Annotated in this window: 43 protein-coding genes (1 of these 43 cut by a window edge); 18 read left to right on the forward strand and 25 right to left on the reverse strand. The window is 68.9% G+C overall.

Annotated features, from left to right (window positions below; translation table 11 throughout):
* The 4 genes in view from octT to nadD are tightly spaced (at most 54 nt apart) and all read right to left on the reverse strand, a layout consistent with a single transcriptional unit that may run on beyond the window.
* Positions 1-209, reverse strand: the beginning of a protein-coding gene (gene octT / locus AB0M65_RS06095; protein ID WP_364022166.1) for a diglucosylglycerate octanoyltransferase. 517 nt of this gene lie to the left of the window's left edge; only the first 209 of its 726 coding nucleotides appear in the window; it begins with the start codon at positions 207-209; its stop codon lies beyond the left edge, outside the window.
* Positions 210-212: 3 nt separating this feature from the next.
* Positions 213-827: a histidine phosphatase family protein gene (locus AB0M65_RS06100; protein ID WP_364022169.1), complete on the reverse strand. Its 615-nt coding sequence runs from the start codon at positions 825-827 to the stop codon at positions 213-215.
* Positions 824-1,228, reverse strand: a complete 405-nt coding sequence (gene rsfS / locus AB0M65_RS06105) for a ribosome silencing factor (protein ID WP_364022171.1) — start codon at positions 1,226-1,228, stop codon at positions 824-826. Before rsfS ends, AB0M65_RS06100 begins: the two co-directional genes overlap by 4 nt.
* 54 nt (positions 1,229-1,282) lie before the next feature.
* Positions 1,283-1,882: a nicotinate-nucleotide adenylyltransferase gene (gene nadD / locus AB0M65_RS06110; RefSeq protein ID WP_364022174.1), complete on the reverse strand. Its 600-nt coding sequence runs from the start codon at positions 1,880-1,882 to the stop codon at positions 1,283-1,285.
* A gap of 161 nt (positions 1,883-2,043) precedes the next feature.
* Here nadD and AB0M65_RS06115 point away from each other — a divergent pair, with 161 nt between their 5' ends.
* From AB0M65_RS06115 to argS, 3 genes are all read left to right on the forward strand, one after another.
* Positions 2,044-4,149 carry a RecQ family ATP-dependent DNA helicase gene (locus tag AB0M65_RS06115; RefSeq protein WP_364022177.1) on the forward strand — a complete coding sequence of 702 codons (2,106 nt, stop codon included), beginning with the start codon at positions 2,044-2,046 and terminating at the stop codon, positions 4,147-4,149.
* A gap of 163 nt (positions 4,150-4,312) precedes the next feature.
* Positions 4,313-5,599, forward strand: a complete 1,287-nt coding sequence (locus AB0M65_RS06120) for an MFS transporter (protein WP_364022180.1) — start codon at positions 4,313-4,315, stop codon at positions 5,597-5,599.
* Positions 5,600-5,674: 75 nt separating this feature from the next.
* Positions 5,675-7,396: an arginine--tRNA ligase gene (gene argS, locus AB0M65_RS06125; RefSeq protein WP_364022183.1), complete on the forward strand. Its 1,722-nt coding sequence runs from the start codon at positions 5,675-5,677 to the stop codon at positions 7,394-7,396.
* Here argS and AB0M65_RS06130 read toward each other — a convergent pair.
* A complete protein-coding gene (locus AB0M65_RS06130; RefSeq protein WP_364022186.1) occupies positions 7,391-8,665 on the reverse strand; it encodes an NAD(P)/FAD-dependent oxidoreductase in 1,275 nt (424 codons plus the stop codon). The genes argS and AB0M65_RS06130 overlap by 6 nt on opposite strands.
* Positions 8,666-8,754: 89 nt before the next feature.
* Here AB0M65_RS06130 and AB0M65_RS06135 point away from each other — a divergent pair, with 89 nt between their 5' ends.
* The 3 genes from AB0M65_RS06135 (at position 8,755) to AB0M65_RS06145 (ending at position 10,761) form a co-directional block, all read left to right on the forward strand.
* Positions 8,755-9,387, forward strand: a complete 633-nt coding sequence (locus AB0M65_RS06135; protein ID WP_364022189.1) for a TetR family transcriptional regulator — start codon at positions 8,755-8,757, stop codon at positions 9,385-9,387.
* Positions 9,388-9,484: 97 nt separating this feature from the next.
* Positions 9,485-9,976 (forward strand): SigE family RNA polymerase sigma factor, encoded by a 492-nt coding sequence (locus AB0M65_RS06140; RefSeq protein WP_364022192.1) that lies wholly within the window; start codon positions 9,485-9,487, stop codon positions 9,974-9,976.
* A gap of 2 nt (positions 9,977-9,978) precedes the next feature.
* Positions 9,979-10,761: a hypothetical protein gene (locus AB0M65_RS06145; protein WP_364022195.1), complete on the forward strand. Its 783-nt coding sequence runs from the start codon at positions 9,979-9,981 to the stop codon at positions 10,759-10,761.
* On the opposite strand, the gene proB is transcribed toward AB0M65_RS06145, so the two are convergent.
* The 6 genes from proB to AB0M65_RS06175 all read right to left on the reverse strand — a co-directional run bounded on the left by proB (position 10,758) and on the right by AB0M65_RS06175 (position 17,656).
* Positions 10,758-11,867: a glutamate 5-kinase gene (gene proB / locus AB0M65_RS06150; protein ID WP_364022198.1), complete on the reverse strand. Its 1,110-nt coding sequence runs from the start codon at positions 11,865-11,867 to the stop codon at positions 10,758-10,760. The two genes, AB0M65_RS06145 and proB, sit on opposite strands and share 4 nt — an antisense overlap.
* Positions 11,864-13,309: a GTPase ObgE gene (gene obgE / locus AB0M65_RS06155; protein WP_364022201.1), complete on the reverse strand. Its 1,446-nt coding sequence runs from the start codon at positions 13,307-13,309 to the stop codon at positions 11,864-11,866. Before obgE ends, proB begins: the two co-directional genes overlap by 4 nt.
* Before the next feature lie 119 nt (positions 13,310-13,428).
* The gene (rpmA, locus tag AB0M65_RS06160; RefSeq protein ID WP_364022203.1) at positions 13,429-13,686 is read right to left on the reverse strand and encodes a 50S ribosomal protein L27; all 258 of its coding nucleotides are present in this window, start codon (positions 13,684-13,686) and stop codon (positions 13,429-13,431) included.
* Between the two features lie 38 nt (positions 13,687-13,724).
* Positions 13,725-14,039 carry a 50S ribosomal protein L21 gene (gene rplU, locus AB0M65_RS06165; protein ID WP_005158538.1) on the reverse strand — a complete coding sequence of 105 codons (315 nt, stop codon included), beginning with the start codon at positions 14,037-14,039 and terminating at the stop codon, positions 13,725-13,727.
* Positions 14,040-14,208: 169 nt separating this feature from the next.
* Positions 14,209-17,361, reverse strand: a complete 3,153-nt coding sequence (locus tag AB0M65_RS06170) for a translation initiation factor IF-2 N-terminal domain-containing protein (RefSeq protein WP_364022207.1) — start codon at positions 17,359-17,361, stop codon at positions 14,209-14,211.
* Positions 17,362-17,452: 91 nt separating this feature from the next.
* On the reverse strand, positions 17,453-17,656 hold the full coding sequence (locus AB0M65_RS06175) for a hypothetical protein (protein ID WP_364022209.1): 204 nt from the start codon (positions 17,654-17,656) through the stop codon (positions 17,453-17,455).
* A gap of 231 nt (positions 17,657-17,887) precedes the next feature.
* Between AB0M65_RS06175 and AB0M65_RS06180 the strand changes: the two genes are divergently transcribed.
* Positions 17,888-19,318, forward strand: coding sequence for a S8 family serine peptidase (locus AB0M65_RS06180; RefSeq protein ID WP_364022212.1), 1,431 nt, complete (start codon positions 17,888-17,890; stop codon positions 19,316-19,318).
* Positions 19,319-19,341: 23 nt separating this feature from the next.
* Here the strand turns inward: AB0M65_RS06180 and AB0M65_RS06185 are convergent, their stop codons facing one another.
* The 3 genes from AB0M65_RS06185 to AB0M65_RS06195 are packed head-to-tail and all read right to left on the reverse strand — an operon-like array spanning position 19,342 to position 21,915.
* Complete coding sequence (locus tag AB0M65_RS06185) at positions 19,342-20,184, reverse strand: ABC transporter permease (RefSeq protein ID WP_364022215.1); 843 nt, start codon at positions 20,182-20,184, stop codon at positions 19,342-19,344.
* Position 20,185: 1 nt separating this feature from the next.
* The gene (locus tag AB0M65_RS06190; protein WP_364022218.1) at positions 20,186-21,001 is read right to left on the reverse strand and encodes an ABC transporter permease; all 816 of its coding nucleotides are present in this window, start codon (positions 20,999-21,001) and stop codon (positions 20,186-20,188) included.
* Positions 21,001-21,915 carry an ABC transporter ATP-binding protein gene (locus AB0M65_RS06195; protein WP_364022281.1) on the reverse strand — a complete coding sequence of 305 codons (915 nt, stop codon included), beginning with the start codon at positions 21,913-21,915 and terminating at the stop codon, positions 21,001-21,003. The genes AB0M65_RS06190 and AB0M65_RS06195 overlap by 1 nt, the downstream gene beginning before the upstream one ends.
* A 118-nt stretch (positions 21,916-22,033) precedes the next feature.
* Between AB0M65_RS06195 and AB0M65_RS06200 the strand changes: the two genes are divergently transcribed.
* Positions 22,034-23,050: a M14 family zinc carboxypeptidase gene (locus AB0M65_RS06200; RefSeq protein ID WP_364022221.1), complete on the forward strand. Its 1,017-nt coding sequence runs from the start codon at positions 22,034-22,036 to the stop codon at positions 23,048-23,050.
* A 233-nt stretch (positions 23,051-23,283) separates the two neighbouring features.
* Positions 23,284-23,880 carry a nitroreductase family protein gene (locus AB0M65_RS06205; protein WP_364022224.1) on the forward strand — a complete coding sequence of 199 codons (597 nt, stop codon included), beginning with the start codon at positions 23,284-23,286 and terminating at the stop codon, positions 23,878-23,880.
* Positions 23,881-23,943: 63 nt separating this feature from the next.
* Here the strand turns inward: AB0M65_RS06205 and AB0M65_RS06210 are convergent, their stop codons facing one another.
* The 4 genes from AB0M65_RS06210 to AB0M65_RS06225 form a co-directional block, all read right to left on the reverse strand.
* The gene (locus AB0M65_RS06210; protein WP_364022284.1) at positions 23,944-27,288 is read right to left on the reverse strand and encodes a phosphodiester glycosidase family protein; all 3,345 of its coding nucleotides are present in this window, start codon (positions 27,286-27,288) and stop codon (positions 23,944-23,946) included.
* Positions 27,289-27,416: 128 nt separating this feature from the next.
* Positions 27,417-28,157: a maleylpyruvate isomerase family mycothiol-dependent enzyme gene (locus tag AB0M65_RS06215; RefSeq protein ID WP_364022227.1), complete on the reverse strand. Its 741-nt coding sequence runs from the start codon at positions 28,155-28,157 to the stop codon at positions 27,417-27,419.
* A gap of 55 nt (positions 28,158-28,212) precedes the next feature.
* Entirely contained in the window at positions 28,213-28,623 is a 411-nt protein-coding gene (gene ndk, locus AB0M65_RS06220) for a nucleoside-diphosphate kinase (RefSeq protein ID WP_020629465.1), read from the reverse strand.
* A 143-nt stretch (positions 28,624-28,766) separates the two neighbouring features.
* Positions 28,767-30,329: an alkaline phosphatase D family protein gene (locus AB0M65_RS06225; RefSeq protein WP_364022230.1), complete on the reverse strand. Its 1,563-nt coding sequence runs from the start codon at positions 30,327-30,329 to the stop codon at positions 28,767-28,769.
* A 140-nt stretch (positions 30,330-30,469) separates the two neighbouring features.
* On the opposite strand from AB0M65_RS06225, the gene AB0M65_RS06230 reads away from it, so the two are divergent.
* A complete protein-coding gene (locus AB0M65_RS06230) occupies positions 30,470-32,077 on the forward strand; it encodes a hypothetical protein (protein ID WP_364022233.1) in 1,608 nt (535 codons plus the stop codon).
* Between the two features lie 12 nt (positions 32,078-32,089).
* Here AB0M65_RS06230 and AB0M65_RS06235 read toward each other — a convergent pair whose 3' ends face one another.
* Together AB0M65_RS06235 and AB0M65_RS06240 are read right to left on the reverse strand one after the other, a co-directional pair.
* Complete coding sequence (locus AB0M65_RS06235) at positions 32,090-32,485, reverse strand: DUF4233 domain-containing protein (protein ID WP_364022236.1); 396 nt, start codon at positions 32,483-32,485, stop codon at positions 32,090-32,092.
* Entirely contained in the window at positions 32,482-34,158 is a 1,677-nt protein-coding gene (locus AB0M65_RS06240; protein ID WP_364022239.1) for a folylpolyglutamate synthase/dihydrofolate synthase family protein, read from the reverse strand. Before AB0M65_RS06240 ends, AB0M65_RS06235 begins: the two co-directional genes overlap by 4 nt.
* A gap of 73 nt (positions 34,159-34,231) precedes the next feature.
* On the opposite strand from AB0M65_RS06240, the gene AB0M65_RS06245 reads away from it, so the two are divergent.
* Positions 34,232-34,861, forward strand: a complete 630-nt coding sequence (locus AB0M65_RS06245; RefSeq protein ID WP_364022242.1) for a class I SAM-dependent methyltransferase — start codon at positions 34,232-34,234, stop codon at positions 34,859-34,861.
* Between the two features lie 107 nt (positions 34,862-34,968).
* The gene (locus AB0M65_RS06250; protein ID WP_364022245.1) at positions 34,969-35,844 is read left to right on the forward strand and encodes an SGNH/GDSL hydrolase family protein; all 876 of its coding nucleotides are present in this window, start codon (positions 34,969-34,971) and stop codon (positions 35,842-35,844) included.
* A 62-nt stretch (positions 35,845-35,906) separates the two neighbouring features.
* Here AB0M65_RS06250 and AB0M65_RS06255 read toward each other — a convergent pair whose 3' ends face one another.
* Positions 35,907-38,540, reverse strand: coding sequence for a valine--tRNA ligase (locus tag AB0M65_RS06255; protein WP_364022248.1), 2,634 nt, complete (start codon positions 38,538-38,540; stop codon positions 35,907-35,909).
* A gap of 107 nt (positions 38,541-38,647) precedes the next feature.
* On the opposite strand from AB0M65_RS06255, the gene AB0M65_RS06260 reads away from it, so the two are divergent.
* The 5 genes from AB0M65_RS06260 (at position 38,648) to AB0M65_RS06280 (ending at position 43,093) form a co-directional block, all read left to right on the forward strand.
* Complete coding sequence (locus AB0M65_RS06260; RefSeq protein ID WP_364022251.1) at positions 38,648-39,538, forward strand: hypothetical protein; 891 nt, start codon at positions 38,648-38,650, stop codon at positions 39,536-39,538.
* A 39-nt stretch (positions 39,539-39,577) separates the two neighbouring features.
* A complete protein-coding gene (locus tag AB0M65_RS06265) occupies positions 39,578-39,904 on the forward strand; it encodes a hypothetical protein (protein ID WP_364022254.1) in 327 nt (108 codons plus the stop codon).
* A 53-nt stretch (positions 39,905-39,957) separates the two neighbouring features.
* Positions 39,958-42,264 (forward strand): FdhF/YdeP family oxidoreductase, encoded by a 2,307-nt coding sequence (locus tag AB0M65_RS06270; RefSeq protein WP_364022256.1) that lies wholly within the window; start codon positions 39,958-39,960, stop codon positions 42,262-42,264.
* A 165-nt stretch (positions 42,265-42,429) separates the two neighbouring features.
* Positions 42,430-42,804, forward strand: a complete 375-nt coding sequence (locus AB0M65_RS06275) for a hypothetical protein (protein ID WP_364022259.1) — start codon at positions 42,430-42,432, stop codon at positions 42,802-42,804.
* Positions 42,805-42,814: 10 nt separating this feature from the next.
* Complete coding sequence (locus tag AB0M65_RS06280) at positions 42,815-43,093, forward strand: hypothetical protein (RefSeq protein ID WP_364022262.1); 279 nt, start codon at positions 42,815-42,817, stop codon at positions 43,091-43,093.
* 4 nt (positions 43,094-43,097) lie between these two features.
* Here AB0M65_RS06280 and AB0M65_RS06285 read toward each other — a convergent pair whose 3' ends face one another.
* Genes AB0M65_RS06285 through AB0M65_RS06300 form a run of 4 tightly spaced genes read right to left on the reverse strand, consistent with a single transcriptional unit; the run spans position 43,098 to position 46,818 of the window.
* Complete coding sequence (locus AB0M65_RS06285) at positions 43,098-44,504, reverse strand: LCP family protein (protein WP_364022287.1); 1,407 nt, start codon at positions 44,502-44,504, stop codon at positions 43,098-43,100.
* Between the two features lie 48 nt (positions 44,505-44,552).
* On the reverse strand, positions 44,553-45,311 hold the full coding sequence (locus AB0M65_RS06290; protein ID WP_364022265.1) for an SDR family oxidoreductase: 759 nt from the start codon (positions 45,309-45,311) through the stop codon (positions 44,553-44,555).
* A gap of 20 nt (positions 45,312-45,331) precedes the next feature.
* Positions 45,332-45,460, reverse strand: coding sequence for a hypothetical protein (locus tag AB0M65_RS06295; RefSeq protein WP_364022268.1), 129 nt, complete (start codon positions 45,458-45,460; stop codon positions 45,332-45,334).
* Complete coding sequence (locus AB0M65_RS06300; RefSeq protein WP_364022270.1) at positions 45,457-46,818, reverse strand: OFA family MFS transporter; 1,362 nt, start codon at positions 46,816-46,818, stop codon at positions 45,457-45,459. Before AB0M65_RS06300 ends, AB0M65_RS06295 begins: the two co-directional genes overlap by 4 nt.
* Positions 46,819-46,919: 101 nt before the next feature.
* On the opposite strand from AB0M65_RS06300, the gene fdhD reads away from it, so the two are divergent.
* Positions 46,920-47,750, forward strand: coding sequence for a formate dehydrogenase accessory sulfurtransferase FdhD (fdhD, locus tag AB0M65_RS06305; RefSeq protein ID WP_364022272.1), 831 nt, complete (start codon positions 46,920-46,922; stop codon positions 47,748-47,750).
* The last annotated feature ends 213 nt before the right edge of the window (positions 47,751-47,963 follow it).

Here is a 47,963-nt window from a genome sequence, read left to right on the forward strand (position 1 = left end):
TGGTGGAGATCGGCCCAGACACGCGGATCCCCGGTCAGGGACCACCAGGCGTCGCGGGCGGTCCAGCCGAATCCGGCGACGATATCCGCGCCACCACCGAGTACTTCGGCCGCGATATTGGGCCACAGGCGGGCGTCATCGGCGGCGAGCGGACCGTCCGGGCCGTGGAAACTGAGGGAATCGGCGAACACCAGCAGGCGCGGGGCCATGGATCAGCCGGTGATTCCCGCGTTGTAGGCGGCCAGCCGCCAGTTCCCGTCACGCCGGGTCAGCTCGACCCAGTGACAGTTCGCGATCCCGCCCAGCACCGGCCACGACGACACCGGCAGGCCGAGCAGCTTCGCGGTCAGCGCGATGATCAGGCCGCCGTGCGTGGCCAGCAGGACGGTGTCGCCGGCAGCGGAATTGGGCTGGTCGAGGTCCGCGACGACCTCGAGCGCGCGTCCGGCGACGTCCACCCGCGACTCGCCGCCGGGCGGAGCCCACGTCGCGTCGACCCGCCAGCGAGCGCGTTCGCCGGGGTAGGCCTCGTCGACCTGCTGGCCGGTGAAGCCCTGCCATTCACCGAGATGGGTTTCCCGGAGACGCTTGTCGATGCGCAGTGGGACGCCGATGGCTTCGGCGAGGACGGTGGCCGTGTCGGTCGCGCGACGCAGATCCGAGGCGATCACCAGGTCCGGGGAGAACCTGGCGAGCGCGGGCACGGCGAACCGGGCCTGGTTCCAGCCGACCGGCGTCAACGCGGAGTCCAGATGCCCTTGCATCCGGCCCGCCGCGTTGTAGTCGGTCTCACCGTGGCGCCAGAGCACCAGCCGCCGCGGGCTCACGACGCGCCTTGCGCGTCCGCGGGGTCCTCCTCGGCGGATGTCTCCAAACCAGCGACCTCGATTCGCGGGCAGTCCTTCCAGAGCCGCTCGAGACCGTAGAAGGAGCGCTCCTCCTGGTGCTGGACATGGATGACGACGTCGACGTAGTCCAGCAGGACCCAGCGGCCTTCGCGGGCGCCTTCACGGCGGACCGGCTTGTGCCCGCCGAGCCGCAGCTGCTCCTCGACGTTGTCGACGATCGCGCCGACAAGGCGTTCGTTGGGCGCGGACGCGATCACGAAGGCGTCGGTGATCACCAGCTGGTCGGACACGTCCAGCACGACCACGTCGCTCGCCTTCTTGTCCGCCGCCGCATGGGCGGCCGCTACGGCCAGCTCTCGTGCCTCGGACGTGGCTGTCACAGTTCTCCTTAACGAAGGTCTTTTCTCGCAAGTGCGCCCGACGAGGGTACCTGGTCAACCACGACGGCCTTTGCGATAGAGGTCCTTTTTGGCGATGTAGCGCACCACACCGTCGGGTACGAGGTACCAGACGGGTTCCCCGCTTTCGACCCGCTCACGGCAGGCGGTGGACGAGATCGCCATCGCGGTCACCTCGACCAGGCTCACCTTCCCGCTCGGCAGGTGCTGGGAATTGAGGCGGTAACCAGGCCTGGTGACGCCGATGAAATGCGCCAGGTCGAACAGTTCGTCGGCGTTGCGCCAGGTGAGGATCTGCTCGAGCGCGTCGGCACCGGTGATGAAGAACAGCTGGTCGTCCGGATACTCCGCGCGAAGATCGCGCAGGGTGTCGACGGTGTAGGTCTGGCCGACGCGGTCGATGTCGACACGGCTGACGGAGAAGACCGGATTGGACGCGGTCGCGATCACCGTCATGATGTAGCGGTCCTCGGCGCGGGTGACCACCCGGTCGGACTTCTGCCACGGCTGGCCGGTGGGTACGAAGATGACCTCGTCGAGCGCGAACCGGGCCTGAACCTCGCTGGCCGCGACGAGGTGCCCGTGGTGCACGGGGTCGAAGGTGCCGCCCATGACCCCGATCCTGCGTGGTGACATGGGTCGTGAGCCTATACATCGGCGGAGCGGTCCCGCTCAGGTCGCCGTACCCACCGAACAGTGGTGATCTGAGTCACATTACAGTCGGTTCTGTGGATGAACGGTCCGTTCATGACATGCCGATCGCGACTTCGTCGGTGGCATGGGGTAGAGGTGGGGACGTGGACACTTCGACTCTCCGGGATCGCGCCGAGACCCTCCTCCGCGCGCTGGCGGGCGACGGCGCCCGGCTGCGCGACGACCAGTGGACGGCCATCGAGGCGCTGGTCGCGCACCGCCGTCGCGCGCTCGTCGTGCAGCGCACCGGCTGGGGGAAGTCCGCGGTCTACTTCCTGGCCACCGCCTTGCTGCGAGAACGCGGCGAGGGGCCGACGGTGATCATCTCGCCGCTGCTCGCGCTGATGCGCAACCAGATCTCCGCGGCGGCGAGGGCGGGTATCCACGCGGCCACGATGAACTCCGCGAACCCGCAGGAATGGGATCAGGTCCAGGCCGCGATCGCGGCAGGCGAGGTCGACGTCCTGCTGGTGAGCCCGGAGCGGCTCAACAACCCGGACTTCCGCGACACCGTCCTCCCGAAGCTGACCGCGAGCGCCGGCCTGCTCGTGGTCGACGAGGCGCACTGCATCTCGGACTGGGGTCACGACTTCCGGCCGGACTACCGGCGGCTGCGAACCTTGCTGAAGGACCTGCCGGAGGGCGTCCCGGTGCTCGCCACCACCGCGACCGCGAACGACCGGGTGGCCACCGACGTCGCCGAGCAGCTCGGCATCGGCAACGGCGGCGACACCCTCGTCCTGCGTGGCACCCTCGACCGCGAAAGCCTCCACCTGTCGGTCGCCAAACTGCCGACGTCGCAGGCCCGGCTCGCGTGGCTGGCCGAGCACCTGGAGGAACTGCCGGGGTCCGGGATCATTTACACGCTCACCGTCGCGGCCGCCCACGACGTCGCCGGGCTGCTGACCGAGCGCGGCTATCCGGTCGCCGCCTACACCGGGAAGACCGATCCGGCGGACAGGCAGGCCGCCGAGGACGATCTGCTGAACAACAACGTCAAAGCCCTGGTCGCCACTTCGGCGCTGGGTATGGGTTTCGACAAGCCGGACCTGGGATTCGTCGTCCATCTCGGTGCTCCGTCGTCGCCGATCGCGTACTACCAGCAGGTAGGCCGCGCCGGCCGTGGCGTCGATCGTGCCGAGGTGATCCTGTTGCCCGGCCACGAGGACAAGGACATCTGGGCTTACTTCGGCTCACTCGCCTTCCCGGATGAGCTCCGGGTGACCCAGGTGCTCAACGCGCTCGCCTACGCGGACCGTCCACTGTCGACACCCGCGCTCGAACCCTTCGTCGAGCTGTCCCGGTCCCGGCTGGAGATGGTCCTCAAGGTGCTGGACGTCGACGGCGCGGTCCGCCGGGTGAAGGGCGGCTGGGAAGGCACCGGCGTGGAATGGCGCTACGACAAGGAACGCTACGCGCGGGTCAGCGCGGCGCGGACCAATGAACAGAACGCGATGCTCGCCTACCTCGAAACCACCGGCTGCCGGATGGAGTTCCTGCGGCTACAACTGGACGACCCCGAGGCGGTGCCCTGCGGCCGCTGCGACAACTGCACCGGGAAGTATTGGGACACCACGATTTCCGACGACGTCGTCGACGCCACCCGGCAACGCCTTCGACGGCCGGGGGTGGAGGTCGCACCGCGGAAGATGTGGCCGACCGGCATGTCCGGGCTGGACGTCCCGCTCTCCGGGCGGCTGCCGGCCGGAGAGCAGGCCGAGACCGGTCAGGTCGTCGGCCGGGTGACCGACGTCGGCTGGGGCACCCGGCTGCGTGAACTCGTCGGGCCTGCCGCGGCGGACGCCGAGCTTCCCGAGCCGGTCTTCCAGGCCTGTATCGAAGTACTCAAGGGCTGGCAATGGACGGAGCGGCCGGTCGCGGTCGTGGAGGTGCCGTCCGCTACCCGGCCTCAGCTCGTCCACAGCCTGGCGACGAAGCTGGCGTCGATCGGACGGCTGGAGTACTTGGGCACTATCGCCTCGGCGGGTCCGCCCCCGCGTCAGGCGAACAGTGCGCAACGGCTGGCCGATCTGTGGCAGCGACTCAGCCTTCCGGAGGACCTTGCCGCCCGGATCGCCGCCGCGGAGGGACCGATCCTGCTGGTCGACGACCTGATCGACACCGGGTGGACCATGACACTGTCCGCGCGTCTGCTGCGTCAGGCCGGCGCGCGAGGCGTTCTGCCCTTCGCACTCGCCAGTACCTCGTGAACTTGGAGCCCTAAGGAAGATCCGCGGCCGGTACCGGGCAACCCTGACGAAGGTCGTCGGACGCACCCCGGTCACTTCGAACCGATCCCGGCCTTCGACAGGTTCTTTCCCGCACGCGAACTTTCTGGCAAGGTTCCGTCCACGTGCGAGTACGGAGGTGCCGATGGCGGACTCAACGACGGAGCGGCTAGGACATCGGCTCCCGGTGAAGAAGTTGTTCGCCGCCAGTGTCGGGAACGCGCTGGAGTGGTTCGACTGGACCATCTACGCGACCTTCAGCATCTACTTCGCCAGCGAGTTCTTCCCCAAGGGCAACGAAGCGCTGGCGTTGATCAACACCTTCGCCACGTATGCGCTGGCCTTCTTCTTCCGGCCGCTCGGCGGGATGTTGCTCGGCCGCTTCGCCGACGTCAAGGGCCGGAAACCCGCGATGATCCTGACCATCGTGCTGATGGCGGGTGGTTCGGTGGCCATCGGCATCCTGCCGACCTTCGAACAGGTCGGCTGGCTGGCCCCGACCCTGTTGCTGCTGGCGAGGGTGGCTCAGGGACTGTCGCTCGGCGGCGAGATCTCCAACGCTTCCGCGTACTTGGGTGAGATCGCACCACCCGCCCGCCGCGGGCGGTACTCCGCCTTCTTCTACATCTCCACCGGTTCCGCCGTCCTGATCGCCTCGGTCCTCGGTTTCGTGCTCGCGCGGACGATGTCGAAAGCGGATTTGACGGCGTACGGCTGGAGGATCCCGTTCCTGCTCGGGGGTGCGCTCGGCATCATCGGCCTGTGGCTGCGGCGCAGTCTCGCCGAAACCGAGATCTTCGAGGAGAAGAAGTCGACCGCGCGCCGGGTCGAGCGACCGCTGCGCACCACTCTGCGCGAGCACCCGCGCGCCGTCGTGCAGCTCGTAGGCTTCTCGATGCTGTCGACCCTTTGCTACTACACGTTCTTCAGCGCGCTGACGTCCTTCGCGGTCAAAACCCGCAAGGCCGACGACGTCGACGTGTTCCTGGCGTTGTCCATCGCGACGGCGCTGTTCATCGCATTGCAGTACCCGATGGGCGCGCTGTCCGATCGCTTCGGCCGCAAACCACAGCTGCTCGTCTGGTCGGCGGCGACCGCGATCCTCATCGTCCCGCTGTCCACTTTGGTCCGTCCGGGACTGCCGGGGCTGCTCGTCGTGTTCTGCGTCGGACTCTGTCTGTACACGGCGCTGACGTCGATCGCGCCCGCGATCATGAGCGAACTGTTCCCCACGGAACTACGCGGCGTGGGCATCGGCGCCTGGTACAACCTGACCGTCGCGTTGTTCGGCGGCACCGCTCCCCTGGTGCTCACCGCGCTGTCCGACGCCGGCCTGTCGACGTTGTTCTTCTGGTACGTGGCCGCCGGCGCGGTGATCGCGTTCTTCGTCATCCGGACCCTGCCGGAGACCAAGGGCAGCGACCTGCGCTGAAAACTCCGTCGCTGACGGCGTACCGAGGTGGCTACCCTCGCGCTCCTACGACGAGCGCGAAGGAGGGACACCGTGATGTTCAGCGATGTAAGCGAGGAATTGTCGCGACGCGTGGTGAAGGCCCTTCGCCACGTCGCCGACATCGAGCCGCCGGACGTACTGGTGCGGGTCTCCGCGCGAAGCGGGGTCGACTACCAGTGCGACCTCGCGATGAGCCTGGGCAAACGGCTCGGCAAGGCACCGAGGGAGCTCGCCGCCGAGATCGTGGCAAGGCTGGACGTCGCCGATCTCGCCGAGCCGCCGGAGATCGCCGGGCCGGGCTTCCTCAACTTCACGCTCCGCTCGTCTTGGCTCGAAGAGCGGACCAGCGCGCTCGACGGTGACGCCCGGCTGGGCGCGGCCATCACGCCGCACCCGCGACGGATCGCGATCGACTACAGCAGCCCGAATGTCGCGAAGGAAATGCACGTCGGGCACCTCCGGCCCACGATCATCGGCGACGCGATCGCCCGGCTGCTGCGGTTCGCCGGGCACGACGTCATCCCGCACAACCATCTCGGTGACTGGGGAACCCCGTTCGGCATGCTCATCGAGCATCTGCTCGATGAACGCCCGTCAGGTCCGTACGCGATCGGCGACCTCAACGGCTTCTACCAGGCGGCCAGGTCGCAATCCGAAACCGACGAGGATTTCGCCACGCGGGCGAGGGAACGCGTAGTGCGCCTTCAGAGCGGCGACGAAGAAACCTTGTCGTTGTGGCGGCATCTGGTCGACGAGTCGACAAGGCACTTCAGCCAGGTCTACGAAGTCCTCGGAATCAGCCTGTCGAGCGAGGACGTCTACGGCGAGAGCTTCTACAACCCGTTCCTCGCCGCTGTCGTGGACGATCTGACCGCCGCCGGGCTGACCGAGATCAGCGATGGCGCCGTTTGCGTTTTCCCCGACGGCTTCACCAACCGGGAAGGCGACCCGCTGCCGCTCATCGTCCGTAAACGGGACGGCGGTTACGGTTACGCGGCCACCGACCTCGCGACCGTGCGGTACTGGACGGCTCAACGCGGCATCACGGATCTCGTCTACGTCGTCGGAGCGCCGCAAGCGCGGCATTTCGCCATGGTGTTCGCCGTCTGCCGGGCCGCCGGCTGGCTCGGCGCCGAGCACCGTGCCGAACACATCGGGTTCGGCACGGTGCTCGGCGAAGACGGCCGCGCCATGCGGACGCGCGCGGGCGAGTCGGTCCGGCTGTCGAACCTGTTGGACGAGGCGGTGTCCCATGCCGCCGGGGTGATCGAGGGCCGCGGCGACCTCTCCCCCGCGGTTGGGGAAGAGGTCGCCAGAGCGATCGGGATCGGCGCGATCAAGTACGCCGACCTTTCCGGCGATCGCGAGCGGGACTACGTCTTCTCGTGGGAGCGGATGCTCTCCAAGAACGGGAACACATCTGTCTATCTTCAATACGCCAACGCGCGGATCCTTTCCGTGCTGACGAAGGCGGATCAGGAGCTCACCGGCGCGCGAGTCCGGCTCGGCCATCCCGCCGAACGGGCGCTGGCGCTCGCCTTGATCCGGTTTCCCGAAGCGGTCGGCGCGGCGACCGCCGGCTACGTCCCCCACAAGCTGTGCACGTATCTCTACGAAACCGCGGTCGTGTTCTCGCGGTTCTACGAACAGTGCCCGGTGCTGGACGCGGAAGGTCCCGGCGTCCGTGACTCACGGCTTCTGCTGGCCGGGCTCAGTTCGAAGATCCTGACGCTGGGTTTGTCCCTGCTCGGCATCTCCACTCCGGACAGGTTATGAGTCGCCGTGGTCGCTGAAGACCTTGCGCTTCAACGGCGGAACCGCCTGGAAGACCCGGAACATCCCCCGCGCCATCGTACGGCCCGCCCGGTTCTCCGACACGAACTGGCGCGCGCTGCGCTCCGAGTCGCGCACCGCCGCGAAGCCGTAGTCCCGCATCCGCTGCTCGTAGTCGGCGAGGGCGGTGCGCACCGCGCCGGTCTTCTGTGCCGCGACGAGGTTGCGGCACAACAGCCGCGCGTCGCGGAGCGCCGTGTTCGCGCCGATACCGCGGAACGGGGTCATACTGTGGATCGCGTCGCCGAGCAGGGTGATGTTGCTCGTCGGCCAAGGCTCGACGGGCTTCGACGTGAAGATCGGCAACCGGGACACCGACCCCGCGGGGGATCCGGCGACCAGTTCCTTGAACGCGGGATCCCAGTCGTCGATCAATTCCAGCACGAGGGTCCGGAGCGCTTCACCGTCCAATGAGGACACGTTGTCGGGGTAGCGCCGGTTGTTGGCAGCGAAGGCCCACATGACGTAGCTCGACATGTTGTCGAACAAGACGGGGTCGTAGTCGAGTGTCTCGTCGTTGATCGACGAGTTGCCGCTCAGCTCGTGTGGTGCGCTGAACAGGCCCGCGCCCGCACGCGGCATCACCATGCTCGGCCCGTCGGTGAGCCGGGCGGGCAACCGCTTGCGGGCCTCCCCGGTCAGCGGATGCTTGCCGGCGATCGCGATGATCCCGGTGTCGACGCGGACGGCGTGCGGCAGGAACTGCTTGCGTACCCGCGAATTGGCCCCGTCCGCGCCGATGACCAGGTCGGCCTCGACCGTGCTCCCGTCGGCGAACTCGCAGACGATCACCTCTCCTTCCCGCCGGTAGCCGACGAACTCCTTGCCGTGGTGCAGAACTCCATCGAGCCCGTCGGACAGCACCTGGTGCAGGCTGATCCGGCTGACCGAATGGTGGTTCGACGCGGGATCCGGGCTCCACGTGAGCTCACTGTCGATCACCATGAGATCCCGCAACTGCTCGGTCACGAACGTGAAGGCCCCGCTCGTGGTGCCGGTGGTGGCCAAGAACCGTTCCCACAGCCCGGGCGGCAGGCATTCGTGCAAAGCGGCCGAGCCGTGCGGGTTGATGTGCACGCGATAGCCCTGCAACCGCTCGGTCCGGGTGCGGCTGCGCTCGTAGACGGCTAGGTCGACGCCCGCCTTGCGCAGTCCCTGCGCGAGGCAGAGCCCGCCCGTGCCGCCGCCGATGATCGCGATCCTGATGGTCATTCGATCTCCTCTCTCCGCCGTTAACTATCAACCAGACGGATAATAAAGTCAACCAAACGTTTGAAAAAGTCAGCGGCTAAGGTGAACGCATGTCAGAAGCCGCCCCGCGCAGCCCTCGCCGCGCCCCTGTCGAGCGCCAGCGCGACCCTGAGCGCACGAAGGCGCAACTCCTCGACGCGGCGAAGGCCGAATTCGGCGCGAAGGGGTACGCCGCGGCACGCGTCAGCGAGATCGCCGCGAAGGCGGGTGTGAACAAACAGCTGATCTCGTACTACTTCGGCGGCAAGGAAGGGCTGTACAACGCGCTGACCGCGACGATGTACGACGACTACGTCGCGGCCTCCGAACACGACATGCCGTTCGCCGACGTGGTGCGCTTCTTCGCGCAGTCCGGGGTCCGCGACCACGATCTCGCCAAGCTGTTCCTCTGGGAGAACCTGACCGACGGCGCCCCCGACGCGATCGGGGTCGAAGGGCAGCGGGGGTTCCTCCAGCGCCAGGTCGAGTACGTCCGGGCGCGTCAGGCCGCGGGCGACTTCCCCGCCGACCTCGACCCGGAGTTCCTGCTGCTGATCTTCATGGCCGCGTCGAGCGCGGCGCTGGCCCTCCCCCGCGTCGTGCGGGCGGTCTCGGGACAGGACCCGAACTCGGCCGAATTCGCCGAGGCGTACGGCGAACAGCTGGCGCGGCTCGTCGGCCACCTCGCCGTTCCGCGAAAGTGATAGCAAAGGTCCCTTGCTCCCCCGGTTCGGGAATCACTTGAACCTCCCGTGCCTCCCGCCGACTAGTAAGGACAGGGAGACAATGGGGAGGTAGCCGGTGGGGAAGCCGAGAGACGCCGACTTCAGCGAGTACTTCGCCGCACGGGTCCAGCGCTTCCGACGGCTGGCGTTCGCGATGTGCGGTGACTGGTACGGCGCCGAAGACCTGGTGCAAGCGATGTTCGTCCAGTTGTACCGGCGGTGGCGGCGGGTTCGGCCGGATACCGTCGACGCCTACGCGCGCCGGATCCTCCTGAACGCCTTCCTCGCCGGACGGCGGAAACGCGGCCGCGAACTGGTGACGTCCGAGCCACCCGAAAGGGCGGCACCACCGGGCTACGACAGCCACGACCGGATCGACCTCGAACGCGCACTCGGTGGCCTGACACCGCGTCAGCGCGCGATGGTCGTCCTTCGCTTCCTCGAAGACCTTTCGATCTCCGAAGTCGCCGAACTGCTCGATGTCGCCGAAGGGACGGTCAAAAGCCAGACCGCCCGCGGGGTCGGCGCACTGCGCGCCGCCCTGCCCTCAGCCACTGGCAAGGAGTAGTCATGGATGACCTTGATGTCCGCTCCGCGCTGACGGAGTACGTGACCGAAGCGGAGCCGCCGATCGGGCTCACCGAGGAGGGCATCCTCGCCGCGGGTCGCCGATCGCGGCGACGTCGCCTCTCGGCCGGTATCGCGGGAGCCGCGCTCGCCGTGGTCGCGGCCCTCGGGGTGACCTTCGCGATCGTCGCGCCGCAGCGTGACGAACCCGTCGCGGGAGACCGCTGCGGGACGAAGTCGTCCGGCGAGACCGCACAGCAGGTCATCGCCCGCCTGAGCTGCGCGGTCGGCACCGCCGTGCGGTCCAGGCTCGCGTCCGGGATGCGGATCGAAAGGATCACACTGCCCGGTGAGATCCCTCCGGCGGACCCGTTCCAGGTGTACTCCACACGACTCGACGAGGTGAGCGGCGCACCCACGTTCTACTACCTGGGTGTACGGGTGAGCGATGACCGCGGCACGGGTTCGGTCTACCTCCGGATTTACGCGGCGCTCGGTTACGGGATGGCGAGTTGTGAAGCCAAGAATTTCCCGAAGGCGGACTCCTGCTCCTCACGACGGATCGCCGAGGGCACCCTGCGCGAGCTGACCTCCCGCACCGGCGAGGGCCTGATCGTCCGCACGACCATGCTCAGCACGCCGACCACCACGATCACCCTCATCAGCAACAACAGCGGCGTCATGGATTACGGCGACGGGGCCCGCCTGCCGGCCCAAAGTGCCGAGCCACCGCTCTCCGGGCCTCAGCTCCAGGACATCGCGACCACTCCGGGTCTGGTGCCCTAGCGGCGCAACGGCACGAGGTCGTCGGCGTGCACGACCTCGCGCCGTTGTTCGGCGGGCAGGTCGTGACTGGAGAGGCCGATGAGGCCGGGCAGCTCGCCGGCGTCGAAGGCGACGACTCCCCGGGCCACGGTGCGCTGCTTGAGGTCGACGAGGTCGACGACGTCGCCCGCGTGGAAGTCGCCGTCGACGCCGGTGATCCCGGCGGCGAGCAGGGAGCGGCGGCGACGGACGACGGCCGTGACCGCACCGTCGTCGAGGTGCAGTTTGCCGGACGCCCCGGCGGCGTAGCCGAGCCAGAAACGGCGGGCGGACAGACGGGAATCGGCGGCGGTGAAGGCGGTACCGACTTCGGCGGTGGTGAGGGCGCGGGCGGCCTCGGAGGCGGAGGCCAGCAGCACGGGGATGCCGGCGCCGGCGGCGGTGCGGGCAGCCGCGAGCTTCGAGACCATCCCTCCGGTGCCGAGACCGGAGCTCGACATGCCGACGGTGATTCCGTCCACATCGGACTCTCCGGCGACCTCGGGGATCTTGCGAGTCGCGCCGTCGCGGGGATCCCCGTCGTACAGACCGTCCACATCGGACAGCAGAACGAGCGCGTCGGCGCCGATCAGGTGGGCCACCAAGGCGGCCAGCCGGTCGTTGTCACCGAAGCGGATTTCCTCGGTGGCCACGGTGTCGTTCTCGTTGACAACGGGAACCGCGCCGAGCGCCAGCAGCCGGGTGAACGTGTTCTGCGCGTTGCGGTAGTGCGCACGGCGGACGACGTCGTCCGAGGTCAGCAGAACCTGGCCCACCGTCAGGGAAAACCGGCCGAACGACTCGGCGTAGGCATGCGCGAGCGCGAGCTGCCCGACACTGGCGGCGGCCTGCTGGGTCGCGAGGTCACGTGGTCGCCTCCGGAGCGCGAGCGGCGCGAGTCCCGCGCCGATCGCCCCCGAGGACACCAGCACGATCTGCGTGCCGCGGGAGACCCGCTCGGCGATCGCGTCGACCAGCGCGTCCAACCGCGCCACGTCGAGCCCGTCGCCCGCCGTGGTCAGCGCGGACGAACCGACCTTGACGACCACTCGTTTCGCGGCGGCGATCACCTCACGGGTGGAACTCACTCGTCGCCCTGCTCGTCCGGGCCGTCGCGGCGGATCCGGCGGGCTTCCTTGCGCTCGGCGGCACCGATCCGGTCGTTGTTCTCCAGCCGGACATCCGTGCCCCGGCCGGACAGATGCACCGCGACCCCGGCGGGCGTCGACGGCTCCCACTCGAACTGGACGTCGCCGATGGTGACCGGACTTCCCGGAACAGCGCCCTTCTTGGCCAGCGCTTCTTCGACGCCGAGCCGCTGCAGCCGGTCCCCGAGGTAGCCGACGGCCTCGTCGTTGCCGAAGCTCGTCTGGCGGATCCACCGCTCCGGGCGAACACCGCGCACGATGAACGCGCCGTCCTCCTCGGGGTCGATCTCGACGGTGAAGCCCGCGTCGTCGACGGCCATCGGCCGCAGCACGACCTTTTCCGGCTCCGGCGCCGGCTGGTCGGCACGGTACTTCTCGACGACGGCCGCGAGCGCGTAGGTCAGTTCCTTCAATCCCTGCCGCGACGCCGTGGAGATCTCGAACACACTGAGCCCGCGGGCTTCCAGTTCCGGACGGACGAGCTCGGCGAGTTCGGCGGCGTCCGGGACGTCGATCTTGTTGAGCACCACCACGCGCGGCCGATCGGCGAGGTCGCCGCCGAGGCTCGGCGTGTAGCGGGCGAGTTCTTCTTCCAGGGCGTCGATGTCGGACAGCGGGTCACGTCCGGGATCGAAGGTGGCGCAGTCGACGACGTGCACCAGCACCGCGCACCGTTCGATGTGGCGCAGGAAGTCCAGTCCCAGGCCCTTGCCTTCACTCGCGCCGGGGATCAGGCCGGGGACGTCGGCCATGGTGAACACGGTCGATCCGGCGGTGATCACGCCCAGGTTCGGCACCAGGGTGGTAAACGGGTAGTCGGCGATCTTCGGCTTGGCCGCGGACAGCACCGAGATCAGTGACGACTTGCCCGCGGACGGGAAGCCGAGCAGGCCGACATCGGCGACCGAACGCAGTTCCAGTACGAGGTCGCGGCTCTCCCCCGGCTCACCCAGCAGCGCGAATCCGGGCGCCCGGCGGGCCTTGGAGGCCAGGGACGCGTTGCCGAGACCGCCACGGCCGCCCTGAGCGGCGACGAAGGTGGTGCCGGGGCCGACCAGGTCGGCCAGGATCTCGCCGTCCTCGGTCATCACGACGGTGCCGGACGGGACACGCATTTCCAGCGTGTCGCCCGCCGCACCGGCGCGGTTGCCGCCCTGACCCATTTTGCCGCTGCCGGCTTTGGCGTGCGGGCGGAAGTGGAAGTCGAGCAGGGTGTGAACGTTCGGATCGACGATCAGCAGCACGTCGCCGCCGTTACCGCCGTTGCCGCCGTCCGGGCCGCCAAGGGGCTTGAATTTCTCGCGGTGCACCGAGGCGCAGCCGTTCCCACCGTCACCGGCGGTCAGATGGATCACCGCGCGGTCCACGAACCGGGACGCCATGGGTTGCCTCTTTCACTCGCGACTGTGTTGTTTGAAGAAGGGGATACATAAAACAAACGAGGGGTGGGTCCGGATATTCCGGCCCACCCCTCGTCAGAGGTCTAGCTTGAAGCCGAAATTCAGGCTTCGGACGGCACGATGTTGACCGTCTTGCGGCCACGCTTCTCGCCGAACTGGACCGCACCGGCGGCCAGCGCGAACAGCGTGTCGTCGCCGCCACGTCCGACGTTCACACCGGGGTGGAACTTGGTGCCACGCTGGCGGATCAGGATCTCGCCCGCGCTGACTTCCTGGCCGCCGTAGCGCTTGACGCCCAGTCGCTGAGCGTTGGAATCGCGACCGTTGCGGGAGCTGGACGCACCCTTCTTGTGAGCCATGGCTCAATCCTCTTTCTGACGAAGATCCGGAGAAAGTTCTACTTGGAGATGCCGGTGACCTCGACGCGGGTCAGCTTCTGCCGGTGACCCTGGCGCTTGTGGTAGCCGGTCTTGTTCTTGAACTTGTGGATCCGGATCTTCGGACCCTTGGTCTGCTCGACGACCTTGCCGGTGACCGAAACCTTCGCCAGAGCGTCGGCGTCCGTGGTGACGTCGCCACCGTCCACAAAAAGGACTGCGGGGAAGGTGTGCTCTGTACCAGGCTCGCCTTCGAGCTTCTCGACCTCGACGACGTCGCCGACGGCCACCTTGTACTGCTTGCCGCCAGTCTTGACGATCGCGTACGCCGACACGGAAGTCTCCTGCTTACTCGACAACGGGTGGGGGCTTGCGTAACCGGCCCACCGGATCTCTCTCGGCGGTCCTGGGTCTGCGCAAGGTGCCCGCTCTAGGTGGCGGGCCGTTCTCCAGGTTACGTGGGGCTCCCCGGTGCGATCACACCGGGGTGCCCCTAGGTGTTCACTAGCTCTTTTCCGACGCCTTGACCGGGGGACCGGCCGGCCGTGAGGCCGTCCGGCGCGGGCGGCGGCGGGTGGTGGAGCGACCGGCCGGGGCCGGGACCTCCACCTCGGGTTCGGTCTCCTCGGCTGTCACGACAGTCTCAGGAGTCACCGGAATCTCGGGAGCCTCGGGCTCCGGGCCCGATTCCCCGACGATGGAGATCTCTTCTTCACGCACGGCCGGGGTTTCGTCGTCCGAAGTCGTCACCGGTTCCCCGGCGAGTTCGGTCGCGGGTGCCTCGGCGACCGGTTCCGAGACCGGCTCGGACGCCGCCTCAGCCGCCTGCTCGACGGTCGCCCGTGCGAGAGGCTCTTCGGTCGCCTTCACCGGCTCAGCGGGCTGCTCAGCCGCCTGCGGCGCGTGCCCGTTGAGCGCGGCGCCCTCGACGTTCTCGGTGACCTCGTGAGCATGCTCACCCTTGGCCGCCTTGGTGGCGTTGGCGACGGCCTGGACCGCCGAGACCACCGACTCGCGCTGGCCGGAGCCTTGCGGAGCCTCGGCCTTGGCCGCCGCGGGCTCGGCCTGCTGCTGGTCTTCACCCTTGCCGCGGCCACGGGAACGCCGGGAGCCCTGCTGCTGCTGCTCCTTGCCACCGCCACTGCCGCCACTGCCGCCGCTGCTGTGGCTGTGCCCGTTGCCGCCACCGGACGACCCGCCGGAGCCGCCGCCACCGGTGCGCTGCGGCTCGGTCGAGACGACCACACCGCGGCCCTTGCAGTGCTCGCACGGCGTCGAGAACGCCTCGAGCAGCCCGGTGCCGATCTTCTTGCGGGTCATCTGCACCAGGCCGAGCGAGGTGACCTCGGCGACCTGGTGCCGGGTGCGGTCCCGGCCGAGGCATTCGGTCAGGCGGCGAAGCACCAGCTCGCGGTTGGATTCGAGCACCATGTCGATGAAGTCGATGACGATGATGCCGCCGATGTCACGGAGCCGGAGCTGGCGGACGATCTCCTCCGCCGACTCCAGGTTGTTCCTGGTCACCGTCTCTTCGAGGTTTCCACCCGATCCGGTGAACTTGCCGGTGTTGACGTCGATGACCGTCATCGCCTCGGTGCGATCGATGACCAGGTAGCCACCCGAGGGCAGCCAGACCTTGCGGTCCAGGGCCTTGGTGATCTGCTCGTCGATGCGGTGGTCGGCGAAGGCCGAACCGGTGCCGATGTACCGCTTGACCCGATCGGCCAGGTCCGGCGCCACGTGCTGCACGTAGTCGTAGATGGTGTCCCAGGCCTTGTCGCCCTGGATCTCCAGCTTGGCGAAGTCCTCGGTGAACAGGTCACGGACGACCTTGACCAGCAGGTCCGGCTCTTCGTAAAGCATGACCGGGGCACCGCTCTTCTTGCCGGCGCCGCCTGCTTCGGCCTTCTCCTTGATGACGTCCCACTGTGCCTTGAGACGGCGGACGTCGCGGTCCAGCTCCTCCTCGCTGACACCCTCCGAGGCGGTGCGGATGATCACACCGGCGTCCTCGGGGACGATGCGCTTGAGGATGTCCTTCAGGCGGCGACGCTCGTTCTCCGGCAGCTTCCGGGAGATGCCGGTGGCACCACCCGCGGGCACGTACACCAGGAACCGGCCCGGCAGCGAGATCTGCGTGGTCAGCCGGGCACCCTTGTGCCCGACCGGGTCCTTGGTGACCTGGACCAGCACGGAGTCGCCGCTGGAGAGCGCCTGCTCGATCTTGCGGGCCTTGCCCTCGAGTCCGGCGGCGTCCCAGTCGACCTCACCGGCGTACAGCACGGCGTTGCGGCCGCGGCCGATGTCGATGAAGGCCGCTTCCATCGAAGGCAGCACGTTCTGGACACGGCCGAGGTAGACGTTGCCGACGATGGAGCCGGTGCCCGACGAGGTCACGAAGTGCTCGCACAGCACGCCGTCCTCGAGCACGCCGATCTGCGTGGAGTCGCCCTTCTCGGCGACGACCATGGTGCGCTCGACCGACTCGCGGCGGGCGAGGAACTCGGCCTCGGACAGGATCGGCGCACGACGACGGCCAGCCTCGCGGCCGTCCCGGCGACGCTGACGCTTGGCCTCCAGCCGCGTCGAGCCGCGCACGCTGCGCACCTCGTCGCGGGCCGGGCGCTCGGTCTCCGCGGCCTTGGCCTGGCGCACGTGGACGACCGTGTTGGGCGGGTCGTCGATGGTGGCCTCGGCGTTGTCGTCGTCCCCGCCCTTGCGACGGCGGCGACGGCGGCGACGCTTGCTGCCGTTGTCGGAATCACCGTCATTGTCCGAATCGGACTCGACGGACGCCTCTTCGCCGTTCTCGGCCTCGGTCTCCTCGGGCTCCGAGTCCCTGGGGTCCTTGGCGTCCTTGTTCTCGCCCCTGTCCTTCCCACGCGGCTGACGGCCGCGAGGGGCTTCGGGCTGCTCGTCTTCGTTCTCGGAGTCGGCCGAGTTCTCGTCGCCGCCCTTGCCACGGCCACGGCCACGGCGGCCGCGACGGCGGCGGCGACGGCCGTTGGCGTCGTCACCGTCGTCGTCGATGCCCTGGCCATCGGCCTGGTCGTGCTGCGTGTCGTCCTCGTCGGAGACGTTCTCTTCGGTCTCGGTGAAGGCAGGCTCCGGCTTGCGGACGGGCTTCGTCGTGACGGGCTCCGGCGGCAGGAACACCGGCGACGGCGCGGCGAACACCGGGACGTGCACGGCGGCCTTCGACGGCCGGGTCGCCCGCTGCGGCGGCTCCGGGGTCACCGGCGCGGCCAGCGCGGGCGGCACGCGCCGGGAAGTTGCCTCCGCCCGGGGAGCGGCTTCGGCCTTGACCTCGGGCTTCGCCTCGGCCTTGACGTCGGGCTTGGCCTCAGGCTCGGGCGTCGCGGGCTTCTCAGCCGCTGCCGGGGTCTCGGCGACCGGGGTCGCTTCGGGGGTCTCGGGCTCGTCGCCGCCGGTGAGGGCTTCGGCGAGCTTGATGGCCACATCGCGGGTGACGCTGGACTGCGCGCTGCGGACGGTCTCGCCAAGCTCACCGAGCTTGGCCATCAGTTCACGGCTGTTGGATCCCAGGAGCTTCGCCAGGGCGTGCACCCGGATCCGGGGAGGCAGTTCGGCCAGCTGGCCTGCGATGGGTGTGGCGGTATTCCCGCCGGTGACGGCGGGTGTGTCCGCGTTCGACATATATCTCCTCCGCCCCCGGGCGCGTCGGCCGGCTTTCACCGGCTCGACGCGGCCGCGCAGGGGCCCCTTTCTGTCCGTTCCGCCGTGGTGGTCACCAGCAGCGGGAATCCTTGCCCGGCACCGCGACGGCGCCGGGGTTGTCCGGGCGCCGCACACGGCTGAAGGTCTGCTCGGCGGAGTGCTGGCCACGTTCGCGACATCGGGCCGCCCGCCACGTCGTCGAGCCGCCGGGAAGGCGGCGACGCGTGTGGAGGATGTGCAGCACACCACCGGGCCACGGGACCGCGAGCGCCACCTCTCACGTGCGCCCGTCGGCCAGCGGCCAACGCGAGTATCCCACACCCCGGCCCCACTCCGGTGTACTCGGTGCCACAGGCCTGACTTCCGGGCGCGCCGCGGCCACCGGCCGGGCGAACTTCGCGGGAGAGCTTGTCGGCCCGGCCGAGGGTGGCTAGCGTGCCGCTCGGGGGTGCCGATGCCCAGGCCGAGGCGATCCCCGTAGCCCCCTTGTCCGGTGGGAGGTCCGGTGTCCCTGCTGGGACGGTCCCTGCGAGCGGCCGTATGCGCCTTCGTGGTGCTCTGCGGCTCGTTCTCGGCCGTCGCGACGGCCGGCGCGGACCCATCGTGCCATCCCGATGGCCGGACCTCGCGCTACGTCGTCGCCTTCGACCGGGGTACCTCCGAAGCCGAGGCCAGGGCCGTCATCACCGGCGGCTGTGGCACCACGACGATCTACTACCCGCAGATCGCGGTGGCCGTGGCGACCTCCGCCGACCGGGACTTCGCCGAGCTGGTCCGGCCAGCCGCCGCGTTCAGCGCGCAGGCGGAACGGCTGGCCGTGCAGCGGGCCAGCGGCACGTCGCCGGCCAAGGCCGCCCCCGCCCGTGCCGAGCTCGAACCGACGGTTCCGGCGAAGGTGCCCTCGGCCGATCGCATCGGCGAGCAGTGGGACATGCGCGCGATCGGCGCCGACAAGGCAAGGGTGATCGAACGCGGCAGCCGCGACGTCGTGGTCGGCGTCCTCGACTCCGGCGTCGACCCCACGCATCCGGACCTCACGACCGCCCTCGACCCGGACAAATCCGCGGGCTGCCTGTCCGGCGCACCCGATCGGAGCTGGGCCGCGACGACGTCGGTGCACGGCACCCACGTCGCCGGGATCATCGCCGCGGCCGACGACGGCAAGGGCGTCACCGGCGTGGCGCCCGGGGTGCGGATCGCCTCGGTGAAGGTGATCGACGACCGCGGGTACGCCGACCCCGAAGCCGCCGTATGCGGCCTGATGTGGGCGGCCACGCAGAGGATGGCCGTGACGAACAGCAGTTACTTTGTCGATCCGTGGTCCCTTTCGTGCGCACATGACGACCAGCGGGGCGTGGTGAACGAGGTCATGGCCCGCGCCGTCGAGTACGCGACCTCGGCAGGCACCCTCAACGTCGCGGCGGCCACCAACGAGGCCGTCGGCTTGGTGCCGTCGCCGCGTTCCGGCGTCAAGGCACCGGCCGAGGGTTGCCAGGCGCTGCCCGCCGGCCTGCGTGACGTCGTCGCCGTGTCCTCGGTGAGCGAGGAGCGGGTCAAGGCGGGGTACAGCTCGTACGGACTGGGTGTGATTGATGTCACCGCACCCGGCGGCGAGGCCGGGCGATGCGTGCTGTCGACCGTTCCCGGCGGGTACGCGCGGTTGTGCGGGACGTCGATGGCTTCGCCGCACGTCGCCGGTGTGGCGGCGTTGATGGCTTCGGCACACCCCGGCTACGGACCCCGCCAGCTGAAGCGGACGCTGGACGCGCAGGCGACGCCGATCGCGTGTCCCGCCGACTACGACCTGACCGGTGACGGCTCGCAGGACGCGTACTGCACCGGTTACGCGGGGTTCAACGGCTTCTACGGGCACGGGCTGGTCGACGCGCTGGCCGCGGTGGCCCCTCGGGCGAACGGGTCGAACGCGGCCCGGTGAGTGCTGCGGCCACTTGCGGCGGATCAGCGCAGCAGCAGCTTCCCGAACCGCCGCGACGCCCCGTAGATCCCGGCCGCCGCCAGCGCCAGCAGGTACGCCACGTTCCCGAGCATGCCCCATGACAGCACGCCGACCGACAGCCCACGCATCAGCTCGATGCCGTGGTACAGCGGGAAGATCTTCACGATCCACTGGATGGTCCCGGGGTAGACCGAAAGCGGGTAGAACGTCGTGGAGAACAGGAACAGCGGCATCAGCACGAGATTGATGTAGTCGAATTGCGACACCGACCGCAGGAAGGTCACCAGTACGATGCCGACGGCCGAGAAGGCCATCGCGACCAGCAGTGACGCCGGGATCAGCAGCACCGCCCACCAGGAGGTGGGCAGCCCCATCGCGGTCATCACGCCGAGGAACGTCACCGAGTAGATCCCGCCGCGCAGTACCGACCAGCCGACCTCGCCGAGTGCGATGTCCAGCGGCCCGATCGGGGTGGCGAGCATGGCGTCGTACAGCTTCGCGTACTTCAACTTGAAGAACAGGTTGTACGTCGAGTCCATGATCGCGCCGTTCATCGCCGACGCCGCGAGCAGGCCGGGCGCGACGAAGGCGACGTAGCTCATCGTCTGCCCGCCGGGGCCGACGACCTCGCCGACCAGTTTGCCGAAGCCGAGCTGGAAGGCCATCAAGTAGAACAGCGGCTCGAAGGCGCCGGACACGAACAGCATCCAGACGTGCGAGTAGGTCAGGAAGGTGCGTTCCAGCACCGCCTTCGACCGGCCGCTGTACATCGCGGGCGGCAGGATACGCAGCAGCACCCCGCGCCTCGGCTTTCCACGTTGCGGCGCCTCGGTGAGAACAGCCACTTCAGACCACCAGCCGTCGGTAGAAGTACTTATGCGCCAAGGCCCAGCCCACTCCGGCCAGCACGACGAGGAAGGCGAGGTGCCCCAGCGTGGCGAGCGGGCCGACGGTACCGAGGCTGACCGCCCTGGCTGCCTCGTTTCCGTGCCACAGCGGGGAAAGCCAGGCGATCCACATCAGCGGGGCCGGGAGTTCGTTGATCGGGAAGAACGTGCCGGAGAACAACGTCATCGGGATCAGGATGAACCGGAACACCAGGCCGAACCGCGCGCCCTCGTCGAAGGTGGTCGCGGCCAGTGCCATCACCGGCGTGCCGCAGGCGATGCCGGTGAGCACGCCGATCAGGATCACGGCGAGCACACCGAAGCCGGTCCACGCTCCGAACAGGGCGGCGATGACGGCGTAGATGGCCCCGGCCAGCGTGAGCCGGATCCCCACCCAGATGATCTGGCTGCCGAGCACCTGTCCCGGCGTGATCGGGCTCGCGGTGACAGCCACGTAGCTTTGCTGCCATTTGAAGCCCGACAGCACCGGGTAGCTCGACTCCCCCACCGCCAGTTGCGCCGCGCCGGCGACCATCAGCGCGGGCGCGACGTACGCCAGGTACGAAAACCCGCTGGTCGCGGCGCCTGCCCGCACCTGCGAGCCAAACCCGAGCCCCATCGCGGCCAGGAACAGCACCGGCTGCAGACCGGTCGAATACAACGTGGACAGCCAGTACCGGCGGTACCACATCCAGTACCCCTCGACCCGCAGCCAGGCTCCCAGCCAGGTCGAGACCACGCGGCCGGTCGAGGCCTTCGTCTCCGCTGTGGTCATCAGTCGACCAGCGTCCGGCCGGTGAGCCGGAGGAAGACGTCCTCCAGCGAGCTGCGGCGGACCAGGCTCGACAGCGGCCGCAGCCCGAGCGCGTGTGCTTGTTCGAGGGTGGCCTCACCGGTCATCGTGTAGAGCAGGACGCGGTCCGGCAGCACCTCCACGCGTTCGGCGAGGCCCTCGATCCGCTTCGCCGCCGCCTCCTGCTCCCCGTTCGGGAACCGCAGTTCGACGACCTCGCGGGTCGAATACCGGCTGATCAGGTCGGCGGGTGAGCCTTCGGCGGCGATGCGGCCGTTGTCCATCACGACCAGCCTGTCGCACAGCTGCTCGGCCTCGTCCATGTAGTGGGTGGTGATGATCAGCGTGGTCCCGCCCGCCTTGAGCCGGAACAGCCTGTCCCACAGCAGATGCCGGGCCTGCGGGTCGAGCCCCGTCGTCGGCTCGTCGAGCAGGAGCAGTTCGGGATCGTTGACCAGGGACCGCGCGATGGTCAGCCGCCGCTTCATCCCGCCGGAGAGCGAATCGACCTCCGCATCCGCACGGTCGGTGAGCTGGGCGAACTCCATCAGTTCGTCGGCCTTGGCTCGCACGTGCGAGCGGGAAAGCCCGAAGTAGCGGCCGTAGATCTGCAGATTCTGGCGAACGGTGAGTTCGGTGTCCAGGTTGTCCTGCTGCGGCACCACGCCGAGCCGGGCACGGATCTTCGGCCCCTCGACGTCCGGATCCATGCCGAGGACCCGCAGATCGCCGTCACTGCGGGGGGACACGCTCGCGATCATCCGCATCGTGGAGGATTTGCCCGCGCCGTTGGGCCCGAGGAAGCCGAACGCCTCCCCGGGGCGGACCTCGACGTCGATCCCGCGTACGGCCTCGAAATCGCCGAAACGCTTGACCAACGCCTTCGCCTGCACCATCGCCGGTTCGTGCTCTGAGTCACCCACGAATCGCACCCTAGGCGCTGCCACCGACAAGTTTCGACCTGTTTACCGTCACCCTTGTTGGACAGTGCTGGTTCGTCGATACTCACCGACCATGAGTCTCAAGTCCCGAATCGCCTTGTTGTCCGTTTTTGTCAGCGCCGGGCTGCTCGTGGCCCCGGCCGCCCAAGCGGTCGAGACCACTGTGGACGGCCGGACCGTCGACCCTCGCCCGTCCACCGCCAAGCTCGCCTTCGAACTGCACAAGCTGGCCTTGCTCAGCCACGGCAAGATCCGGGTGAGCGGCATCGGCCGCAGCAACGAGGGCCGTCCGGTGTGGGCGGCCAGGGTCGGCCACGGCAAGACGCGCATCCAGTACGTCACCCAGCAGCATGGCGACGAGCCGCTCGGCACCCCCGCCGCGCTGGAATTCCTGCGCAAGGTCGGCGTCGAACATGGTGCCTGGCAGCGGGATCTGCTCTCGCAGGTGACCGTCGACATCGTCGTGCGTGCCAACCCGGACGGGAACGAACGCGACTGGCGTTACAACTACGCCCCGGACGCCACCCCCGAATACGGTGAGAAGGGCAAGGGCTTCGACATCAACCGCTATCACGACCCGGCCGTGGCGCCGAAGGACAACCCGGCCACCGAGGCGGGCCTGATCCAGCGCCGGAACGCGTCGTTCAAGCCGGACATCATGGTCGACTACCACATGCAGGGCCGCTACAAAGACTCGAACGGCAAGGAGATCACCGCTTCGACGCTGTGGCCGACGAACGCCGGGGTGAAACCGTCCGATGTGGACTTCGCGAAGCAGATCGCGGTCGTGGTGCAGCGGTCGATCAACGGCAACGGCGGCTACGTGTCGCAGTACCCCGGCGGTGACTACCAGGGCATCGCGCGCAACGGGTACGGACTGCTCGGCAACGGCAGCGTGCTGATCGAACTGAGCCTCATCCCGGACCGCGAGCAGGCGCAGATCCAGGACGCGCTGGCGTCGATGCTCGCGATCGCGCGGACCGCGGCCGACGGTTCGGTGCGGAAGGTCGACCCGGCCAAGGCCGACGTCATCCCGCCGCGTGGTCCGGCACTTCCGGGCACGGTCGAAGAGGCGCACGAAGCCGCCTGAGGCGTGCGATGAAGTGAGCTTTCAGGAGATGCGACGGCCGGTAGCCCTCTGTCCTGCCGCGGACGCGGCTACCGGCCTTCGGCGGCGACAATGCCGCCAGTCGCTCTCGAAAAGCACCGCGCGACAAGGAGATTCCGATCTCGGATGGGTAACCCACGCGGCACTATCCGGTGGACAGCCTCTCGGCCCAGCGGCCATGATCGGGCCCCGAAACCCGCCGAACGAGGAGTGCCGTGGAATTCCAAGAAGTCGTGCGCCGCCGCAAGATGATCCGCGAATTCCACCCCACCCCCGTTCCCGACGAGGTACTGAGTCGCATCCTCGACAACGCGACCCGCGCCCCGTCCGCGGGTTTCTCCCAGGGGATGGCGTTCCTCGTGCTCACCGGTGACGATTTGCCACGGTTCTGGGAGATCGGCGGCGCTTGGGTCAGCGAAACCGTGCGAACCGCGCCGGTGGTCATCGTCCCGATGTCCTCGAAACGGGTCTACCTGGATCGCTATGCCCAGGAGGACAAGGGCTGGACCGACCGCGACGAGACCCGCTGGCCGGTACCGTTCTGGCATATCGACACCGGGATGGCCGCGATGCTGATCCTGCAGACCGCGGTCGACCAGGACCTGGGCGCCATCTACTTCGGCATCGCCCCCGAAGCGGTCGCGCCCTTCCGAAAGGCGTACGGCGTGCCCGAGGACCACGAGCCCATCGGCGCCATCGCCATCGGCACCCCCGCCGCCCAACCGGACGCCCAGCTCCGCGCGAAGCTGAAGAGCCGCCGTCGCCCGCTTGAGGACGTCGTGCACCACGGGCGCTGGCGAGGCGAGGGGTAGGGCGCGCGGGGGGTGTGTTGCCTGTAATGCTGGACCGCATGCGGTGAAGGGGACTTCATCGCATCAGCGGACGGTGATCGAGAGGCTCTTCGTCACCCCGTTGACGGTGACCGAGAGCCGCGCCACCCCGGGCCGCAACGCGGTCAGCACCCCGGTCGCCGGATCGAAAGACGCGACGTCCCAAGGCATCGCGGGCAGGAATCCGTCGGCGACGTGTGTGCCCCAGCCGCCCTTCCAGTCCGCGCTGACCGGATACGACACCGGCACCTGACGCGCTCCCTGCGTCACCACCGCACGGATGTCGGCCTTCTCGCCCCGCGCCAGTGAGGAAGGCCCGGTAACCGCCAGCGTGTCGACGTTCGGCCGCGTCTCGAACCGCACCGGCTGCGCCTTGTCCCCCGGCTCGAACCGGACCATCGTCCAGCCGACGAAACCGCCGTCACCGGGAGCCGCCGCCGGCGACTTCCCGGAGTTGCCATTCACCAGGTACGGCACGCCGTCCACCCGCGACAGGGTGAACACGCCCGCGTGTGAGGCGATCGCGGCCGTCTGCTTCCCCGACTCCCGTTCGAACGCGGTCAGCCAGCCGGTCAGCATCGAGGCTTCCTTGCGGTCGGCCAGTTGCGAGTTCCCAGTGGGGCTCGGATCCTTGACCGGATGGTGCATCGCGACGACCACGCCGCGGATCCCCCGGTCGGCCTTCGCGCCGTCCAGTGCCTCACGCAGCATCCGGATCTGGTCGAAGCCACCCGCACGCAGCGAACCACGCGAGGAATCCATCAGCACCAGCCGGATCCCGGCGACGTCGACGACGCGGTGGGTCTCCCCGAACGCCGCCTGGAACTCGGCGAGACCGTGCCCGCCGTCGGCTTCGTGGTTGCCGGGGACGTAGTACCAGGGTGCCTTGCCGACCAGTTCCTCGTCGATGACCGACTTCGCCAGTACGAAATCGGCGGCCGTGCCGCGGTCGACGAAGTCGCCGTTGATCAGCACGAGATCCGGTTTCGCCGCCACCGCCTCGCGCAGTGCCCGCCGTGCCTGGGCGACCAGCGGGCCGGTGGGGTCGTCGGCGGTGAACTGCGCGTCGCTGACCACGGCGATCCGCAGTCCGCCGGTCGCGGCACCGTCGGTGATCAGTGCCGGATCGCGCGGCGCCGGATCGGCCGGGACACTCGCCGCGGGCGCGACCTCGAAGGTGAGATCGTCGAAGACCAGACGTCCTTCGTACTGCTGATCGGGGACGTTCTCGACGGCGTAGAACTTCGTCAGCCGCTGCCCCTCGGGCAAGCCCGCCGGGATCGCCGCGCGAAGGTAGCGCCAACCGGTCCAGTCGACACTCAGCGACAAGTCCACAATGGACGGAACGTTGGCGGCGTCGCGGAGTTCGGCCCGCAGCCAAGCGCCCTTCGCGTCGCCGTTGACCCACAGGCCGACACGCTGGGTTCCCGGCGGGAGCGTGATCGGCGCCGCCGAGTTGACGTAGGCCGCGCGTGTGGCGTTGGTCCCGTTCAGCCGGTAGTCCAGCGCGAGACCGCGGCCGCCTTCCCGGCCGGGTGCCCCGGAAAGCGCGGCGCCGACGACGGCGGGGAAGACACTCGCGTTCCAGCCCGCCGGGCCGTCCAGTGCGGCGGCGACGCGGGATTCCGTGCCGACGGACACCGCCAGATGCGTCGACTTCCCGGCGGCACTGGCGGTGATCGCCGAAGCACCCGACGCCTTCTGCGCGGTGACCGCGAAGCCGTCACCGGACGGCTCGATCCGCACCACCGCGGGGTCGTAGTCGAGTTTGACGTCGTCGGGCTCGATCCACGTGCCGTAGCCGTCGGCGTCGTAGCCGAACACCTTGAACGTGCTCTTCGCGCCTTCGCCGGACAGCGCGACCTGTTCGGTGCTGGTGCCCAGCCGGACCGGCGAGCCGAGGACGTTCAGTGTCGCCTTGCCAAGGACGCCACCCCGCTTCGCGTAGACGTCGACGTTCGCGGGCGCGTCCGGGGAGAACCGGTCGGCGTGCGCGGTGAAGACGCCGTTGGTCACCGTGCCGCGAAAAGGATTCGTGCTGAGCCACCGCGCGGAAGCCGTGACGGCGGCACCGGTCTCGTCGTGCGCACCGGCGGTGAGTTTCCGTGTCAGTCCGGAAAGCACCCGTGTCGCGTCGGCGGTGTCCTGCACGGGACGCGGTGAGAACCCGGTCAAGCGGCCGCTGCCGGGCACCGTGGTGACGCCGATCCCGTTGGGCACCAAGCGTTCCCCGCCGTCCGACGGTGAGTTGCGCACCAGCGGAGCCTTCTCGCCCTCTTCACGGGCGAGCATGGTCGAGGAGCCGCCGCCGTCGAGGTTGATGGCGTCGTCCGCGCCGAGCGACTTCAGGTGGCGGGCGAGTTCCAGTTCCGTCATCCCCCGGCTGTCGGCCTGGCGGCCGTCGACCGTGGCCAGCCACATCTTCGTGCCGTCGGCGGAGAAACCGACCGCGGTCCGGGGGTGCATGGCGACGTTGTCGACCGGCTGGATCGCGCCATCGCGCAGCAGGACGATGTTCCCGCCGATCGAGACCGACAGTTTGCCCGCGTCGCTCTTCGGCGCGTAGGCGACACCGACCCGGTCTCCGGTCTTCAAGCCCGACAACGTGTCCGCGCCACCTTCGCGCGCGAGGAGAACCGTGCCGTCGGCTGCGATCGGGCCGTCCGCGGGCTCCGGCCGCACCTGCGTGACGACGCCGTCCCGGAGCTCGATCTCGACGACGCGCCGCGCACCCGCGACCGAGGTCCGCCGCGACGCCGCACCCCACAGCGGCGTGTAGACGCCGATCGCGTTCGCACCCAGCACCGGGCTGTTGAAGTTCGACGCGGGAACGACCTTGCCGCCGGGCAGGGTGACCGACGCTTCGAGGAACACCTTCGCGAGCCGCGCCTTGCCCTCTTCGGTGATCGACGCGGTGAGGTTGTGACCGCGCGCGGGCGCCGTCTGGAGTTTCCCGGCGTCGACGCCGACGCCGATCGGGGCGCCGGTGGCGTTGATGTCGAAGAAGTCGCCGTTGACCCCGGCGACCGCGCCGGTCCTGGCGACCTGCTGCGAAAGCGGCGTCCGCGCGGAAACCGTGCCAGGGCTGAGGTAAGCCGGCTTGAGGGTCTTGCTGGTGAGGTCGACGGCGAGGGTGTCGCCGCGGATCCAGCCCGCCGGGTCGTAGCGGTCGAACTCGGTGAGGTTCAGGCCCGGCGCCACACGCGAAGTCGCGCTGGTGATGACGAGACCGTCGTCGGGCGCCGCCACGGCGTACGCGGACGGGCCCTCCTTCGCCGAGGAGGCCGCGGGTGCGGCTTCGACGGGCGCCGGACCGAGCGGAGCGGTCAGCGGATCGGCGTGCACCGGTGCGGCGACCAGAAGTCCGGGCAGCAGGGCAGCGAGCGGCAACAGGCGTGATCTTCTCACGGAATACCCCACGATCGAGTGACAGGCGGCTCAGCTCAGCACAGCGGACGCGGACCGCCAGGAGAAGACCCCGAGGTGAACGTGAACCGAACGGCGTAGGGCGCCGAAGATCAGGGCGTGAAAGGCCCGGCGAGGAACGTCTCGGCCGCCGTGACGTCACCGGTGATCTCGATACCCGATTCGGCGAGGCCGACTCGTTGCCACAGCAGCAAGTCCAGCCCTTCCGCCGGTCCTTCGACGACGGCTTCCGCGGCTTCGGCGGGATCGGCCTGTCGCGAACCTGGGACGTCCTCTGCCGGGGGCGTGATCAGCCAAGCGTGTCCGGTGTCGGATGTCTTCAGCAGCAACGGAACGGTGACCGCGGGCGGGGTGTGCCAGCGCTTCACCTTCGGCAGCATGCTGAGGAGGACCTCGTCCGCGCCGTCGGCGGCGAGAGCCGGATCGAGGGTGTACTCGGTTCCGGCCGCGCGATGCGCGTCGATCAGGTGCACCGCGGTCTCGTGGACCTGGCGGCGAAACCAGAAGGCTTTGTTCTTGGCGGCGGCGGTGAAGTTCCAGGCGCCGTCGACCGGAGAGGCATCGCGAAGTGCCTCGATGAGGCCCTCCGCGCCTTCGCGGTACCAGGCGGCGAGATCGTCGCCGGGTGCCACGGAGAAGTCCTGAGACGCGAGGTCGCCGGTGCGCACGATGTCCGTCGCCCAGCGGTGGACGTTGCCGAGATGGACGACGAGGTCACGCAGGCGCCAGTCACCACAGCACGGCACGGGCGCGGCGGGGTCCCCGGCGCTTGCCACCCGCGCGAAACCGGTGGTGAGTTCCCGTAGTCGTGCCAGGTACTCGTCCGGTGTCATCGACAACCCCCAGGTCCGTGGATGGCGCGGGGTGCCCGCGCCAGCCACGAGTGTGTCAGACCTCGGGGAACCAGAGCTTGAGCTCGCGCTCGGCCGACTCCGGGGAGTCCGAGCCGTGCACCAGGTTGTACTGGGTCTCCAGTGCGAAGTCGCCGCGCAGGGTGCCAGGGGTGGCCTTCTCGACCGGGTCGGTGCCGCCGGCGAGCTGGCGGAAGGCGGCGATGGCGCGGGGGCCCTCGACGGCGAGCGCGACCAGCGGGCCCGAGGTGATGAACTCGAGGAGGTCACCGAAGAACGGGCGCTCCTTGTGCTCGGCGTAGTGCTCCTCGGCGACCGAGCGCTCGACGGTGCGCAGTTCGAGGGCGACGAGCTTCAGGCCCTTGCGCTCGATGCGCGAGATGACCTCGCCGACGAGGCCGCGCGCGACGCCATCGGGCTTGACGAGGACCAGCGTGCGTTCAGTCACGACGGTATTTCTCCTTGGGTGGGTTTTGTGCTATTCGCCCGGAGCCTACTGGGTGCTTAGTGGCTCACTTCACGTCGGACCAGGGAATGGCCTCGATGTGCTCGAGGTGCTCCTCACCCCACTCGCCGAGCGTCGGCGGCTGCTCAGCGTTGAGGCTGAAGGGTCTTCGACCACAGCGAAGCACCGGTAGCGTCACGCAGATCGACCGTGAGCGCACCGCTCCGGCCGTCGATGTTCACCTCTCCGAAGTGCTGGAACCCGTCCGCGGGCGAGGTGTTCGCGACGGGCGGAGCGTGCACGAACACGGCTTCCGGCCCGAACGTCGGGTCGAGCGTGTTCGGCCCGAACGCGCCGGCGTTGAGCGGACCGGACACGAACTCCCAGAACGGGTCGAAGTCGGTGAAGGACGCGCGATCCGGCGAATAGTGGTGTGCCGCGGTGTAGTGCACGTCGGCGGTCAGCCAGACGACGTTGCGTACCCGGCGCCGCGAGATCTCCCGCAGTACCCAGGCGAGTTCGGTCTCGCGGCCGCCGGGCGCGCCGGGCAGGCCGTTCGCGACGCCCTCGATGGCCTTGCCGTCCGGGACGGTCAGGCCGATCGGGAGGTCCGCCTGGATGATCTTCCAGGTGGCCGTGCTGCGGTCGAGCGCGTCGACGAGCCAGCGCGCCTGCCGGTCACCGAGGATCCGGCCCGGTTTGGTCTGGTCGGCGGTGTTGGGGTCCTTGTAGGTCCGCATGTCCAGGACGAAGACCTCGGCGCGCGAACCGTGGCGGAAGTTGCGGTAGACGCGGCCGTCGACGGCCTGGCGCCGGTCGATTGGATGCCATTCGTGGAACGCCTGGAAGGCACGGGCGGCAAGGACGTCGACGCGCTTCTCGGTGTATTCGGGGCGGTCGTTGAGGATCTCACCCGGGTACCAGTTGTTCACGACTTCGTGGTCGTCCCACTGCACGTACGACGGCACGTTCGCGGTGAAGCGCTTGAGGTTGTCGTCGAGGAGGTTGTAGGCGAACTGGCCGCGGTACTCATCGAGCGTCTCGGCGACCTTCGCCTTCTCCGGGGTGACGATGTTGCGCCACACGCGCCCGCCGGGCAGCGCGACGGTCTCGGTGAGCGGCGCGTCGGCGTACACCGTGTCGCCGCAGTGCAGGAACAGGTCCGGACGGCGGTCGGCCATCGCGCGGTAGATCGTCATACCGCCGCGTTCCGGGTTGATCCCCCAGTTCTGCCCCGCGACATCACCGGACCACACCAGGCGGACGTCGGAGCGCCCGTACGGCGCGGTGGCGAACCGGCCGGTGACGGCCTCGCTGCACGTCCGGCCGTCGAGGGCTTCGGCGGTCACGCGGTAGTGGATCTCGGTGCCCGGCAGGAGACCGGCGATCCGGACCTTGCCGGTGCCGCCGGTTTCCGGGCTCATCACCGGACCGCGCACGCGGCGCGCGTGGCGGAACGACGGATCACTGGCGACCTCCACGATCAGCCGTGATGGCCGGTCGGCGCGCGACCAGACGATGCCGGAACCGGTGGTGACGTCGCCGGACTGGACGCCGTGGGTGAGCACCGGGCGGTCGCGGCGGAGCAGCGGATTCGAGTTCGGGCTCGCGGTCGCGGTTCCGGGGAGGAGCAGTCCGCCCGCGACGGCCCCGGCGCCGGTGAGACCGGCTTTGAGCAGCGTGCGGCGGTTGTGGTGGGTTGCGGTCATGGCGCGGTTCTATCCCGCCGCCACGGCCGACGGGCCAACGGCGGTTTGCGCGGTGGTGAACTCACGCGCGGGTGTGCTCGGCAAGGTGAGAACCCCGGTTGAAGTAGACTTTGTGAAAAGATCAGCTTGGGGGCGATCGCATGAGTCGTTCTGATTGGGGCCTGCGCGACTACTACGCCGGCGACGAGGATCCGAACATCCGCTACGTCGTGATTCTCGTTGAGGGAGAACGACTCCCGCACGCCGTGGTCAGGCTGACCGGTACCACCGAGGAAGCCTTCACCCACAACCTGCGGTGGGAACCATCCGACCTTCTGCACCGCGTGCCTGACGAACCACGGTGGACGGCCCGCGAAGCCGAAGTCGGATACGCGAACGGTTTCCTGGTCCAGATGGTGCGCGAGATCAGCGCGGCCACGCACGAGTCGGAGCTGGCCGACTACAGGTACTACGCGGTCTTCAAGAACTCCGAGGACGTGGTCGACCTCAGCAAGGCCTACCTGCTGATCCGGCGGCCGCAGCCCAACCGCGAGGAGAAGTACGCCGGGCACAACCTGTGGGAGTACACCGACAAGCTCTACCGGCTCGGCAGTGGCCGGGACTGGACCGAGGAGTACATCGCGATCAGCGAGGCCGGGGCACAGTTCCTCAAGCAGCAAGTCGACGCGAACTGGGCGGCACTGTGGCGCCATCATGTCGTCTTCTTCGCCGATGGCACGCCGTACGCCGTGGTTGTGACGGCGAAGGACCCACAGTCGCGGACGCAGCCGCGAGAGTTCATCGGTGACGGGCAGTTCCGGCCGACGGAGGTGCTGGACAAGGTGTCGGCGTCGAGTGTCCAGGAAACCGACTTCGACTCCGCCGTGCGGATCATGGCGGAGCTGGTCCGGGGGCGGAACGCCGGCCGGAAGGCGCCAGACGGCTACGCGGTGTTCCATCACCCGGCCGACGTGCTCGATCCCGACTCGGCGTACGCGATCGTCCAGGAGCCGGGACCCGAGCATGAAGTGGTCCTGCCACTGTCCTCAATGGAGTCGGAACGTCTCGCGGCCCGCCTCCACGTCAGGGACGCGAAGCGACGCGCTGCCCCTGTCGGCGGGCACCAGTACTTCGCGGTTTTCCAGAGCACCATGGCCACGACGGACGTGAACAACGCGTACTCGGTGGTCCGCCGTACGACGGACGTGCCGGGGCGCCAGGAGATGTTCCTGCGGCCAGGCGAGTGGCTACCGGCGGCGAGCCCGCGGGACGAGCACACGCTGGCGATCAGCCAGGCCGACCTGGGCCGCGTCACCGGACGGCTCGATGCCGCCGAACCCCGCTACTTCGAGTTCCGCTGCCGCGAGCGGGGACCTGTCGCGTTGGTGCGGCTGACCGCGACCGCCGAGGAGTCCGCCCGTGACCTCGGCTGGGAGCCATCCGACTTCTTCACGCGGCTGCACAAAGAGCCGACGTGGTATGTCGCCGAAGTGGACGAGCACGGCATGGTCGGCCGCAGGTTCTGGTCCGCGCACCTCAAGCGGGGCGTCGCCTACCGAAAAGACGAGATCCAGTACGCCGCGATCTTCCCGGCACAGTCGGCCGCCTTCGACCTCGCCAACGCGGAACTGGTGATGCGGACCAGGGACGCCGTCGAGGAGAAGTTCGTCCGGCCCGGCGGTTGGGTGCCGTCGGACCAGACACTGGTCTCCTACCTCGGCCGCCACCTCTCGATCAGCCACGCGGAGGCGGAGCGGCTGACCGGCTGAGGGTTGGTTGTCTTACTGAGCCTGCTGCTGGCTCGGCAGGGTCCCGGCGGCCATCCGCCGGGCGACGTCGCGCCGCAGCCACAGCAGCCACAGCCAGAACCCGGCGAAGACGACCCCGAGGATCGCCACCGCGGGCAGCGCCACGACGAACGCCATCAGCGCGACCTGCAGCGCTAGCACCGTGGGCACCGCCCAGGGCTTCTTCAGGAAACCGCACAACACGATGAGGGCGATCGCGATCACGATCACCGACCAGCCGGCGACCGAGCCGACGCCCCCGCCGAGTTTGGCCACCACCGGCAGCGCGAGCGCGACGGTGATGCCCTCCATGATCAGCGAGCCTGCCATCACACCGCGGAAGGACTTCATCGGGTCCTTCGCGGGCGGCTTCGGGGTCTCGTCGGTCACGCCGGCTCCTTACCGAACATGGTCCTGGCCTCGCCCACCGTCACCACCGAGCCGGTGACCAGCACTCCCCCGCCCGCGAGGGGCTCTTCGGGATCGTCACTCTGCTCGACGAGGCCGATGGCGGTTTCGATCGCGGAGTCCAGACTCGGTTCGGCGAAGACACGGTCCTCGCCGAAGATCGAGATGGCGATCTCGTTGAGTTCGTCGAGCGGCATCGCACGCGGCGACGAGTTCTTGGTGACGACGATCTCGGAGACGACCGGTTCGAGGGCGTCCAGGATGCCGCGAGCGTCCTTGTCCGCCATCACGCCTGCCACGGCGACGAGGCGGCGGAAGGCGAACTCCTCGGCGACGGTGGTGGCGAGTGCCTTGGCGCCGTGCGGGTTGTGCGCGGCGTCGAGCAGCACGGTCGGCGCGGCGCGGACGCGCTCCAGCCTGCCGGGGGTCTCGACCTCGGCGAAGGCCTCGCGAACGGCCTCGATGACCAGTTGCTTGTCCTTGCCCGCACCGAAGAACGCTTCGACCGCGGCCAGCGCGAGCGCGGCGTTGGCCGCCTGGTGCGCGCCGTGCAGGGGCAGGAAGATCTGGTCGTAGACACCGCCGAGGCCCTGCAGCTTCAGCATCTGCCCGCCGACGGCGATCTCGCGCTCCAGCACGCCGAACTCGCTGCCCGCGCGGGCGACGCTGGCGTCGACCTCGACAGCGCGGTCCAGCAGGATCTTCTGCACCTCGGGGTCCTGCTCGGCGATGACGGCGACGCTGCCGGGTTTGATGATCCCGGACTTCTCCACCGCGGCCTTGGCCGGATCGCCGCCGAAGTACTCGACGTGGTCGACGCCGATCGGCGTGATGACGGCGACGTCACCGTCCGCGACGTTGGTGGCGTCCCAGGAGCCACCGAGGCCGGTCTCGACGACCGCGGCCTCGACGGGTGCGTCGGCGAAGGCCGCGAACGCCATCCCGGTGAGCACCTCGAATTTGCTCATCGGCACCGCGTCGGGTCCACCCGCGTTGTCCACCATGGTCACGTACGGCGCGACGTCGCGGTACAGATCGACGTACGCGGCGGCCGAGATCGGGGCGCCGTCGAGCGCGATCCGCTCGGTGACCAGCTGCAGATGAGGACTCGTGTACCGGCCGACGCGCAGGCCCATCCGGGTCAGCAGCGCGTCGATCATCCGGACGGTCGAGCCCTTGCCGTTGGTGCCCGCCACGTGCAGCACCGGATAGCCGCGGTGCGGCTCACCCATGAGGTTGACCAGCGCCGCGATCCGGGTCAGGGACGGCTCGATCTTCGTCTCGGGCCAGCGCAAGTTCAGCTCGGCCTCGACGGCGAGCAGTTCACGGCGCGCCTGCTGCCCGTCCGGGTCGGCCGGGGTCAGCTCGTCGCCCTGGTCGTCCAGCTCGTGCAGTTCCACGTCCTCGGGGACGTGGAGGTCCGGCACCGGGCCGTGCGCGAGGTTGTCCCCCAGCTGCCCGACCCCGCCGATACCGGCACGGGAACCGCCGCCGGCCTGGTACGCGGCGTCGGGTGCGTCCAGATCCGGGTCGGTGTCGTCGGACGGATCGTGGGCACGTGCCCCCAATTCGTCGACGCCGGCGAAACTGTCCAGATCTGCCAGGTCCGGGGATTCCGCGAATTCTTCGGAATCCCGGCCTTCACCACGCGGCACGAATTCTCCTTTTGAAGCCTTGCTCCCTGTCGCCATCGAGTCTACGTGCGGCTTTTCCTGGCACTCTCGACGCATGGGGTTCAACCACAACGACCACTACCACCCGCTGCTGCTCGACCAGCTGCCGCCCGGCCCGGGCGTCGCGCTGGACGTCGGCTGCGGCGGCGGGCGGTTCGCCCGGCGGCTCGCGGCGACCGGGATGCACGTCGAGGCGATCGACCGGTCCGGTCCGATCATCGACCTCGCCCGCGCCGCCGGATCACCCGGACCAGGGACGATTTCCCACCGGCAGGCCGACGTCGTCACCGAGAAGCTGCCGGAGGAGGCGTACGACTTCATCTCGTGCCTCGCCTCGCTGCACCATGTTCCGTTCGACACGGTCACGAAGCTGCGGGACGCGCTGGTCCCGGGCGGCGTCCTGGCCGTACTGGGGCTCGGCAGGCCCAGCACGCCGGCCGACTGGGCGCGCACCGCCGTCGCCTCGCCGGTCAACGCACTGGCCAGGGCGATCGTGTACGCGGGAGAGCGGCTGAACGGCGGGATCGATCCGCTGCCGTCGGCGCCGGTCTCGGAGACCTTCCCGCCGATGAACCGCATCCGGCGCGACGCGGCCCGCCTGCTGCCGGGGAGCAGGATCCGGAACCTGCTCTTCTACCGCTACCTCCTCGTTTACCGGAAGCCGGAAGACGACCACCCGATGTGACAGCCCAAGCGGGTGAAGATGGCGGCCGACCACCCGATCGGCGGCGCCGACCAGGCTGGATCCGGTTCATTTTTGAGAGGCCAGCCAGCTCGGAGATCGGGGTCCTCATGCGCTTCAGACGTGTCCTCTTCGCGGCCGTCTCGACCATCGTCCTGCTGATCGCCTCCACCACGGCGGCCACCGCCGCCGAGCGGTCCTACCGGAACTACGTCGCTCTGGGTGATTCCTACACCTCCGGCCCGCTCATCCCGCTCCCCCGGCTCGATCCACTCTTCTGCGGCAAATCGACGCAGAACTACCCGGCGATCCTCGCGTCGGCGCTGCGGATCCGGTCCTACACCGACATCAGCTGCGGTGGCGCGGACACCACCAACATGACGCGGCCGCAGAACGTGTTCCTCGGCGGCAACCCGCCGCAGTTGAGCGCCTTGCGCGCGAACACCGACCTGGTCACCGTCGGTATCGGCGGCAACGACTACGGCGTCTTCGGCACGCTCGTCGGCACCTGCCCGTCGCTTCGGGCGAGCGATCCGACCGGACATCCCTGCCAGGACAGGTTCACCGTCGAGGGCGTCGACATGATCAAGGCGAAGGTCGCCCAGACCGGTAAGAACGTCGAACAGGTGCTCGCCGGGATCCACGCCCGCTCACCGCGGGCCGACGTGCTCGTCATCGGCTATCCGCGGATCGCGCCGGAATCCGGTTACTGCCCGAAGATTCTGCCGTTCGCCGAGGGCGACTACGCGTGGCTCAACACCGTCGAGAAGGCGCTGAACTCGGCGATCGAGAAGGCTGTCGGCGCCGACGGCGATTCCTTGTTCGTGGACACTTTCGGCCCGTCGGCCGGGCATGACGCCTGCGCGCCGAAGGGTGCCGCGTGGATCAACGGGCAGCACACGAAACTGCTCGCCGCGGCGGCGTACCACCCCTACCGGACCGGGATGGCGGGCGTGGCCGGGGTGATCCTTCGCCACCTCCGCTGAGCGTGTCAGGAAAGGGTCTTTCAGGACACTTTTTGTCCTGAAAGACCCTTTCCTGACATCGGTCAGGAGGCGGGCAGCGTCGCCAACCGCGCGTTGATGCGCTCGATGTCGGCGACCGCGGTCTCCTTGCGGGTCTTGATCTTCCCGATCACCTGCTCCGGCGCCTTGTCGATGAAGGCCTGGTTGCCGAGTTTGGCTTCGGCCTGCGCCAGTTCCTTCTCCGCCGCGCCGAGGTCCTTCCGCAGGCGCTTGCGCTCCGCGGCGACGTCGATCGTGCCGGACAGGTCCAGTTCGACGGTGACGACGCCTGCCGAGAGCCCGACCTCGATCGACGCGCTCGGTGCGAAGCCGTCCTCCGGCCGGGTGAGCCGGACCAGTGAGCGGATCGGCTCGTCGTGCCCGGTGATTTCGGCGAAGCCGTCGCCGCTCAGCCGCGCGGCCACCTTCTGGCTGGGCTTGAGGCCCTGGTCGGCGCGGAACCGGCGGACTTCGGTGACCAGCTTCTGGACGTCCGCGATCCGCTTGTCGGCCACCGCGTCGGTGTAGGAGCCGTCCGCCACCGGCCACGGGGCGACGACCAGCGACTCGCGGCCGGTCAGCGCCGTCCACAGCTTCTCGGTGATGAACGGGATGAACGGGTGCAGCAGCTTCAGCACGGTGTCGAACACGTGCCCCAGCACCGCGCGCGTCGCCGTCACCCGGGCTTCGTCACCCTGGAAGACCTGGACCTTCGACAGCTCCAGGTACCAGTCGCACAGCTCGGTCCAGGTGAACTGGTAGAGCGTGTCCGTGGCCTTGGCGAACTGGTAGTCCGCCAGGTAACCGGTGACCTCGCCGACGACGCTGCCGAGCCTGCCGAGGATCCAGCGGTCGGCCTCGGTGAGTTCGGCGGCCGGGGGGAGCGGGGCGTTCGCGTCCGCGCCGTTCATCATGGCGAACTTGGTGGCGTTCCAGAGCTTCGTGGTGAAGTTCCGCGAACCCGCGACCCATTCCTCGCCGATCGGCACGTCGGTGCCCGGGTTGGCGCCGCGGGTGAGGGTGAAGCGCAAGGCGTCGGTGCCGTAGCGATCCATCCATTCGATGGGGTCGACGCCGTTGCCCGCGGTCTTCGACATCTTCTTGCCGTACTGGTCGCGGACCATGCCGTGCAGTGCGATGGTCTTGAACGGCGCCTCGCCGGTGGCGTAGAGGCCGAACATCATCATCCGCACGACCCAGAAGAACAGGATGTCGTAGCCGGTGACCAGCACCGACGTCGGATAGAACTTGTTGAGGTCCGGCGTCTTCTCCGGCCAGCCGAGGGTGGAGAACGGCCACAGGCCCGAGGAGAACCAGGTGTCGAGGACGTCCGGGTCCTGGGTCCAGCCCTCGCCCGACGGCGGCTCCTCGTCCGGTCCGACGCAGACGACCTCGTCGTCCGGGCCGTACCAGACCGGGATGCGGTGGCCCCACCACAGCTGGCGCGAGATGCACCAGTCGTGCAGGTTGTCGACCCAGTCGAAGTAGCGCTTCTCCATCTCCGGCGGATGGACGTTCACCCGGCCGTCGCGCACCGCGTCGCCCGCGGCCTTCGCGAGCGGGCCGACCTTGACGAACCACTGCAGTGAAAGGCGCGGCTCGATCGGCTCCTTCGAGCGCTCCGAGTGCCCGACACTGTGCAGGTAGGGACGCTTCTCGGCGACGATGCGCCCCTGCTCGCGCAGCTTCTCCCGCACCGCGACACGGGCCTCGAAGCGGTCCATGCCGTCGAACTCGGTGCCGGTGCCGTCGATGCGGCCCTGCTCGTCCATGATCGTGATCATCGGCAGGTCGTGGCGCTGGCCGATCTCGAAGTCGTTCGGGTCGTGCGCGGGGGTCACCTTGACCGCGCCGGTGCCGAACTCCGGGTCGACGTGCTTGTCCGCGACGATCGGGATCCTGCGCCCGGTCAGCGGCAGCTCGACCTCGGTGCCGACGAGGTGCGTGTAGCGCTCGTCGTCCGGGTGGACCGCGACGGCGGTGTCGCCGAGCATCGTCTCCATCCGGGTGGTGGCCACGACGATCGCGTCATCCCCGTCGCCGTAGCGCATGGAGACGAGTTCGCCCTCGACCTCTTCGTGCTTCACCTCGGCGTCGGACAGCACCGACCGCAGCTCCGGCGACCAGTTGACCAGCCGCTCGGCGCGGTAGATCAGGCCGTCGTCGAAGAGCTTCTTGAAGATCGTGTTGACGGCCTTGGACAGCCCGTCGTCCATGGTGAACCGCTCGCGGGTCCAGTCGACGCCCTCACCGAGGCGCTTCATCTGGGCGAGGATCTTGCCGCCGTGCTCGTTCTTCCACTGCCAGACGCGCTCGACGAAGGCCTCGCGGCCAAGCTCGCGGCGGCTGGTGCCTTCGGCGCGGAGCTGCTTCTCGACCAGTGCGTGGACCGCGATGCTCGCGTGGTCCATACCCGGCAGGTACAGCGTCTCGTCGCCGAGCATGCGGTGGTAGCGGGTGATGGCGTCGATGAGGGTGTGCTCGAAGGCGTGCCCGATGTGCAGGGAACCGGTCACGTTCGGCGGCGGGATGACTACCGTGAACGGCGGCTTGTCCGACGTGGGGTCGGCCGTGAAGTACCCGGCGTCTACCCAACGCTGGTAGAGCGAGGCTTCTTCGTCGGCCGGGTTCCAGGCACCCGGTAGGTCGGTCTGCTGCGGCTGGGCGTTCTCGGTCACAGTTGACAAGTCTACGAACCTCCCCAAGCGCGTTCCTCACCGGCCGTAACGCTCGTCGTTCCCAGCCGATGTGGGTTGTCGTAACGCACTGGGGAGAGAGCAGGCACGTGGAAGACCGACGGCTGGAGACATCCGGCGGATTCCCCGCGTCCGGTGGCGGCAGGGGCGGGCTCGTCGCGTTCCTGTCGCTGATCGCACTCGTGGCCGCCGCCGTGGTGGTGAACCAGGTCCAAGAGCGCGGAGTCAACGACGTACCCGGCTTCGCGCAGCCGCCGAAAGCCGTCCCGGTGTCCGGCGGGGTCGACTTGAACCGGCCGTTCGACGGCACCCCGGCCGCGGCTTGGGCCGAAGGACTCGCCGGGATCACCGTGCCCGCGGGACAGGCCCTCGGCAGATTCACGGCGAAAGAAGCCGACGCGGCGTACCGGACGGTGACGGAGGCCATCTCGGCCGCTCGTCTGAGCAGCCGGGCGCTGCAGGACAAGGACGGTTCAGAGCTCCTGGCCCTGCTGGCGCCGAACGAACGGGTTCGGCTCGAAGCGCGGCTCACCAGCAAACTCACGGCCGAGAAGGGCAGATATCTGACCCTCATCGGCCCGAGCCGGCTCCTGCAGGTGAGGCCCAGGATGATCGGCTCCCTCACCGCGAAGACCCGCGAAAAGGGCGAACTGATCATCCACGCGAGCTACGCGACCGCGTACGCCTTCGACGCCCATCCGGGCGAAGCACGGTCCCCGATGGACATCGTCCCGATCATCCGGGACGAGCAGGACTACGTGATCCGCAAGGCACCGCCGTTCGAGAAGGCCGACGCCGGGCTGAGTTTCGGTGAAGGCTCCGGCTACAGCTCGCATATGGCTTGCGACGCGTTCAAGGTCGGCATCCTCGCTCCCCAGTACGCTGACAAGAGCAATGTCGTCGACGGCGCGCCCGCGGTCGACGAAGCCGACACTTACGACCCGACGAAACCCCTGCCGTCGACCGGCAACTGCGCGTAGCCGGCCGCTCTCGGCCGAACCTTGGGGAAGAGGACCGAGATGGACGAAGAAGACCGCCGTATCGAGACCCATCCGGATCTGGTCGACCCGAACTGGCAGAAGCACGCCGAACTCGACGCCTGGCTGGGCGCGAAGAAGGAACTCAAGAAGAAGCGGCGCAAGCAGCGGCGTGCGGCGGGCGCGTCCGGTGGCGGGTACCGCGAGCCGGGGTCGAGCCGGTGGCCGGGGATCGCCGCGATCGTCGGACTGGTCGTGCTCATCGTGGTCGCGGTGACGGTGAACCAGCTGCAGGAGCGCGGCGTCAACGAGACACCGTGGTTCCCCTTCGACGAGACGCAGATCGGCCGGATCGTCACCGACGCCTAGGGCGGGCGTACCCCTCGGTCGCGCGCGGGAGCGGCAAGGCGCACGATGGGGACATGACCCGCGAAGCACCCGCGAACGACGTTGACGAGACCCAGCTCGAGGTCGGGAAACCGAAGAGCTGGGCGGCCGGGATCCCCGGGGTCGCCGTGTCCCTGATGCGCGGCATGGAGCAGATGGGCGCCGCGCGTACGGTGAAGACGCTGCGGCTGCTGAACCAGCGCGACGGCTTCGACTGTCCCGGGTGCGCGTGGCCGGAGCCGCGCGAGGTCGACGGCGAGCACCGCAAGCTCGCCGAGTTCTGCGAGAACGGCGCGAAGGCCGTCGCCGAGGAGGCGACCAAACGCAAGGTCGGCCGCGAGTTCTTCGCCGAGCACTCGATCGAGGAGCTGGCAGGCAAGACCGACTTCTGGCTGGGTCAGCAGGGCCGCATCACCGAGCCGTTCGTGCTGCGCGAAGGCGCGTCGCATTACGAGCCGATCTCCTGGGATGACGCGTTCTCCCTGGTCGCGGACGAACTCCGCGCGCTCCAGGACCCGAACGAGGCGATCTTCTACACCTCCGGCCGCACCAGCAACGAGGCCGCGTTCCTTTACCAGCTGCTCGTGCGCTCCTACGGCACCAACAACCTGCCGGACTGTTCGAATATGTGCCACGAGTCCTCCGGCGCCGCGCTCGCGGCCACCACCGGCATCGGCAAGGGGTCGGTGACGCTCGCCGACATTCACAAGGCCGATCTGATCGTGGTCGTTGGCCAGAACCCGGGTACGAACCATCCGCGCATGCTGTCCGCGCTGGAAGAGGCCAAGGGCAACGGCGCGAAGATCGTCGCGGTCAACCCGCTGCCCGAAGCCGGCTTGATGCGGTTCAAGAACCCGCAGAACGTCCGTGGCGTGATCGGCAAGGGCACCCCGCTGGCGGACGAGTTCGCGCAGATCCGGCTCGGTGGCGACCTCGCGCTGTTCCAGGCGATCGGACACCTCTTGGTGCGGTGGGAGCAGGAGACGCCGGGCACGATCGTCGACCGCGCGTTCGTCGAGTCCACCACCGAAGGCTTCGACGACTACGTGAAGCACCTTCAGGCGATCGACTGGGCCGAGGTCGCCGCCGCGACCGGGCTGCCGCGTGAGCAGATCGAGCGGCTGGCGCGGATGATCGCGACGTCGGAGCGGACCATCTACTGCTGGGCGATGGGCCTCACCCAGCACAAACACGCGGTGCAGACGATCTCCGAGATCGCGAACCTGGCGCTGATACGCGGCATGATCGGCGAGCCCGGCGCGGGGCTGTGCCCGGTGCGCGGACATTCCAACGTGCAGGGCGACCGGACGATGGGCATCTGGGAGAAGATGCCGGAGTCCTTTATGGACAGCCTCGACGACGAATTCGGCATCAAGGTCCCGCGCGCGCACGGTTACGACACCGTCGCCGCGATCCGCGCGATGCGTGACGGCAAGGGCAAGGTCTTCTTCGCGGTCGGCGGCAACTTCGCCTCCGCCACTCCGGACACCGTCCTGACCGAGCGGGCGCTGAAGTCGTGCTCGCTCACCGCGCATGTGTCGACGAAGCTCAACCGCTCGCACGTCGTGCCCGGCAAGACCGCGCTCATCCTGCCCACGCTGGGCCGCACCGAACGCGACACCCAGGCCGGTGGCGAGCAGTTCGTCACCGTCGAGGATTCGATGTCGCAGGTGCACACCTCGCGCGGCAGGCTGCACCCGGCGAGCGACCAGCTGCTTTCGGAGGTCGCGATCGTCTGCCGCCTCGCCGAAGCACTGCTGGGCACCGGGCATGCCGTGCCGTGGCGGGAGTTCGAGGGTGACTACGACCTCGTCCGCGACCGGATCGCCCGAGTCGTCCCTGGCTGCCACGACTACAACGCCCGCGTCCGCGAGCCCGACGGGTTCGTCCTCCCGAACGCACCGCGCGATTCCCGGCAGTTCAACGGGACCGCCAACGGGAAGGCGAACTTCACCGTCTCCGAACTCGAGTACCCCGCGGTACCCGAAGGCAGGCTGCTGTTGCAGACGATGCGCAGCCACGACCAGTACAACACCACGATCTACGGCCTTTCCGACCGCTACCGCGGCATCGAGGACGCCCGGCGCGTGGTGCTGGTCAACCCCGACGACCTGGGGTCGCTGGGGCTGGCCGACGGCGCGATGGTCGACCTCGTCTCCGAATGGCGGGACGGTGACCGCCGGGCACCGAGCTTCCGGGTGGTCTCGTATCCGACGGCGCGGGGCTGCGCGGCGGCGTACTTCCCCGAGGCGAACACGCTGGTGCCGCTGGATTCGGTGGCGGACAAGTCGAACACCCCGGTGTCGAAGGCGATCGTGGTCCGGCTGGAGCCGCTCGGCTGAGCCGCCAGTGTCCTGGGGACTTGCCCCCGGGCGTGCCTGAAGGGGGATCTCGCGTGCCTGAAGGGGGATCACGCGTGCTTAAAGGCGTATCTCGCGTGCCTGAAGGCGGACCGCGTCGGCGAGCTGACCGGTGCGGGCACGCCGGCCGCACCTTAGGCTGCCCGCTTGGCGGTTTCAGGCGGAACCGATCCGCGAGGACCCTGCGGGGACCACCCGTTCACGGTCCTCGCGGAACTGCCGCCGGAGACGACCCGGCTGGGAGAACGCACGCAGCTCTGCGTCCCGGTCGCGAAGAACGGCGTCCTCCCGCCGCGCGGGATCCTTGACTACGTCCGCTGGGTGGACCTGTCCTGCTATCGGATCGACGGCGGCGCGGCGAACTTCCCGCTGAAGCGCGCTCGCTCAGGCCTGCCCGATCGCACCACTGACTGTGTGGATTTCGGCGCGTTGGACGAGCCAAGATCCACACAGTCACGCCTCAGCGGCCCGGTGAGGCCGGAGAGCCCGGAGCAAGTCATGAACGGACCGTTCACACCTTGAGGTTTCGCGGTTGGGGCACGTCAAGGTCGGCCCCACGCGCCAGTTGTGCGTCCCGGTCTCCAAACGCGGTGACGAGATCCCGCGGGAGGTGCTCACCACCGTCCAGTGGCTGGATCTGGCGAAGAGCGACGTCACCACGAGCCCGAGTGTCGTCGGCCCGGTCACGCTGAAACTGACCCACCTCAACCCGGTGCTGGCGAGCCTTCCCGCCGAAGAGGTCGTCCTCACCGAACCGGTCCAGCTCGGCCTTCCGGTCGCCAAGAACGAGAAGATCCCGCCGATTCACTGACCGCTCAGTTGATGCACCCGGTGTCGTCGGAAGTGATCGGCTGGTCACCCTGGCCTGCCGATCCCCCGCCACTTGAGGACGAACCCGGTCCTTTGTAGACCTGACCGAGGACGACCTCGATATGGCCGGCCGGAACGGCGCCGTCCCGCTGGGCGGTCAACCCGCCCAGGAGCTTCGCGACCTCGGCACCGCGTTCGGCGGCGTCGCTGAACCGGACCGTGGAGAGCCGTCGCACGGCGTCGGCGTTCTTCGTCTCGCCCTTGCCGAACCCCTTCTCCCCCAACAGGTCCGACACGCGAGCGGCGAGCCCGTCCTTGCCGCTGGCGTTGAGGACGTCGACCGTGGGTCCCGCGGGCGCCTGCGGAGTGGCGGGCTGGGCACCGATCAGCGACGCGGCGAAAGCACGCACCTGGGCGGGGTCCACCTGCACGGCGGTCGCGGTCGGCTGCCTGGGGTTGTAGCGGTAATCGGGGTTGACCACCGGGATCGTGTCGAAGGCGATGCCGCCGCCGCTGACGCCCTGCATCTGCCGGACGAAATCGAGCAGATCCCACGAGCCGTCGAGCACGACCGAACGCTTCACCGCGTCGATCAGTTCGGAGACGCGGGCCGGATTGGCGAGCGTCCCGGCGGAGAGCACCTGCTTCGCCAGCCCGGCGAGGAACACCTGCTGACGGCGCACGCGGTCGAGGTCGCTGCGGGGCAGATCCTCCCGCTGGCGGACGAAGGCCAGCGCGTCGGCGCCCTGGATCGTCTGCTTCCCCGCCTTGAAGTTCGCACCGGACTTGATGTCCTTGGTGTCCCGCTTCAAGCACACCTCGACCCCGCCGACGGCCTTGCTGATGTCGTAGAAGCTCTGCAGGTTGACCTCGGCGAAGTGATCGATCTTGACGGCGGTGAGATCCTCGACCGCCTTCAAGGTCGCCTTCCGCGCGGCCGTGATCGCCACCTTGTCGATCTCGGCCTTGTCGGTCTTGCCCGCCTCTCGCTGCGCACTCGCCGAAGCGAACTTAGCGTGCCCGAAGATCCCGTTGATCTTGGTCTTGTCCTTCGTTCCCGGCTCCGAGACCCAGGAGTCGCGCGGGATCGAGAAGGCCTTCACGGCTTTCTGGCCGTTGGGGATGCGGAGCACGATGAGCGTGTCGGTCAGGTCGTCGCCGTTCGCGCCAACGCGCAGCTCACGCAGCATCTCCGCGGACAGCGGGTTGCCGTGCTCGTCGGTCCGTGAATCGCGGCCGACCAGCAGGATGTCCAGCGAACCGTCGGCGGGTTGTTCACCGGGCTCCGGGGACTCGATCACGTCCTCGCGGGTGATGCCGTCCAGCGAACTCACCGTCGAGTACCCATACGCGGTCCCGGCGAAAACACCCACCGCGAGAACGGCGACGAGGACCTTACCCAGCTTGTGCACGATCCTAGGACGCACGGAAGGCCCTCATTGCTGCATCCGTGATCCAGTTCACATCCGCAGATGCGAGGCCCCGTTCAGATCGAGGATCGCGCCTGCCGCCCACGCCGCTTCGGCGGAGGCGAGGTAGAGCACCGCCGCCGCGACCTCCTCCGGCGTGCCGACCCGGCCGAACGGGCTCTGCCCACGCAGGACCTCGCCGCTCGCGCCTTCGAGTTTGACGGCGACCCGGTCCGTGGCGGTGAACCCGGGCGCGATCGAGGTCACCGCGATCCCGTGCGGGGCGAGGGCCACGGCGAGCGACTGCCCCAGCGAGTGCACCGCGGCCTTGCTCGCACCGTAGGCGGGGGACTCGGGCTCACCCTTGAACGCGCCCCGCGAGCCGATGTTGACGACGCGGCCGGGCACGCCGCGGCCGATCATGTGCCGCGTCACGCAGTAGGTCACGTTCGCCGTGCCGAGCACGTTGACGTCGATCATCCGCCGCCACGCGCGCTGCCAGTCCTCGTAGGAGACTTCGGCGACGGGATGGGCCGTCGCCGCGGTCGGGGCGACGGCGGCGTTGTTCACCAGGACGTCGACCCCGCCGACCAGCGCCTCGGCCTCGTCGGCGATCCGTCGCGCCACCTCGGGATCCGAGAGATCGCCCTGGACCAGCCCATGGCCGGAACCCGGAAGGTCGCCGAACGTCCGCTCGGCCTCCTCCTGGCTGGCGACGTAGTGGACGGCGACACGGTCGCCTTTTTCCGCGAAAGCCCGGGCGATCGCACGGCCGATTCCCCGCGATGCCCCGGTCACCAGTACACCCACGCGCCGAACCTTACGCGGGGTCAGCCGCCGAAGAGCTGGACCACCTTCCGGAACAGTTCATAGACGCCGTAGGCGAACGGGATTGCGACCCACAGCCAGGCCAGCACCATCAGCCCGGTGCGGCGGCGCTCGGTGACCGGTTCGCTCATCGGGTCTCACTCCTCGCGGGCTCGCCGGACGACGCCGGCTCGTGGAACTTCGGGTTGACCGGCCGCACGAGTTCGTTGGCGACGAAGCCGATGACGAGCAGGCCGATCATGATGAACAACGACGTCGTGTAGAGGTCGGGGCCGACCTTGCCCGCCGACGTCTGCGAGTCGGCGATGGCGTTGACGATGAGCGGGCCGAGCACACCGGCCATCGACCAGGCCGTCAGCAGCCTGCCGTGGATCGCGCCCACCTGGTAGGTGCCGAAGAGGTCCTTCAGGTACGCCGGGATCGTCGCGAACCCGCCGCCGTAGAAGGACAGGATCAGCATGGCGCAGAGGACGAACACGAGTTTGGAGGCGTTGGTGGTCAGTGCGATCACCAGGTACAGCGCCGCGCCTGCCCCGAGGTAGAGCCGGTAGATGTTCTTGCGCCCCACCAGGTCCGAAGTGGACGACCAGACGAACCGGCCCAGCATGTTGGTCAGCGAAAGCAGCGCGACGAACCCGGCCGCGGCGGCGGTACCGACCGGCGTCGAGGTCTCGCGGAAGAAGTCGGCGATCATCGGCGACGCCTTCTCCAGGATGCCGATACCCGCCGTCACATTGAAGCACAGGACCACCCACAGGCACCAGAACTGCGGTGTCTTGATGGCGTTGCGCGCCGACACGTTCGCGGTGGTGATCATCGCGTTGCCGTGGTCGGCCTTCGGTTCCCAGCCCTTCGGCTTCCAGTCGCCGGCCGGGACCCGGATCAGCAGGATGCCGAGGCTCATGAACACCGCGTAGACCAGGCCGTGGACGAGGAACGCCGTCGCGACCGTGCCGAGCGTCCACGGCGCCGAGCCCAGCATCTGCGACGACCACGGTGACGCGATCAGCGCGCCGCCGCCGAAGCCCATGATCGCGATGCCGGTGGCCATTCCCGGCCGGTCCGGGAACCATTTGATCAGCGTCGACACCGGCGAGATGTAGCCGATACCGAGCCCGATACCGCCGATCCCACCCCAGCCGAGCACGACGAGCCAGTACTGCGACGTCGCCACGCCGAGCGCGGAGAGCAGGAAACCCGAGCTGAAACAGACCATCGAGACGAACATCGCCCAGCGTGGGCCGTTGCGCTCGACCAGCGTCCCGCCGAACGCCGCCGAGAGCCCGAGCATCACGATGCCGAGCTGGAACGGGAGAGCGCTCTCCGTGCCGGTGAGGCCGAGGGTCTTCTCCAGCGGGGGTTTGAAGACACTCCACGCGTACGCCTGCCCGATCGACAGGTGGACGGCCAGCGCGGCGGGCGGCACGAGCCAGCGGCTCCAGCCAGGTGGGGCGACAATGCGGGAACGGTCCAGGAAGCCGATGGCCATCCGACGCCTCCGTACTCTGGGGGTGGGCATGGGGAATGTATTACTTAATCCCCGGTGTTGCAGTATTCGAGTGTCGAACGAGCGGGCGGGAAGGTGGACAAGTGGGCAGGGTGACGGTGCGCCGCCCGGTGCGGAAGATCTCCGCGAACCGGGACGTGCGGCGGCCCGACGTGCTGGCCGCCGAAGAACCGCTGGAACTCCGTGTCGGCGGCAAGGCGCTCGCGGTCACCATGCGGACCCCCGGCCACGACGTCGAACTGGCACACGGCTTCCTGCTCACCGAAGGCGTACTCGGCTCACGCGAGGACGTCGCGGTCGCCCGGTACTGCGACGGCGTCGACGACCAGGGACGCAACACCTACAACGTGCTGGACATCGCGCTGGCCGAGGGCGTCGCTCCGCCGGAGACCGGCGTCGAGCGGAACTTCTACACCACGTCCTCCTGCGGCGTCTGCGGCAAGGCCGCCCTCGACGCGGTCAAGCTCCGCAGCCGGTTTTCCCCGGCGAAGTCCGAATTCGCGGTGACCACCGACGTACTGGCGAAACTCCCGGACACGCTGCGAGCACACCAGAAGGTCTTCTCCAGCACCGGCGGGCTGCACGCGGCCGCCCTGTTCGACGGCGACGGGAACCTCGCCGTCGTCCGCGAGGACGTCGGCAGGCACAACGCCGTCGACAAGGTCCTCGGCTGGGCGTTGCAGGCGGGCCGGATCCCCGCGCTGGACGCCGGGCTGCTGGTGTCCGGCCGCGCCTCGTTCGAGCTGGTGCAGAAGGCCGCCATGGCCGGGATCGGCCTGCTGGCGGCGGTTTCCGCGCCGTCGTCGCTGGCGGCGGAACTGGCCGAGGAGAACGGCATGACGCTCATCGGCTTCCTGCGGGGCGACAGCATGAACCTCTACAGCGGCGACCACCGCGTGAGCGACCTCAGTTAGGCGAGACGGTCGTGAGTGATTTGGGTCGTTCTAGCGAAGGGTGTTTTAGGTACCTGCGGCGGGTGAGCCGGGTAGCGACCGGTCCTTGAGGGACCTAGAGTCCCTCAAGATTCCCCTCGCCCGGCCCGGAAGGCCATCATGAGCCCCCGCAGCACCACCAGTCACCACGGCGGCGCGTGAAGGACCCCTTCACGCGGCTCAGCCGAGGGAAGG

Origin of the sequence: Amycolatopsis sp. NPDC051071 (assembly GCF_040682875.1) — a bacterium.
In the GTDB taxonomy this organism is placed as follows: Bacteria; Actinomycetota; Actinomycetes; order Mycobacteriales; family Pseudonocardiaceae; genus Amycolatopsis.

Bases quoted from the DNA above. Each gene is read 5' to 3' on its own strand.
- AB0M65_RS06120 (WP_364022180.1), top strand. From the start codon at position 4,313: ATGGCGGACTCAACGACGGAGCGGCTAGGACATCGGCTCCCGGTGAAG.
- AB0M65_RS06135 (WP_364022189.1), top strand. From the start codon at position 8,755: ATGTCAGAAGCCGCCCCGCGCAGCCCTCGCCGCGCCCCTGTCGAGCGC.
- AB0M65_RS06270 (WP_364022256.1), top strand. From the start codon at position 39,958: ATGACCCGCGAAGCACCCGCGAACGACGTTGACGAGACCCAGCTCGAG.
- argS (WP_364022183.1), top strand. From the start codon at position 5,675: ATGTTCAGCGATGTAAGCGAGGAATTGTCGCGACGCGTGGTGAAGGCC.
- AB0M65_RS06145 (WP_364022195.1), top strand. From the start codon at position 9,979: ATGGATGACCTTGATGTCCGCTCCGCGCTGACGGAGTACGTGACCGAA.
- AB0M65_RS06230 (WP_364022233.1), top strand. From the start codon at position 30,470: ATGAGTCGTTCTGATTGGGGCCTGCGCGACTACTACGCCGGCGACGAG.
- AB0M65_RS06130 (WP_364022186.1), bottom strand. From the start codon at position 8,665: ATGACCATCAGGATCGCGATCATCGGCGGCGGCACGGGCGGGCTCTGC.
- AB0M65_RS06250 (WP_364022245.1), top strand. From the start codon at position 34,969: ATGCGCTTCAGACGTGTCCTCTTCGCGGCCGTCTCGACCATCGTCCTG.
- AB0M65_RS06200 (WP_364022221.1), top strand. From the start codon at position 22,034: ATGAGTCTCAAGTCCCGAATCGCCTTGTTGTCCGTTTTTGTCAGCGCC.
- AB0M65_RS06190 (WP_364022218.1), bottom strand. From the start codon at position 21,001: ATGACCACAGCGGAGACGAAGGCCTCGACCGGCCGCGTGGTCTCGACC.
- obgE (WP_364022201.1), bottom strand. From the start codon at position 13,309: ATGGCGTCCCGGTTCGTGGACCGCGCGGTGATCCATCTGACCGCCGGT.
- AB0M65_RS06300 (WP_364022270.1), bottom strand. From the start codon at position 46,818: ATGGCCATCGGCTTCCTGGACCGTTCCCGCATTGTCGCCCCACCTGGC.
- AB0M65_RS06215 (WP_364022227.1), bottom strand. From the start codon at position 28,157: ATGACACCGGACGAGTACCTGGCACGACTACGGGAACTCACCACCGGT.
- nadD (WP_364022174.1), bottom strand. From the start codon at position 1,882: ATGTCACCACGCAGGATCGGGGTCATGGGCGGCACCTTCGACCCCGTG.
- AB0M65_RS06295 (WP_364022268.1), bottom strand. From the start codon at position 45,460: ATGAGCGAACCGGTCACCGAGCGCCGCCGCACCGGGCTGATGGTGCTG.
- rpmA (WP_364022203.1), bottom strand. From the start codon at position 13,686: ATGGCTCACAAGAAGGGTGCGTCCAGCTCCCGCAACGGTCGCGATTCC.
- AB0M65_RS06245 (WP_364022242.1), top strand. From the start codon at position 34,232: ATGGGGTTCAACCACAACGACCACTACCACCCGCTGCTGCTCGACCAG.
- AB0M65_RS06170 (WP_364022207.1), bottom strand. From the start codon at position 17,361: ATGTCGAACGCGGACACACCCGCCGTCACCGGCGGGAATACCGCCACA.
- AB0M65_RS06265 (WP_364022254.1), top strand. From the start codon at position 39,578: ATGGACGAAGAAGACCGCCGTATCGAGACCCATCCGGATCTGGTCGAC.
- AB0M65_RS06225 (WP_364022230.1), bottom strand. From the start codon at position 30,329: ATGACCGCAACCCACCACAACCGCCGCACGCTGCTCAAAGCCGGTCTC.
- AB0M65_RS06195 (WP_364022281.1), bottom strand. From the start codon at position 21,915: ATGGTGCAGGCGAAGGCGTTGGTCAAGCGTTTCGGCGATTTCGAGGCC.